The following is a 56,951-nucleotide window of genomic DNA, read 5'->3' on the forward strand; positions in this document are numbered from 1 at the left end:
ATGTGGAATAGTCACCCCACCAATAATCAGTTTGCGACCGGGCACCAGCGCATGACAGTCATAACCCTGACCTATTCTGAACGGTAACGTCTTATTTTGCATCAAGCTTCCTTTATTCTTGCGGGCTATTCAAATACTGGGCGATCAATGCCATATCGCTGGGTAAAGTCAGCTTCATGTTTCGCACATGCCCTTCAACCAGTATGGGGGCATGGCCAGCAGCCTCAATAGCACTGGCTTCGTCAGTAACCTGATCTGCCGCATCCAAGGCTTCGCACAATAGCTGATAACGAAACATTTGCGGGGTTTGTGCCAGCCACAAGCCATCACGAGGTATAGTTTGTACTTTGCCGTTTTCCACCCGTTTGACGGTATCAACCACAGGCAAGGCAAGCAGGCCGCCGACTGCATTGTCAGCAACACTATCAATCAAATGTTGCAGCAAGCCAGATGTCAAACCTGGTCTGGCGGCATCGTGTACAAGTATCCAGTCATTGCCTGTTAGTTCGCTGGCTATTTTGCTCAAGCCATTTCTAACCGTATCACGGCGGCTGGCACCACCGCAACGCAAGACGCTCAGGTTTTCCGCTTTTGCCAGATATTCATCAGCATAAGCGTCATCCGGGCTGACAAGGACATAGGTGTGCTGTATTTTTGAAAAACTAAGAAATGCATCGACAGTGTGCTGCAGAACTGATTTACTGCCTATACGCATATATTGCTTAGGCGTTGTCGCGCCCATACGTGAACCCACGCCCGCAGCAGGAATCAGCGCAACATAGCGAGGTGTATCTATCAGCTTTTCGGCGTCAAAATGATGTTCTTGCAATTGTTTTTCCATGAATATCACAAGCTCTTGAGGTTGCCCCGATAAGAAAGAGCCCCTTCGTTTATAATTAGGCGCTCATTTTAACCGCGTATCTTGTTCCGTAAGCAGCTTTTACGGCATCCCACATGTATAGCCGCAATGTCATTTGATTTCAGCAAATCCTTAGCAAAACCCGGCCATAAACTGGCACTCCCCAATTTGCATGGTTCTTCCGATGCTTATGCCCTGGCGCAAGCAGCTACTGCGCTTAAGGCTGACAAGCGCATGCTGACAATTTTTGTAGCCAACCCGGGAGATGCCCAGCGCCTGCTGGATGAAATCCCCTGGTTTAATGCAGAACTGCGCTGCCATTTGCTGCCAGACTGGGAAACCCTGCCTTACGACGCATTTTCACCGCATCAGGACCTAGTGTCTGAGCGCCTAGCCAGCCTGCATGAAATCCAGAATGGCAATTGCGATGTCTTGCTGGCACCGGCAACGACGGCTCTGCTGCGCATGGCACCGCCCTCTTTCCTCGCAGCCTACACCTTCTTTTTCAAAAAAGGTGACCGTCTTGACGAGGCAAAGCTAAAAACCCAGTTGACACTGGCAGGTTATAGCCATGTCAACCAGGTCATGTCTCCAGGTGAATATTCTGTACGCGGTGGCCTGATCGACTTGTTCCCTATGGGGTCGGCCCTGCCTTACCGCCTGGATTTGTTTGGCGACACCATAGAGACCATACGCACCTTTGATGCCGATACACAGCGTTCGCTCTACCCTGTGCCTGAAGTGCGCTTGCTGCCCGGGCGCGAATTCCCCATGGACGAACCAGCACGAGCTGCCTTCCGCAGTCGCTGGCGCGAAACCTTTGAAGGTGATCCTTCACGTTCCAGCATCTATAAGGACATAGGCAATGGCATCCCTTCAGCCGGTATAGAATATTACCTGCCGCTGTTTTTTGAGCAAACCGCTACCCTGTTTGATTATCTGCCAGAAGTGCCGCATTTTGCCTTGATAGGCGATATCGACGATGCGATCCGACGTTTCTGGAACGATACCCGCTCACGCTACCAGTTCTTAAAATCTGACCGCGAACGTCCTGTGCTGGCACCAGAAACTGTGTTTTTACGTGATGAAGACTTTTTTGCTGCGATGAAACCGCTGGCACGCTGGACTATCGTGACCACAGATAAAGCCGCCGCTGCTTCAGAAGTATCCAGTTTTTTACCCGACATTGCTGTCAATCGCCGCGCCGACGATCCATTGACGAACTTGCGCTCCTTCCTGCTGCAAACTGACAAACGCGTAATGATCTGCGCCGAAACTCTAGGTCGGCGCGAAACCTTGCAGCAGTATTTCACTGAATATGATATTCGCCTGAGCCTGTGCGAAGGCTATACTGACTTTGCCACTGCAGACGCCAAGCTGATGCTGGGTGTCGCACCGCTGCATGCTGGCTTTGTGCTGGCTGATGGACTGGCATTTGTTACCGAAGCAGAGCTATATGCTGGCAGTGGCAAACGCATAGGCCGCAAAAAACAGGAAGCCGTCACCCAGGTCGAGCACATGGTGCGCGACCTGTCGGAACTCAAAATCGGTGATCCTGTCGTCCATAGCAACCATGGCATAGGCCGCTACATGGGTCTGATCAGCATGGACCTGGGCGAAGGTGAAACTGAATTCCTGCATCTGGAATACGCAAAAGATACCAAACTGTATGTACCGGTATCGCAACTACATGTCATTTCTCGCTATTCCGGTGCTTCGCCAGATGATGCTCCCTTGCACAGTCTGGGTTCAGGTCAGTGGGAAAAAGCCAAGAAAAAAGCTGCGCAGCAAATTCGCGATACTGCCGCCGAACTGCTGAACCTGTATGCCCGCCGTGCGGCGCGCCAGGGTCATGCCTTTGAATATTCTGCGCGTGACTACGAAGCCTTTGCCGACAGCTTTGGCTTTGATGAAACGCCGGACCAGGCAGCAGCCATTACCGCCGTGATTGGCGACATGACGTCAGGCAAGCCCATGGACAGGCTGATTTGCGGCGACGTTGGCTTTGGCAAGACAGAGGTCGCCTTGCGTGCCGCCTTTGTAGCCGTCATGGGTGGCAAGCAAGTCGCCATCCTGGCACCTACCACGCTGCTAGCGGAACAACATGCCCAGACTTTTGCTGACCGTTTTGCCGCCTGGCCAGTGAAGATTGCTGAATTATCACGCTTCCGCTCTGGCAAAGAAATCAGCATCGCCATGAAGGGTATGGGCGACGGCACTGTTGACATCGTCATTGGCACGCATAAACTGCTGTCTGGTGATGTCAAGTTCTCCCGCCTTGGCTTGGTCATTATTGATGAAGAACACCGCTTTGGTGTACGCCAGAAAGAAGCTCTGAAGGCCTTACGTGCTGAAGTTGATGTGCTGACGCTGACAGCGACGCCGATACCACGTACTCTTGGCATGGCACTGGAAGGCTTACGTGATTTCTCCGTCATTGCTACCGCTCCGCAAAAGCGGCTGGCAATCAAGACCTTTGTACGCGGCGAAGATGATTCTGTCATTCGCGAAGCCTGCTTGCGTGAACTGAAACGTGGCGGCCAAGTCTATTTCCTGCACAATGAAGTCGAAACCATAGAAAACCGCAAAGCCATGCTGGAAGCCTTGCTGCCAGAGGCGCGCGTAGTGGTTGCACATGGCCAGATGCATGAGCGTGACCTGGAAAAAGTCATGCGTGACTTTGTCGCTCAGCGGCATAATATTTTGCTGTGTACGACGATTATCGAGACTGGTATCGACGTACCAACTGCCAATACCATCATCATGCACAGAGCCGACAAATTTGGCCTGGCGCAGTTACATCAATTGCGCGGCCGCGTAGGTCGCTCCCACCATCAGGCTTATGCCTACTTGCTTGTGCATGATGTACAAAGCCTGACTAAGCAGGCGAATCGTCGTCTGGAAGCCATCCAGCAGATGGAAGAACTGGGCAGCGGCTTTTACCTGGCCATGCATGATCTGGAAATTCGTGGCGCAGGTGAAGTCTTGGGTGATAACCAGTCTGGCGAAATGCATGAGATAGGCTTCCAGATGTATTCCGACATGCTCAGTGAGGCAGTACGCTCACTAAAGAATGGCAAGGAACCAGACTTGGCAGCACCATTATCGACTACGACAGAAATTAACCTGCACATCCCTGCCCTACTGCCGAATGAATTCTGTGGTGATGTGCATGAGCGCCTGTCCATCTACAAGCGCCTGGCCAATTGCAGCAGCGCCAGCGGCATTGATGACATGCAGGAAGAGATGATAGACCGCTTTGGCAAACTGCCAGAACCTGTTAAATCACTTCTGGAAACACATAGACTGCGCGTTGCTGCCAAACCGCTGGGCATCATCAAGATAGATGCGCATAGCGAAGCTGCGACTCTGCAGTTTGAACCCAAGCCACCGATAGACGGCATGCGCATCATAGAACTGGTGCAAAAGAACAAAAATATCAAACTCAATGGTCAGGACAAGTTGCGCATCACTGCCGCCATGCCCGACCTTGCCAGCCGAGTCGCCCAGATCAAGGCTACCATCAAGGCACTGCACTAAATAATCGAATAAAATAAGTGAATAAAAAGAGACCACCATGCATTTGACCATACAAGGCCTGAACAACACGCTCAGCAATAACACTGCACTCGTTCAGGATATCGCCAGCCAGACCAGGGCAAAAATAGTGCAATTGAATGCGCAGGCAGTGCGCCTCGATGATGCAGAATGTGATGAGGATGCTTTAAGTACAATACGCGAACGCTGCTTCGCTGCTCAACTGGATGTCACAGCTCTGGACCAGCAACTTGCTCTGGCCGATTTCAAGTTGGTCGCCATGGACATGGATTCGACGCTGATCACCATAGAATGCATCGATGAAATCGCGGACATGCAGGGCTTGAAACCGCAAGTGGCAGAAATTACCGAGGCCGCCATGCGAGGCGAGCTGGAATTCCAGGAAAGCCTGATCCGTCGCGTCGCCCTGCTCAAAGACCTGGACGCCAGCGCCCTGCAACGTGTCTATGACGAACGCCTGCAATTGTCCCTGGGTGCGGAGCAGATGCTGAAAGCCATACAGCAAGCCGGCCTCAAGACTTTGCTGGTATCCGGCGGCTTCACCTTCTTCACCGACCGCATGAAATCACGCCTGAACCTCAATTACACCCATTCCAATGTACTTGAAATCCAGGATGGCAAACTGACCGGCAAAGTCATAGGCACCATCGTCGATGCTGACGAAAAACAGAGAACCGTGGAAAGCGTCTGTGCCGAGATGGGTATTACCACCAATCAGGCCATCGTCATGGGTGACGGCGCGAATGACTTGAAGATGATGAAAATTTCTGGCTTGTCAGTCGCCTTCAGGGCCAAGCCTGTGGTGCGTGCACAAGCAGATGTAGCTTTGAATTTTGTCGGACTGGATGGGGTGTTGAATCTGCTTTGAACACATGGTTCACTCTAAGGCTCCATTCAATTGATCAGCGCGAGAGGATACGAACCTCCACCGCCGTGCACCCCATGCACGTACACTATTAGGCCGTGCTACTTCCCGACACTGGGCAAGAGATATTACAAGGAATAAACCACGGATTTAATCGGGCAGATTCGACATCAAGGCCCCAAAATGATTGACCGGATGCACAGGGTCGCGTCTCCTGTCGCTTGTTCTCGTCACAGAGTCCGGCTTTTTCAAATAGGTCTGGTAAGTTTTTTGCGTATACACGTAATCGTTGTAAGTAAAAGCGATACCACCATTCCATGCCAAGCCTAGTGGAATACCTTCATACTTTTCAAGAAAAGCCATCACCCCTTCTTTGATTGACAGCTCGGGGTAATCATTCTTCTGTATTCTGGCTTCTACGTGTAAATTTAAATTGTTTTTGAAGGCATCCCATGTTTCCATACTGGCCCCTGCCTGCGCACTTACTTGCGCCCTCACCTTGTCGATATCAGCATCAGGCAAAGACTTGGGTATTGAGGTATACACTGTCACATGAGGCTTGCTGGCATCAATAATCACATAGCCAGGGGCTGCAATTACTGACATAAATGTCATCAACATGATGGCAAGGCTGACGAGGATATGTTTGAGCATGTCTATTTCCTTGTATGGCAAAGTTACCAGAGAAATACAAGTCTGCAGCAATGAACAAAGCACAGCAACAGGCAGCTCAAAAGTCGCGTTTTTTTACCTAAATCGTATCATCAGAAAATACAGCATGGATAACTGCTGGATTCAAGCAATTGACGCGAAAGTAAAAGACACCTGCCCAGAGCAGGATCACACTCAAACAATTAGGATGCACCGATGCTTGAAGAGTTCATGGCCAACATACTGATGGCCGAGCATTGAAGTTTGATATGGCGGCACTAGCAGATGTCGCGCCGCCTCTGCGGGACTGGATGCGATATTGAACTTACTCTAAGTAGACGGCAAACCAAGCATGCATTTGCTTAACGACCAATACTCCACTGAACAGCAAATGCAACTGCAATGCCAACCAGGATACCGGCCAGGATTTCAATACGCGTATGCCCCATACGCTCACGCAATTTCTGATGATCAGTAGAGGTCGCTGCCAATTTATTGATGGCTTCAGCATGTTTGCCCACCTGGCGGCGCAGGCTATTGGCATCCAGCACCACAATAAAGACCAGGGTCACCGCCACACCAAAAGCCGGGTGAGCTATTCCTTCCTTCAAGGCGATCAGTGAAGCCATGCTGCTAACGATGGCACTGTGGTTACTTGGCAAACCACCATAGCCAATCAAACCAAAGGCCAGTTGCCTGGCCTTGATGCTATTGATAGTGAACTTCATTATTCCAGCCACCAGCCAGGCAAGGAAAGGTGTCAGTGCATACGAAAAATCCATCTTCATCCTTGTGCTGGCCACAAAGCCCAAATGCAGGCTACCACCCACAATACGACGGTTAATAAGAGCTGCCAATCTGTTAGTAAAGCCTCAGTTGGTGACTCTCCACCATCGAGTTCTTCAACGCCATACCAATAACGGAATAAACCAAACAAAACCTGGGGTACAGTGATAATCAACTGGGGTTTGCTCGACATCACAAACATACCATAAAAAACCAGCGCACAAATTGCAGACATTTCAGCATATCTATCTATCAGTGCCACTGAGTATTTTTTAAGTACCTTGCGACCTTCAGTGCCACTTTGCATTAACTCCTGCCTCCGCTTTATTGCTGCCAAATAAAGAGCGAGGCAAAGTGTAGTGACGAACATCCATGCAGATACTGGAACGGCCAAAGCTACCGCACCTGCATACACACGCAGCACAAAACAGATGGCAATCGTAAAAATATCCACGACTGGCTGATGTTTCAGTACAAAAGTATAAGCAACATTCAATGCCATGTAAGCAGCAACAACCAACACCACTTTAGGTGCAATAAACCAGCCCCATAATACGCTTGCATAAAGCACAGCAAGCAAAACCAAAGCCATGGGAATGCTTACTGTGCCAGCTGCGAGAGGCCGAGTCTTGGATTTTTTTGGATGAAGGCGATCTTGCTCAATGTCGTGTATGTCATTGATGATATAGGTCGCGGAAGAGCCAAGACAAAACAGCAGCATCGCAAACAATGCATGACTCACTGCAGCGACATTCAAAAATTCACCTGAAAACATCAGTGGAGCAAGGACGAAACCATTTTTGATCCACTGCCTGGCCCGCATCAGCTTGAGCAAGCCCAGCAAGCGCACTGGTGTCGTGTGAGTTATTAAGTTATCATGCATTAATTTATCCAGCTTAAATTCATGGCAATGTTTCCCGTATGAACTTAACAATAATGTATTCAATTTTCGCATTAATTGCGATGATAGTAAACATCACAACACAAGATATCGTTATCCGTCATTACAATGGCGCGTTTGCTATCCTTGCTTCCCTCATCATTGGCACAGGTGCTGGTTTGGTCGTCAAATACGTTCTAGATAAACGGTATATTTTTCGCTTTCATGCTCAGAATGCAACCCATGACGGCAAGACCTTTGTTCTTTACACCCTAATGGGCGTGATCACAACAGTGGTTTTTTGGGGCTTTGAGTTTGGTTTTGACTTTTTTTTCAAGACCAAAGAAATGCGCTATGCAGGGGGTGCCCTTGGTCTGGCAATAGGCTATCTGTGTAAGTACAAACTGGATAAACGCTATGTTTTTCGCACGGATCCTGCATGACACAGGTCAGCGCCTGGGGACGTCTCAGTGCAGATACCCATCATTTGCTTAGTCTCAATGACCCCAATAAAATCAGGGATTTGATCTGCCATGCCCAATTCCCTGGCCTCGCTCATGGCATGGGGCGTAGCTATGGTGATGCCTGCCTTAATCCTGGTGGCCTACTTTGGCTCACTACCGGTCTGGACCATTTCATCCATTTTGATGAAGGTTCTGGTTGCCTGACTTGCGAAGCGGGTGTGCAACTCAGAGACATACAACAGTTAATGATACCGCGTGGCTGGATCTTACCAGTTAGCCCTGGAACCCAAATGGTGACGGTTGGGGGCGCCATCGCCAATGACGTGCATGGCAAGAATCATCACATGCTTGGCACTTTTGGCGATCATGTCAGGCGCATCAAGTTGCTGCGTACAGATGGAGAAATCATCGTTTGTAGCCCGACAGAAAAATCAGACTGGTTTGCTGCAACAGTAGGTGGTTTGGGCCTGACAGGTTTGATCGTAGAAGCAGAGTTACAGTTGCGTCCGGTAATTGGCCCATGGTTAGATACTGAAACCATTCACTATAATAGTCTGGAGGAATTCTTTCATCTTGCGGATGCGTCTGAGGCAAATTGGGAACATACTGTTTCCTGGGTGGATTGCATGTCCGGCGCCGCCAGCCGGGGGATATTCATGCGAGCAAATCCAGGGGGGGGCCTGGCACTCCCTGAACCCAAGAGTGGTAAACGCAGTATGCCATTCACGCCCCCTGTCTCCCTGGTAAACCGCCTGTCCCTACGGCCTTTCAATTTTGCCTATTACTATCTAAAAAAATGGCAAGCTGGTAAGGGCATGGCTCATTATCAGTCATTCTTCTACCCACTGGACAATCTGCTGGAATGGAACCGTATGTATGGGCCCAAAGGATTCTTCCAGTATCAAAGCGTGGTAGCCCGCGACGTTGGCCAAGCAGCTATTCAGGACATGCTAAAAGAAATTGCCCGCTCTGGTGATGGTTCTTTTCTTGCCGTACTAAAAACCTTTGGTAACCGCCAGCCTGTTGGCATGTTGAGCTTTGCACAAGCCGGTGTGACGCTGGCGCTGGATTTTCCCAATCATGGGGAGCGGACGCATCAATTATTTGAAAGACTGGATGCTATCGTCCGTGAAGCAGGTGGCCGAATTTACCCGGCCAAAGATGCGCGCATGCCGCGTGAACTTTTCGAGGCAGGCTATCCACGTCTGCATGAGTTTTTAAAATACCGTGATCCCGGCATCAGTTCCGGGCTTTCACGCCGTTTGATGGGAAGTTGAATTGAATAGCAAAAAAAGAATCGTCATTGTAGGGGCAAGCTCGGCTATGGCCGAGCATTGCGTCAGAATATGGCTGCAGACACAAGCCGCACACCTCACTTTAATAGGGCGTAATGCCGCTCGCATGCAGCGTGTAGCAGATGACCTGAAGGTGCGCAGCCCTGAATCAGACTTTGACATAGTAGAAGCAGATTTTATCGATCCCACTGCCATCCAGTCCCTCGTAGATGGCATTGCAATCAAGGGGACGGTGGACATCGTCTTGATAGCACATGGCTCATTGCCAGAGCAAGCCGATTGCCAAAACGATTTGAGTGCCTGCAAAGAGGCTCTGGAGATCAATGGTATTTCACCGGTCTTGTATGCTGAAGCTTTTGTAAAGCATATGCTACAAGCACAACATGGAAATATTGCAGTGATAGGTTCTGTGGCAGGCGATAGAGGAAGAAAATCCAACTATGTGTATGGCGCAGCAAAAGGCCTGGTGACTCGTTATGTACAGGGACTGCAGCATCGTCTCGCTGGTACTGCAGTAAAAGTGACCTTGATCAAACCAGGTCCAACTGACACCCCGATGACCAGTCGCTTGAAGAGCCAAGGCGCGAAACTGGCACCGGTTGAAGATGTAGCGAGACAGATCGTAAAAGCCATCGAATCAGGAAAGCCTCTTGTCTATGCCCCTGGCAAATGGATGCTCATCATGATGATAATCCGCCACCTGCCCAGATTCATATTTAACAAGATGGATATATAAGCAATGAGAATATCCCCACTAGCAAAAATTCTCTTCGTTTATTTACTGTTTTCCTTGCTGACCTTCATGAATTGGGAAAGAAAGGATGCCAATTATATCACTGGCGATGAGCCGAGTTACCTGATCATGGCCAATGGAATTGTGAAACACGGCGCCCTGGAACAAACAGAAATATACAAAGAAGAATTTGCAACAAGGAATATATTCAAGTACGGCCTTGCTCCACCAGGTTCAGCACTGACACCGGAGAACTCTCATACAGTGTCAGGACCGAACGGCAAATTTAATGCGCACAATATCGGGCTTCCGATATTGCTGGGCATACCATTTCTACTTGGAGGCACGCTAGGCGCCAAGCTGTTCATGATTTTTAGCAGTGCAATCATCATCATCCTGGGATGGAAATTCAGTGGCCTGTTTTCCAAGAACGAAAAACATAGATTCTGGACGGTCGCCGCGGTCGGCATAGCTATGCCTTTCATTTCTGCATCCAGCCAGGTATATCCGGATATGTTGGCTGGCCTGATCTCCTTGACTGGCCTTTACTGGTTTATCACAAGCCAGCAAAAACGCTCCACCTTTCAGGAGTTGCTACTGGCAATTGCCATCGTATTTTTGCCGTGGCTACAGGTGAAATTTGCAGCAAGCTGTGTGTTACTGGTAATTGCAATAGCAAGTAAAATCTATCTTGAATCCAAGGAAGTCCCCAGAATTTTGAGGCTACTGTTCGTCGCCGGAGTCTCTTGTATTTTGCTGGCCACCTACAATTACTATGCTTTCGGGAAAATATCCGGGCCTTACCAATCCGGCGCACTGGAGATCAGCAAAACCAGTCTGATGGTCTTGTTCGGCCTCCACTTTGACCAGAATCAAGGGTTTTTACTACAAAATCCTCTCAACCTGATCGGTGTACTTGCCATCGCCTGGCTGTACAGATTCAATCGCCAATTTGCTGTCCTTTGGGGCTTGGTTTTCTTGTCCTTGATAGTGCCAAATGCACTGCACCCAAACTGGTATGGGGGGGGGAGTTTTTCCGGTCGATTTGCCTGGGCCGCCACAATAGTGTTTGTCGTTCCGACGATTTATGGGTTGATCAGATTTGCCGAAGTCAAAGAAAAATTATTTCGAATAGTCGTCGGACTATCAATGCTGCTACAGCTGAATTTTTTTTATTTTTATGCAGAACAATGCATTAACTCTTATAACAAGGCAACCGAAACTTGGTTTGATAGTTATTCAATTTACTATTTGCCGATTAAATCCTGGCTGCCCATGCTATATAACTCGAAGTGGGCATTTAGTTACACACCCAATTATGTTTGGCTGAGCATGATTGCCGCACTTTTCATGATGGGGTTTTTACAGAAAAGAAAGCTACTTGCCATAGGGATGTACTCCACCATCATTTTTAGTGCCAGCATTGCAGTTGGCGGAGTCTATAACAATTACCCTAAAAGTGAGATCCTGTTTCACGCCAGCGACTTGCCATCTGAGTCCGGCAGGCTGGCTGGTTCGGTTCGCTACGCAGAACAAGGAATTGATCATCCGGGCTTTCTGACTTATGGCCCTTTCTTGAACCTGGGTAAAGGTGACTATGAGATCGTAGTCAAATATAGTAGCCCGGGGACAGCAAAGCAATCCGTTGGATGGTTCGATGTATACGACACATCAAGTGGCAAACGAAAATTATTGCTTCCTTTATATGGGACTGAGGACGATGTCAAAGAATTGAAACTGGAATTCACTAACAACTTCTTGCGTCCGCATACTTTTGAATTCAGAAACCAGTGGAACGGCACGTCAAATCTGAAGATTCAAACCATATATTTACGAAGAATTTGATTATTATTACTTGCCATGATGTCAATTTTATCATGGCAAGCCCTCTTCTTATACCTCACCAAACATTCGGTAAAAAGCTTACTCTGACATGGCATACATGATCGCCCTCAAATAATAGTACGAACGTTCTATTATTTGAGTTAGAATTGTTTTAAGCAACCAGGCATATTCGTCCATGCCAAGGGTAAGATGGTACTAAAACCTAAACGATGGGGAGACAGGGATGTTTGAAGAATTCATGGGCACCATGCCAGTGGCCGAGCGTCAAAAATTTGATGTGGCGGCACTTGCAGACTATATGCGTCAGCATGTTGAGGGTTTCGATGCTGCACTGGCAGACAAGCTGGTGGTTGAGCAATTCAAAGGTGGCCAGTCAAATCCCACTTTCAAGCTCAGTGCAGGTCAGCAACGCTATGTCCTGCGTGCCAAGCCTGGCCCGGTCGCAAAACTCTTGCCTTCGGCCCACGCCATAGAACGTGAATTCAAGGTCATGAATGCCTTGAACAAGGCAGGCTTCCCCGCTGCACGTCAATACTCCCTTTGTACCGATGAGGATGTCATAAGTCGCGCCTTCTACATCATGGAATTTGTCGATGGTCGTGTGTTGTGGGATCAATCCCTGCCTGCCATGACACCAGCCCAACGCGGCGAAATATACGACGAAATGAACCGTGTCATCGCCCAATTGCACACCATCGACTATGTCGCCATTGGCCTTGCAGACTACGGCAAGCCTGGCAATTACTTTGCCCGCCAGATAGACCGCTGGACCAAACAATATCGTGCTTCCGAAACTGAAAAAATAGAGGCCATGGATAATCTGATTGCATGGCTGCCGCACAATATCCCACCTGGTGACGACACCAGTATCGTGCATGGTGATTACCGCCTTGACAATATGATGTTCCACCCCACCGAACCACGTATCATGGCGATACTGGATTGGGAGCTATCTACCCTCGGCCATCCCCTGGCTGATTTTTCCTATCACTGCATGAGCTGGCACGTCACCCCTGGCCAGTTCCGTGGCATTGCCGGTCTCGATCACCAGGCCCTGGGCATCCCCAACGAACAAGAGTACATCGCCAAGTATTGTGAACGCACCGGTAAAACCATACGCCCTGAAGATTTCAATTTCTATCTGGCCTATAACCTGTTCCGCATGGCGGGGATTTTGCAAGGCATCATGAAGCGCTATGTAGATGGCACTGCATCCAGCGCACAAGCCAAGAAATCTGGTGAAGCGGCACGACCCATGGCAGAACTGGGCTGGAGTTACGCTCAGAGGTAATCGTCCACACAGACAGCAAATTTTTGCAGTTCCAAAGTAGCACAAAACGAACAAATTCATTGGAGACAACATGGAATTCGAATACTCAGATCGCTGCAAAGACTTGCAAGGCCGGCTTTTGCGTTTCATGGATGAACACATCTATCCAAATGAAAAAGCCTATAAGGAAGAAATCGACCGCAATGGCCTGGAAAAAGGCAATCGCTGGATCGCTACCCAGATCATTGAAGAGTTAAAACCTAAAGCACGCGCCCAGGGTTTGTGGAATTTATTCCTGCCAAAATCAGTACGTGCACCAGAAGGCTTGTCAAATCTGGATTATGCTCCCCTATGCGAAATCATGGGTCGTGTAAGTTGGGCGCCAGAAGTATTCAATTGCTCTGCCCCGGACACTGGCAATATGGAAACCATAGAACGCTACGGTAGCGAAGAACACAAGAAGCAATGGCTGGAACCCTTGTTGCGCGGTGAAATCCGCTCTGCCTTTGCAATGACCGAGCCTGGAGTCGCCTCATCAGACGCCACCAATATAGAAACCCGTATAGACCGCGATGGGGATGACTATGTCATCAACGGTCATAAGTGGTGGATATCTGGTGCCGGTGATCCGCGTTGTGCTGTGTACATTCTGATGGGCAAGACTGATTTCAATGCGGCCCGTCACTCGCAACAATCGATGATACTGGTGGATGCCAAAACCCCTGGCATTACCGTAGTCCGCCCTCTTCCCGTCTTTGGTTACGATGATGCGCCACATGGCCATTGCGAAATCCTGTTTGAAAACGTGCGTGTACCAGCGTCGAATATTCTTTTAGGTGAAGGCCGAGGTTTTGAAATTGCCCAGGGTCGTCTTGGCCCTGGTCGCATCCATCACTGCATGCGCGCCATAGGTGTGGCAGAGCGTGCGCTGGAGTTGATGTGCAAACGTCTCAATAGCCGCACTGCCTTTGGCAAGAAAATCTCAGAGCAAAGCATCTGGCGTGAACGCATCGCCGAATCACGCATACAAATAGATACTGCGCGTCTGCTGACTCTGAAGGCTGCCTATATGATGGACACTGTAGGCAACAAACATGCACAGGCAGAAATTGCCATGATCAAGGTCTTGGCACCAAACGTCACCCAGCAAGTATTGGATTGGGCCATACAAGCCCATGGTGCTGGTGGTGTTTCTGGCGATTTTCCGCTGGCGGCGCAATGGGCTGGCAATCGCACCCTACGCCTGGCAGATGGCCCGGACGAAGTGCATAGAAACGCGATCGCAAAACTGGAACTGGCCAAGCACATCAGTCTGACTGAGGATTTAGGTTTGCCGATTACCCGCTCTTGAACAAACAAGACCGGTGTGAAACCCGAGCACAAATCAATGACTTCATGATTTGTGCACGCTTACCTGTACTCTACTTGCGCTCTTACTTGTACTTTTACTTGCCTCCTGCATTACCTGGTGCGAAAAATCACATTGACGGTTTTTTTGTACATCAATGCGCCAGGTAAAGACAAATCACTCATGGTAGGCTTGTCACTAGCAATTAAATTAGTTTGAACGATTTTAGCCCCATCTAAGCCGAGCTCACTTTCCACCCGGGTCAAAGCCTGTTCTGACACTGCCGTTGGCCCTAGCAGTTTGACAGAGAAACCAGCCGCTAATTCTTTTGCCCTGTCTCTGGCATTTTTAGCCGCTTTGAAAGTCAGATCATGTTCAATTTGTGCATAATCCGTGCGCCCAAAGCGCACAGAGAAATTCCCCAGGCTAGGTTTGGAAAGCAAGAATTGCGTCAAGATATTCCAGCCATCAAGATTTTTCACATACACGTGAAAAGCCCTGATCAAGCGATAGCGTTGCAAGCTTATATCTGAATTAGCCATTTCATCCCCACTGACCATCTTTTTGGTATCGTGGGCGGCAATATCCGTACCTGCGATTTTATGATCCAGTAAAAATGCAAGTACCTGTTCTGATTGCGTATTCAGCAATGCCAGTGATTCATCCGCATTTGACGTGAACGCAGTCAATTCAAAATCCAACTCAGCCATGTTGGTTGGCAAAACAATGGTGGCACTGCCATTGACATGAATAAAAGGATAGGCAGGCAAAGCCCCTGCTTTTCCATACATGGGAATGAGAGCGAAAATCAAAATCAGCAAATAGTGACGCTTCATGGTTTCATATTTTCTTAAGACATCATGCTCAGGATTAAAAACGGGCGTTAGTTAAACCAACGCCCGTATATTTTTTATTCCAATACCCAGACGAACTGCACTTTCGCCCATAGATTCGTTTTTCTCCCATTCACTTGCCCTGGCATCGCATTGGTTTTGCAATTTTCAAGTGCATCAACCACGGCATTATCCAAGTCTGGAAACCCTGCCGACCGATCAACTTTAGCCTTTAATATCTTGCCATTTGCGGCAACCAGAGCCGAGGCATAGACGACACCAGTCTCTTCACGCTGCAATGAGGCTTTGGGATATATAGGTCTGCATTTGTTAAAGTCGATGACTGGACTCTTATCCCCGTTTCTTTCATTGGCAACCAGGGCCGTTTCTACCGCCTGCCTCTTGGCATCCGTTGCTGCAATTGGGGCATTTGCCTGGGCATACAAGGCAAGACAACTGGTAGTCAGACCCACAATGGCGAGCGCCGCCTTCCAGTTCACTGATTTCACTTCAGGTTTGAGCAGACGTTTAATACGAGACATAAGATTTCCTCCATGTGCCGCTTGGGCTAGTTGAGGGGTGATGAATTGGAAGTTGGCCAATTCAGAAAGTGCAAGAGCAAGACGCCGCGGTTCGCCTGTCACTCTTGCGGCAAGTTCATCCGCAATTTCTTCCCGGTCATTACGGATTTGTTTTGATATCCACCATACTGCAGGGTGATAGAACAGCAGTGTTTCTATGGCGGACTGCATCAGGTTCAGCAAATAATCATGTCGTTTAATGTGCGCCATTTCATGCGCCACCAGCATTTCCAGCAAATCAGCAGGCATGCCACTTAGCATGGCACTGGGCAGTAAAATCATGGGTCGGAAAATGCCTACCGTGACAGGGCCAGCCAATTCATCGGCAAGTCTGAATAAGACCCTGCCACGGACATGAAATTGCTGACTTAATTGATCTATACGCATTTGCCAGCGCAAGTCTGATTTGTTACGTCCGGCATTGGTATAAGCACCTATCCAGAATAAACCTCCCACCATGCGCATTGCGAGTAAAACCACGCAGCTCAACCATGCCAGAACGATAGTACTCAGGTGCATCTCCAGCCAAGCTGACAAATTTATCCAGCTGGACTGGTTCAAATCCAGCCCTGGTAACATACCGCTCACTCCCTCAGTTTCAATGCCGGAATGAGTGGTAGTCATACGCAGAGAAAATTCCCTGATAAATACCAGCAAACAAACAAGTAATGCCAGATAACTGGCTGCATAACGAGCGCCCACCTTGGAAGCACCGATAAAGCTCAAGAACAAGGCCAAAAACAGGGCAACCACCAAAGCTTGCCATAGGAAATGCAATAAAGCCCAACCCAGGGCATTGATAATGGACGGAAAGAGTTGGCTCATTTTTTTTCCTCATTCAGCAATTTCTGTATCTCATCTCTTTCCTCCTTGCTAACGTGTCCTCGCAAAGCTGCCATGACCAGGTCTTTGGCTGAGCCAGAAAAAGCTTTATGGATCAAGTCCTTCAAAAGATTGGTCTGCAAGGAATCTTGCGCCTGCGCTGCGGCATACACATGCGAACGCTGTGCCTCGTCCCTGCTGAGCAAACCTTTGGTATGCATGACTTGCATGAGCCGCAAGACTGTCGCATAAGACAAGTCGGGTCTTTCCTGTACTGCTGCCTGATGGACATCTTTGACAGTGGATGGTCCTAGCTGCCACATCAGGCGCAATAAATCCAATTCTGCGGTGGTGGGCTTGCGCGAACTAATTTTGCTCATATTTTGCTTTCGTAGATAATTGCTTAGAATGTAGATTATCTTGTCTAGATCAATTTGTCTAGATTGTTTTGTCTACTTCTTTATGCAGTTAAAACGAATGCTAAAAAGCTACAAATTAAAGTTGAGATGGAAAAGCCAAAGACAGGATAAGACTGCTAACAAGTCAGTGCCCTTGATGTTGATAACTGGCATAAGCAGTAGCCGCCAATATGATGAAAGCACCACTTAATTCACATAGGCCAGGTGTTTCATGTAAAAGCAGATAGGCCAGCAACATGCCATACACTGGCTCCAGCGAGGTCATGATGCTGGCAAAACTCGTTGATAATTTTTTCAGGCTGAACATGAACAAGCCATGTGACAGCGCGGTAAATACAACACCAAGCAAGATCAATCCCGACCAGGTTTGCATGCTTTTCCCTACCATATCGCCCGTCAGCAACACTAAGGGCAAGAGCAATACGGCTGCCACACCATTTTGCAGACATGCCTGTTTGAATGGAGGCATTTGAGCACCCTGCCAGCGATTCATCATTGCCAGCAAAGCGAAACTGAAGCCGGATAATATTCCCAGGCCCAATGCATAGATCGCGCCGTCACCCCAAGACGTTGCGCTAACCATGGTTAGCATACCTATGACGACAAATAAAGCAGCCCAGGCATCATGTGCTTTTCTTGGCTCCTTAAAAAACCATGGTTCCAGCAAGGCGACAAACAAAGGAAAACTGGCGAAGCCCATCAGGCCAAAAGCAACTGGTGCAAAATTGAGCGAGGCGAAAAAAGTCAGCCAATGCATGGCCAACAAAAAACCGCACAGGACAACGCTCTTTGATACATCGCGAAAATGCAATTGTCTCTGGTACGCCAGCACAGGTATCAGGCACAAGGCGGCAAACAGAGTGCGCCCAAATACCAGCAATAAAGAGCTGACTGCCAGCATCTTGCCCAGTACACCGGCAGCGCCAAATAAAAATACGGCAATATGCAGGGCAAACAGGGAAGACAAGGCGGTTTTTTTCATATTGTGCTTATGCTTGAAGAGCGTCAAGTATACAGCCGAAGTATAAAATCGTTGATGCAACATGTCGGATGAGGGTGTGCACATTTATTTTGGATTAAAGCGCAAACGCATTAATCTATGCATAATAGATACCTGCTGTTTTCATCAACCCATTGAAGAGGGAAGCAATGATAGACGTTTATTCCTGGCCGACACCAAACGGACACAAAGTACACATCATGCTGGAAGAATGCGGCTTGCCTTACCGCGTTATTCCTGTGGACATCGGTACTGGCGATCAATTCAAAGCCGATTTCCTGGCGATTTCACCCAACAACAAGATACCTGCCATCGTCGATGCAGATGGTCCTGACGGCAAACCTATCGCCCTGTTTGAATCGGGTGCGATTTTGATTTACCTGGCTGGTAAAACTGGCTTATTCCTTGGGAAGACAGACAGGGAAAAATATGAAGCATTGCAATGGCTGATGTTCCAGATGGGCAGTGTTGGTCCTATGTTAGGTCAGGCCCATCATTTCAGGATCTATGCACCTGAAAAGATAGAATATGCCGTTGACCGCTACACCAATGAAACCAGGCGCATCTACGGTGTTATCGACACACAACTGGAGAAAACCACTTATCTGGCTGGTGAAGAATATGGCATTGCAGATATCGCCACTTTCCCATGGACACGCTCATTTGCCAATCAGGGTGTAGACTGGGTAGAGTTCCCGCATGCCAAACGCTGGTTTGATGCCATCAGCCAACGACCTGCCGTACAGCGCGGCGTGCAAGTTTTGGCAGATGCACGCAAGCCACTGGACAACGACAAGGCAAGAGAAGTTTTGTTTGGAAAAACACAATACGCAAAGAAATAAACTCATTTACCGGGGGTGAAGCCAATTGCCGTTACAATGGGCTTACCCCCTCTACTCTATTTCAGTATGCGTCGCCCTATAAAAAGAAACCGCCTTAAACTCGCCGCTGAGAGCCAGCGCGTTGCCAATCTTGCGCTTGCAGTTGCGCAATCGGCCAGCCGTGTAGAAGATCTTGACTGGCAAGCCAAACTGGATGCACTGGTCACCAAGAGTCTCAGGCAACATCATCAGGAGATGCTGGAAGCTGCAACTGAACACTTGTTCCAGACCCACCCCAATGGCTATGAAGTATTGACCGAAACCCTGGAGTCCGTCAGTACCAGTACCCAGTTTGAATACGAAAATCAGACCTATGTCAGCTTGCTAATCGCTGCCCCCATATTGGCCTGGACCCGCTTTGAAATTGCTTCTGGCAGCATCCCAACAGAAGCACTGGCAATATTGCATACCCAATTAAGTGCGCATTTACTCGCTGACCAGGCACAACTGCGTTTGTTGCCCGGCCTGTATTCGATAGACCAGTTACCGCGCAACCATGTAGAAACCTACGCCTTGCTTGAACGGCATGGTCTTGCCATGTTGAAAAATCTTCCGTCGCCTACAGAAGCGGAACGTGCACACACCATTCCTTTTCTGGCAGATATCCGTTATGTGCTGGGCGTCATCCTGGTCAAAAAAGATGCCCCACTTTTCCAATGGCAAACCATAGATGCGCCTTATGACAGCGTAGAAGCCAAAAACGAGGCATTACTTCAGTGGCAACAGCAAACAGACGCCACTATCAAGCGCCTGGTGCCCGGGTGCGGTATAGAACTTTTATTGCCCGAAGCTTATTACACAGCTTGCCGTGAAGCTGATATCAAGATACGCCCGGCCACAATACGTTCTGCGATGTTCTACCTGACCCAGACCCTGGGCAAGGAAGCAGATCAGTTCAGCGTCATCATCGCCTCTTTTGGTGAGCAGGAAAATCCTGGGCAAGTCGATGAATACCGCATCAGTTTTTGCTTGCGCGATGCCCCTGAAGTTATTTATGGCGTGGTCTGGCCCTTATATCAGGCAGAAGATCAAATCATTGCTATCAATCTGGATGAGAATGAGCAACTTGCAGGAGAGATTCCTGGCATATTGCAAGAATGTGGCGTGACTGAAATCATTCAACTCGAAGAAATTTTTGCCATGGAATTCTGCGATGACTGTGGCACACCACTGTTTGCAGACCGTGACAGTGATCTGGTACACACTGAAATGCCGGATGATGCACCAACTCCGGGTGCCACGCATTTTCACTGAGTTTTCACTGGTTTTCCACTGAGTTTTCACTGATTATTAAGCTCGATTTAGACATGGCTCCGACTACTTTTCACTTCCGCACAGCGACTGATGGCGATGCATTCGCTATCAGTGCTTTAATTGCTGACTTTACGCAAGATTTTTTTGTGCATGCCGACGGTGCAGGAACTGAAATTTTTTTAGAGTCGGTCTCAGAAAAAGCAGAGCAAGTTTATATCCAGGACCCACGCTACCATTTCATCCTGGCCCTAGAGGATGAAAAACTGGCAGGCTTCATTGCCATGCGCGACCTCAGCCATCTATACCACCTATTCATTGCAACAGAATTCCAGGGCTTAGGACTAGCCCGCGAACTTTGGCAAAGGGCGCAGGCTCTTTCCACATCCAGTGGGCATACTGGACCATTTACGGTCAATTCCTCCGTCAAGGCCATACCTGTTTATCAGCGTTTTGGCTTTGTCGCGACTGGCGATCTCATAGAAATGCATGGCATCGCTTTCCTGCCCATGCGGTTCTGCGAAGATATCTAAAGCTTACGCCACATTGATGGCATGAAGCTTTTGTTGTAATCAATAGATAAAAGGAATCATGCGCCAGGTTTTTTGTGCGTAATCTGCATAAGTCTTGCCAAAAGCATCCTGGAGCACTGTCTCTTCAATACGAATCCGGTAACGCAAAGCCAGGAAAACCGGCAGCAACACCAGTAATAAAGACAAAGCATTCGCAGAGCAAATACCCATCCCCAAGAACATCAAAAGCAAACCAGTATAGGAAGGATGACGAAGATAACGGTAAGGGCCATGATCGACAATTTTGTGGCCACTCTCTATCGCCACTTCCACTGTGAAAAACCGACCCAAATAGGCAATGGCAAGCCAGCGCAAACTTATTCCGGCAAAAAATAGAGCTACACCTGGCCACGCAAGCTGTTTCAAAATATCGAATTCCATTTGAGGGAAAATCAGTTTAGCCAGGCTGGCGAGCGCGATGCTCAGAAAAACTACACGTATCAGCACAGTTAAACTCCCGCCATCCCGGTCTGTCGTATGGCCAGAAGAATGATTCAGGCGTATCACAAAAAATTCTGAAATACTATAAATAGTGACTAAAAATGCAGGAGAATAGAGTATGGAAATCATGTGGATCCAGCTTTCTGTAAGTGTTTAACACGATCAGAGTATTGACCATAGCCTTACATGATGTATTGAACAAATGCGACATCCAGTAGCTATTGAATTCAATTTATGACGCTTGCCCCAGCAAAAACAAATGTAGCCAATAGCAGCATCAGTAGCGATACGCTGACTAGCCTGCATGCGCCCAGCCTTTCACTATGTCATGTCATTCGTGCCTATATCACGCGCAATACTATCAATGCCGACACGCTCACGGAACAGCAGCGTCTGAATCATTTCCCTGTTGCTGCCGTCTGTATCATCACCTGGTATTTACAAGGGCAGGCTGAAATCGTGCAAGTCGGTGATACCAAGTGCAAACAAGCACTGCCTTGCCCTATTGTCTTCAGCGGGCCGCGCAGCGAACCTGTCACCACCAGCAACCCGGGGCCGGTCGACATTTTCATCCTGGTTGTATCGCCAGAGGCTTTGCATCTCTTAACTGATATTGACGTCGCTTTTCACAATAATCGAAGCTCGGCGTTTTCAGATGTATTCGATACTGAATGGCAAACCATGGCGCAAGCGGTGTTACATGCGGCAAATCATGAGCAGCGCATACAATTGCTGGAAGATTTTTTTGAATGCAAATGGCAAAGCCATGCTCCGCGCAGACATCTGAGTATGCATCTGTTCACCGATCTAATACAGGGCATGGCAGTGCAAATGCTTGCTTCAAAGTGGCTGCGCAGTGTGAGGCAAATAGAACGCCAGATAAAAAGCCTCAGCGGCATGTCTTTCCAGCGCCAGCATGTCTTGCGCAGAGCCGAAAGACGATTCATTACAACCCGCGACATGGTATTAAATAGCAAAAAGTCATGGGCGGATATTGCTGCAGAAACGGGTTATGCAGATCAAGCCCATTTATGTCGTGAAACACGTAAAAGCACGGGTTTATCGCCTGAAGAACTCAAAATTCGCATCATGAACGATGAAAGCTATTGGCTATACCGGATTTGGCTATAAAAAATCTGAATATCACACAAGAGAAAATCCGTTGTACAATTGGTTTTGAACGGTCGTGCTTTTTTCTGATTTTTTTCATTGCATTGCTGCGGCCATCATAAAACAGGAGACAACATGGATTTGAACTACACGGCAGAAGACCTTGCCTTCCGGGATCAGGTGCGTACCTATCTGGAAGCCAATCTTCCACAAGACCTGCAGCAAAAAGTACTGAATCATAAACGCCTGTCCAGGGAAGACTTTGTCCGCTGGCACAAGATATTGGCCAAACAGGGCTGGGTCGCCACAGGCTGGCCTATAGAATATGGTGGCACAGGCTGGACAGCAACCCAACGCCATATCTTTGAAGAAGAATGCGCCCGCGCTGGCACACCTGCCATCCTGCCATTTGGCGTAAATATGGTGGCTCCAGTCATCATGGCCTTTGGCAACCAGTCACAAAAAGACTATTACCTGCCACGCATACTGAGTTGCGAAGACTGGTGGTGCCAGGGTTACTCTGAACCAGGCTCAGGCTCTGACCTTGCATCCCTGAAGACACGCGCTGAGCGCGAAGGTGATCACTACATCGTCAATGGCCAAAAAACCTGGACCACCCTCGCCCAGCATGCCGACATGATTTTTTGCCTGGTGCGCACAGACACTGGCGTGCGCAAGCAGGAAGGCATCTCTTTCTTGCTCATCGATATGAAGACACCAGGCATTACCGTGCGCCCAATTATCATGCTGGATGAAGAGCATGAAGTGAATGAAGTCTTCTTCGACAATGTCAAAGTCCCGGTAGAGAACCTGATAGGCGAAGAAAACAAGGGCTGGACTTATGCCAAATACCTGCTAGGCCATGAGCGAACGAACATCGCAGCCGTAGGCCGTGCCAAGCGCGAATTGCAATTCCTCAAGCGTATCGCTGCCAAACATCAAAAGAATGGCTTGCCGCTGATTGATGATGCAGTGTATGCCAGCAAGGTCGCCAGCCTGGAAGTGGAATTGATGGCGCTGGAAATCACTGTACTGCGCGTCATTTCGCAAGACAGTGGCCGCCCTGGCCCGGAAGCATCCCTGCTCAAGATCAAGGGGACAGAAATCCAGCAAAGGCTGACAGAGTTGATGGTAGAAGCAGTTGGCCCTTACGGCCTGCCATTTGATCCTGCTTTCCTCGAAGGTGAAACTGAACATAGCATAGTCGGTGACGATGATGCTGCGCCTTTGGCACCGTACTACTTCAATTTCCGCAAGACTTCCATCTACGGCGGGTCCAACGAAATTCAAAAAAATATCATCACCCAGATGATTCTGGGTCTGTGAGGAGAGCACAATGGATTTCAACTTAACACAAGAACAAACACAGTTTGCTGATGCCTTGCGTCGCTGGGTAGAAAAAGACTATGGCTTTGAACAGCGTAAGCAAATTATAGAATCAGCTGAAGGCGTATCTGCAAAAGCCTGGGCTGGCCTGGCAGAGCTGGGTGCACTGGCCTTGCCTGTACCCGAAGAGCAAGGTGGCTTCAATGGTTCTGCCATAGACATGCTGGTCATCATGCAAGAGCTGGGGCGCGGCATTGTTATCGAGCCCTACTTTGCTACGGTCATGGGTGCAGAGTTTTTGAAAAAATCCGGCAAACATGCAGATGTACTGGAACAAATCGCTGCTGGCGAAGTCAAGCTGGCGAATGCACTGGGTGAAAGACAATCACGTCACGACCTGTTTGACATTGCCACAACGGCCAGTAAAAGTGGCGATGGTTTTGTACTCAATGGCAGCAAGACCGTGGTGTTGCATGGTGCCCAGGCAGACAAACTGATCGTCTCTGCACGCAGCAGCGGAGCACAACGCGATACGAATGGCATCAGCCTGTTTATTGTTGACGCCAATGCAGAAGGCATCAGCCGTCGTGATTACCGCACCATCGATGGTTATCGTGCGGCTGACATTAGTTTCAACAATGTACAAGTCGCTACAGATGCATTGATAAGTACAGTAGATGGTGGCTGGGAATTGCTGGATGCGGTGGCCGATTACGGCGTGACCCTGTTGTGTGCAGAGTCCATAGGCATTATGGAAGCAATTACCGCAGCAACCCTTGATTATCTGAAAACCCGCCAGCAGTTTGGTGTGCCTATCGGCAAATTCCAGGTCTTGCAACATCGCATGGCAGAAATGTTCATGGAAATGGAACAGGCGCGCTCCATGGCGACGCTGGCTGCCGTCAAGATAGCCTCTGATGATGTCGAAGAACGCCGCCGCACGGTATCCGCCGCCAAAGCAAGGATAGGTCAGGCTGCCAAGTACATAGGCCAGCAAGCCGTGCAATTGCATGGTGGCATGGGTGTCACCAATGAACTGCCGGTTGCCCACATGTTCAAACGTCTGACCACGATAGAGCTGACACTGGGTGACACTGATCATCACCTGGCCAGATTTGTCGCACAACCCGGCTTTAAAAGCGCAGCCTGATTGCTGTAGAAAAATCCCGACTGTGTTCGGGATTTTTTTTGCCTTTTAAAACAATAAGGAAACAACGAGGACACACTATGAGCATCAAAACAGATCGCTGGTATTTTGAAGACTTCGTTCCTGGCACTGTCATAGAACTTGGGCAACGTACAGTAACAGAAGAAGAAATCATCAATTTCGCCACCCAATTTGATCCGCAATCTTTTCATGTAGATAAAGAAGTCGCCAGTCATTCCATCTATGGTGGTGTCATCGCCAGCGGCTGGCACACTTGCAGCATTATTATGCGTCTGGTGGTTGATGGCTTCCTGGCTAATTCTTCTGGCATGGGATCTCCAGGCACAGATGAAATCCGTTGGATATTGCCGGTGCGCCCAGGTGACACACTAAGAGTCACGGCAGAAACTACAGGCAGCAAAGTGTCCACATCAAAGCCGGACAGAGGCGTCGTGAACACTCTCTGGAAAGCCTATAACCAGGAAGGCAAGCTGGTTTGCACGATTACTGGCATGGGCATGTTTGGTCGCCGCCCTGCCTAATTAAAAAACTAGGGGACATGATGAGAGAATTTAATAGCCTTGCAGAATTAAAAGACTTGATAGGCCAGGAAGTTGCACAATCAGAATGGATAGAAATCAGCCAGGAAAGGGTGAACACTTTTGCTGATGCCACAGGTGACCATCAGTGGATACATATTGATGTAGAAAGAGCCAAACGTGAATCCCCGTTTGGCGGGCCGATTGCGCATGGCTTTTTGACTTTGTCCTTGCTGCCCATGCTGGTTGCCAATGCCATCAAGCTTACTTACGTCAAAATGGGTGTCAATTATGGACTCAACAAGGTACGCTTCCCCTCCCCTGTGCCTGTCGGCAGCCGGGTACGCGCCCGTTTGAAATTACTGGAAATCGAGGACATCAAGGATGGTGCGCAATTCACCTGGGAAGTAACAATAGAACGCGAAGGCCAGAATAAACCAGTATGCGTGGCAGAATCAATTTCACGGGCCTATTAGTCCTGCTAAATTTTAACTCTTCGGAAACGAGTCCATGCCCAATCCAGATACATTAAAACGCTTCATCGCTAAAGTAGAAGCAAACGAACATGCTGCAGCATGTGAAGAGTTTTATACTGAAAATTCCAGCATGCAGGAAAACCAGGCCAAGCCCAGGATAGGCCGCGCAGCGCATGTATCTGCTGAACATGCGGTTATGTCACGCGCCAGCTCAGTCACATCCACATGCGTGCATCCGGTATTGGTGAATGGCGACCATGTCGTTATCCGCTGGATTTTCAGGTTCGAGTGGTTAGACGGCAGTGTAACGCAAATGGAAGAACTTGCTTACCAGCGCTGGGAAGGTGAATGCATAGCAGAAGAAACTTTCTTTTATGATCCGGCGCAGCGTATCCCACAAAGACCCAGCGTCTGAAATGCAATAAGGCCAGAGTTCAGACTCTGGCCTTATTGCCTCATGTGTACCAGATTAGTAAAATTTCACAGCGTAAATCGGTGGCAAATTAGCTGATATCTGATACCAGTCATCCCCTTCGTTCTCACTCGCCCATAAATTGCCGGTAGTCGAAGCCATCAGCAGATTCTTGCCATTTTCTGACACAGCCAGACCATGGCGATACACCAGGTCATAGCAATCCTGTTGTGGCAAACCATTTCGCAAAGACTCAAAGGTCTTACCACCATCCCTGGTACGCGTGACACTCATGGCACCATGTAAAGGCACACGCTTTTGATCCGCCACGGCAGGAACAAACCAGGCAATATCGGGGTTGCGCGGGTGAGCGGCTACAGCAAAACCAAAATCTGGAATACCTACAGGCAAATGCAATTGCTGCCAGCTTGCTGCATCGTCTTCACTGCGCCAGATGCCATTATGATGCTGGCACCATAAAACATGGCTGGCGAATTTGCTACGCGCGATCAGATGTGGGTCCTGAATATTTTGTTTGTCTGCCAGATCAGGTGGCATATAAGCGGCATGCATACCGGATGCGGACAATACCCAATTCTTGCCGCCATCCTCTGTTTTCCAGGCACCGCCACAGGAGATACCCAACAAGATATGTTGAGCGTTACGCGGATTGATGCATATCGAATGTATGCCAGGCGTGTCATAGCCACCGCCCATCCATTCCTTACGCTCTTCCCTGTCCCATAAACTACGCACCAATTCCCAGCTATTGCCACGATCTGCTGAGCGGAACAAGCCACCCGGCAAGGTTCCAGCCCATAGCACACCAGGCTCGTCACCACCACCCGCTTCCATAGACCAGATGGCCTTGAGCTTCCATTCGACGTCGTCTTCAGTCTTGGCATGTTCAGGGTAGGATGGCACCGCGATCTCAGTCCAGTCGTCACGGCCTTCATCGCGTCTGTGCAGCTTTACCCCAAAGTGCCCCAGGTTCAATGCCGCATAAACAGCACCATCGCGCTTGTCATGCAGGCACATGCTCAAGGGCTCCCCCAGAAAACTGATCTGATCCAGCTTCCAGCTGCCATCCATATGGATCAATTCAAACAAACCCTTGCGGGTCGCTACCATTGCTTTCATTATTAGCCTCCTGAAAGAGCTTGCAAGACATAGACCTGGCTATTTGAACCTAAAGGGTCGCGCAAGCCACTGCGCTGCATGACGCGCTTGCCATCGATAAAAACAACTACATGAAAACGCAGATCACCCTGCTCATCCAGGATATAGCCGCGTAAAGTGGGGTTAAGTTCGAATGCAGCTTCCAGCGCATCGCGCAAATTATCAGCCGCAGTTTCCACCTCAGGAACTTCAGTAAAGCGACTGAGTTGCTGGGTGAAAATCAGCCTGGCCATGATTATGCCCAGTCCTTGTAGGGGTGCTTGAGCAAATTCGCATTTGCATAACGCCGGTCATGACTGACTTCTTCACCTAGCCACGCCGGGCGTTCAAATTGCTGCTGCTCGGATTCAAGCTCAACCTCAGCCACGATGAGGTCCAGATTATCGCCAATGAACTCATCCACTTCCCAGATCAAACCTGCGAGAGGAATGCGGTAACGTGTTTTTTCTATGAGAGGTTGCTGGCAGACTGTATCCAGCAAGATTTGTGCGTCAGCCAGTGGAATGGGGTATTCCCACTCGCCACAACTGATGCCAGTTGACATACCCTTGATGGTCAGCATCGCACTTTCTGCTTCTATGCGTACTCTTACGATGCGACCAGGGTCAGAACATATATAACCCTGGCGCAGAAATGTACCCTGCCCCTGCTGTTTAAAATCCTGATTCACAACAAGGAACTTGCGTTCGATTTCTACGCCCATTACTACTCCGATCAATAAATATCGGAATTATGCACTCAATGTAGCCAAAATCGGTTGCAACATTGCTTCACCGAGTTTGATACTGCGTGAACCGTCCCAGCCCACTTCCGCATCCGGCAAATTGGCATTATCCTTGAATGGCAATTCCAAAGTCAGTGAAACGCATTTGAAGGTGTGACCAATATACTTGGACGCCAGTTTCAACACATCTTCATTGTATTTGGATGCTTCGTAACCGTATTTGGTCTGGAAGTCTGGGCTGGCCAGGCAGAAGCTATTCACAAAATGCTGCTGCTCCTGCATCTGCTTCTCGCTAAAGCCTGCCAGCATTTCACTGCCAGCCACAAAGATATAAGGCAAGGCTTCATCACCATGAATATCCAGGAACAGGTCGCAGCCAGTTTCATGGATTTTGTTCTTGACGTAATACACTTCAGGACTGGTTTCCAGTGATGGTGTCATCCATTCACGGTTCAGGTTGGCGCCTGCTGCATTGGTACGCAGGTTGCCGCGCACAGAACCATCCGGGTTCATGTTCGGCACGATATAGACAACCGCTTTTTCCAGGATGCTGCGGGCAATTGGATTGGATGGGTCCAGCAAGGCATTCAAAGTCCCTTCCACCAGCCATTCAGCCATGGTTTCACCAGGATGCTGACGCGCAATGATCCAGACTTTCTTTTCAGCCGCGGGGTCACCGACGACTATCAGGTTCAGGTCACGGCCATCAACGGTATTACCCAGGTCTTCAACGCGGGCAACAGAGGAATTCTCTACCCCGCCCAGCAAAGCCAGGTGACGCTCCCAGGTGTAAGGCTCAAAATAAGCGTAGTACACGCTGTCACGTTCAGGTGTGTGGCGTATGGTCATGACCTTGCCATCAAACTCGGTATCCACGCGGAACCAGTTGGCCCTGTCATAACTTGCCACTGCGCGATAGCCTTCCCAGCCCTTGGCATAGGTGGCATCACCCGCATTCAGGATACGCATGACGGTCTCTTGACCACGCGCGCCCTGCAAGCGAAAGTGAAACCATTGCCAGATATCGGCATGGCTATCCTTGCGCAAATTTAAATCGATGGCCCCCGCCTGTTCCGCCTTGACGACTTCGATCGCTCCCGCGTCGAAGTTCTGACTGATTTTAATTGTCATGTTGTATTTATTCAGAAATGTTTTTAAGCACCGTAGTAATACGGCGACCTAGGACTGGTATTTTCACAGTTTTTGCCGAATTATGAAAATATTTCAGTCAAATTAATGCCTAAAATCGTACAAATATTTTCACCACGGCAAGCATTTAAGAAGTTTCTGGTCAAACATAGCAATATTCGCCACGATATACTATAATCTTTCGCTCAGTGTCGGGGCGTAGCGCAGCCTGGTAGCGTACGTGCATGGGGTGCACGGGGTCGGAGGTTCGAATCCTCTCGCCCCGACCAAAAATTTGATTTAACATTTAAAGGTTACAGTATTTATACTGTAACCTTTTTTTGTTTGTGGTCAAGTTTGCGTTTGAAATTTCTGAGATTTTCACATTTCCATTTTTGACTATTTCTCTTAACATCTACCGTATGTCAGTGATTTGTCGTTATATTACTTAGCATAAAGTTCTTTTTCATTTCCAGCTACATCCCCTGCAGCTCCAAGTTTTTCTGGTTTTTCTCTCAGTTGCCCCTCAACGCAAGGAGTTATCCATGAAGATTTTAACCGCACCCACACCTAGCATACCGTTCCTGCCAAGCTCGCTGATTTGTTGCATCTTGTTGAGTTCCCCCTTGATTGCAGTATCACAAAGCAAGCCAGCTGCAAGCGCACCAGCGAAAGCTGCGCCAATCAAGCCTGGTGCTACAGGAACGCAAATTACCAAGCCCCCAATTGCATTAGCCTATATAGACCTGGCTACCACTGCCAGCGATATGCCCAGTGGGATGGCGGGTACCCAGTCTGGTGGTTTCCTAGGTGCACTGGGTGGTATGGCGCGCAGCGACAGTGGTGGCAACAACCGGGGCAATGTGTTTGGCAATACCCATTCCATGGGTTTTACCAGCGGGCGATTTATGGATGTGTCGGTATTTACCGGCAAAAATACATCTCTGACCGATGCCAGCCAAATGCTGCCGCCAGGCATGAACCTGGGCGATAGCTTGAAGCTGATTGCCCCTTTGTCAGACAAGCCAGTAAGCTACACACCAACAGAAGAAAGCCCTTCTGATCCCAGCTATGAAAAACCGAAAGGCAAGATTTCGATCTACTGGGGTTGCGGCGAAACAGTGAGACCCGGCCAGCCTAGAACTCTGGATGCCGCCAAGGCCACGCCAGAAGATTATGCAAAATTTTTTGTCATGCGTGGCAAACTCACCAAGGGTGCACGCTCGCAAGCAGGTAATCCAGCCTGGCCAAACAAGACGGATGACAGGAAAGTGCCGGTCAACGCCTCATTAGTGGGTCAACACCAGTTTGTCGGCAATGGCATACCTGAAAGCTTTAAATTGAACCTGGGCCCTGGTCATGATTTGATGGCTGCAATCGAACTGCTGCAAACCAGGAAAGAAGGCGGTGTTAGCCTGGAATGGAAAACCATACCCAACGCGCGAGGTTATTTCATCAGTGTCATGGGCGGGCAATCTGGCAAAGGTGATGACACTGAAGTCATCGTGTGGACATCCAGTGAATTACCGGATTTTGGTTTTGGCCTGGTGGATTACCAGGTCAATGCCGATGTCGATAAATGGCTGAATGAAAAAGTCATCTTGCCTGCCAATACAAGCAAATGCGATGTTCCCAAGGGTATTTTTGGTGAGCAAGGTGCAGGCATCTTGCGCATGATCGCCTATGGATCTGATGCTTATTTTGCCTATCCACCGCGCCCTGCTGATAGTAAAGTCGCCTGGGAACCAGACTGGCAAACCAAGCTACGCATGAAATCCACTTATAGCTCCATTCTGGGTGGCATGGGCGATATGGCTGACATGAGCGGGCGCAGGAACAACAATACTTCGCAATCAGAACCACAACAAAGGCCAGAGCAAAAAGAAGAGCCTAAAGTGAAAGCCACTGATGTACTGAAAGGTTTGCTAGGCTTTTAATTGTCAAACCCGTCAATTAAAGTTCATATCAGTGAAACGGTGGGAGTTTCAATACTCCCACCTGCAATCAATAGAAGTAAGTGGTAATCGCTGGTTTATTTATAGACGCCACAAGCAAACATGACATCATCCACGATTTCGTTATACATGGATTTTTGCGTCATTTCCTTGGTCAATGGATGTGGCCATTTATAATTCACCCATCCGGCATTCTTGCCTTTCGCAGCGGCCAACTGTTCCTTCATGATCATGACGCCATCAGAGTCCTTGAGGTCGATGATGTTCTTGCCTATCAACTTCTTGTTAGCCCCATGTGCGACCACAGTACCTGTGAGGTCATAGGCGACAACATACAAGTCGCGTTCGTTGAAGGGGCCTGCAGCATCGTTGGCAGCTTCAAAAGTCTTCTCTTTTCCATTGATTTTGTAATAGGCGATCGCTTTTTTGACCATTGCTTTTGCCTGATCGGTACTGCTATTTTCCGCTGCTAACAACAGTGCAGGTTGCGACAGAGAGAAAAAAGCAAACAATATCAGCGAGAAAAATTTTTTCATGATGCGTCTCCTGGAAGTACAAATATTATTGAAACCATGGGAACTGCAAGCCTGAGCCAGTATATTGCTGAGTGGAAAAGCTGTCCAGAATAGTCTTGATCAACAATTCATCAATAACCTCTTGTAATATCCACAGTCTGTGGTAACTCGCCACTGAGACGATATAACCGTATGTTTTCTGCGACGATAGCCGAGGCAGTTTTTCTATCCGTCGGTGCCGCACAATGCGGCAAGACCGATACATGCGGATGCTGCCATTGCCACTCTGAAACCGGTAGCGGTTCAATATCAAACACATCCAGGACTGTATGAGAAATGTGCTCACTCTCCAGGGCGGCACGCAGATCATCATCATTGACGATGGCACCACGGGCAAAATTGATCAGGGACGCACCTTGCGGCAATAGCGCCAGTATGCGCGCATTGATCAGGCCTCTGGTGTCTGGTGTTAGCGGGAGCAGGCACACCAGGATGTCGGTTTTTGCCAGCATTGCAGGCAACTCATTTTCGCCGTTAAAACATTCGACCCCGGCGATCAATTTCGGGCTGCGGCTCCAGCCACAAACAGTAAATCCTGCCTGCAGCAAACTTTGCGCTGCCGCTTCGCCCAAGGCCCCCAACCCTAGCAGACTAACCGTTCTTTGACTGGCTGCAACATATTCCCGCGGCTGCCATTTTTTTTGCACCTGCTGCCGGGCATAAACTGGTATCTCTCGATGTAGGTAAAGTACCCAGGTCAGTACGGCTTCTGCCATAGTGCTTGCCAGCTGCGGGTCAACCAGGCGCACGATTTCCAGGTCAGTTTTGCCCAAATCCGCGACCAGGCGCTCTACTCCGGCCCAGACACTATGCACCCATTGCAGTTGCGGCAATTGCTGCAACTCTGCCGGGTTGGGATTGGCGACGATGGCGACTTTACATGCGGCTTTTGCGGCATCGCTCATGTCACCAAAGGCAACTAACTGCTCTTCAGGCATGGCTGTCTGCAGAGCCTGTACCCAGGCTTGTGTGTGGGCATAGCCAGGCGCGACCAAAAAGGGAATGATATTTGGAACAAGATTCGATTTCATTTATCGTAAACGCTATCAAGATGATTAAAACCCTTTATTTCTATGGGGTTGCCAGAAGGGTCACGAAAAAACATGGTGGCCTGTTCACCGGGCTGCCCGGCAAAGCGTATTGCTGGTGCCATTACAAATTCGATTTGCTGCGCCAATACGCGATCTGCCAATACCTGCCAATCTGGCATGGCAAGTATCACACCCAGGTGCGGCATGGGCACCATGTGCTCACCTACCCTGCCTGTGTTGGTCGTGGCAAATGGCTGGCCCAGATGCAAGGATATCTGATGTCCAAAAAAATCAAAATCTACCCAGGTAGCCGTGCTGCGCCCTTCTGCGCAACCCAGCACGCCAGTATAGAACTGCCTGGCTTCATCAAGGTCGCGCACATGATAGGCGAGGTGAAATAAGGCTTTCATTAAAAATCTCCCGTTTGAAATAAGAGTGTCGCAACATTGAAATGCTAGCGCCTCTTATTCAAAAGAGATAGCATATAATTTTTTCTGCATTCAAAAGAAATTTTTATGGATAGCCGTTATTTGCAAAGCCTGATTGCTACCATAGACCATGGTTCCATCGCCGAGGCGGCACGTGCTGAAAACCTGACTGCCGCCGCCATCAGCCAACGCATACAGGCTCTGGAAAGGGTACTCGGCCTCCCCCTGCTTTCCAGGCTAGCCCATACTGCAAAGCCAACGGAAGCTTGTTTGCACTTATTGCCACGGGCGCGCCATATAGTCCGCGAAGTGGCTTTGCTGGCCGGTGACACCGATATTGATGGTTTGACTGGCACAATCAGGATAGGTGCCATTTCGACTGCCATGACAGGTATACTCCCCCAGGTATTGCGGCATTTGACGCAAAGCGCCCCTAATTTAAAACCTGGCATTGTCCCCGGCACTTCGCGCTCCTTATATCAGGCGCTGATTGATGATGAGATAGATGCAGCAATTTTGGTAGCTCCTGTTTTTGAGTTACCTAAAAGCCTGCAAATGCATAAAATCAGGAGTGAAGCTTTGGTTTTGCTGTCCAGACGCGTCCCGCAGGGTGGCATCCAGGCTGCTTTGCAGTCGCGGCCTTATCTGCGCTATGACCCCAGTGCCTGGGGTGGGCGATATGCTGAAAAATACCTGAAAGATCAAGATTTAGTATTGGAAGCCATGTGTGACCTGGATGCGCTCGAAACCATCGCCATGCTGGTTGCCGATGATGTCGGCGTCAGCCTGGTGCCACATTGGTCAGGGCTGGAAAAGCTGGCGCAGGATTGCATACTCACACCCATACCAGACCCCGGCTATGCACGCGATCTGGTCTTGATGAGCAAGCTACAACATCCGCGGCCTAACATGCTGACACTCTTGTCTCAGGCATTGGGAATCAAGCTGTAGAATGCGAGCCCATTTGGGTCAAGGCATCTGCCAATTGATTTTTGTGACGCGGCACCCAGCACACCTGCAATTGCTCGAAAGCTGCAGCCAGAGTCTGGGCCTGTTGGCGATACTCCAGCATGCGTGCCAGCTTGCTGGCTTTACTCTGATTAAAATCGTCGATCACCACCTGACTATCGCCATGCACGATCAAATGCCGTGCCTGATGCTGATGCGCCTGCTCAAGTGCCAGTAACAAGCCGCTGTATTCTGCGTCGCAACTATCGCCATACTCGAAATTCCTGACATACTCAAAACTATGACCATCCGGCGAGGTCAGTACACAAGCGATCTGGCACTTGCCTGGATTCGGCAAAGCTGAACCATCAAACCATGCCAGCCATGTGTCTGCTGTCTCATGCACGGACTGCTGCGAAGAATGCTGAGTCAATCTTTGCTGTAGCTTCTCTGACCTTCTTGCCAGCTTTTGGGCCTGGTCCGCACTTTTTATCTCACTGCGTTGCTCAGCCAATTGTGATATGTCTTGCAAGCCTGCATGCTGCATGCTTTGCTCCAGACATATCAGCAAGGCTTGTTCAATGGGGAGCTTTTGTAGTTTTACCAATTGTCGGCTTCGCACTTGCTCCTTGCGGGTGGCGATTGCTTTCAATTGCTGGTAGGTGAAAATGACGGGCATAGCGCTTCTAAAATTGGAGTATATTGATGTCCTGATGTGACCGCCACTAGTCGCAATCATGGCTGGCGTCAGGTATTCAAACTGGTATTCTGCATGATATTGACTTACTACATAAAGGAAATACATCATGCTTGAATTAAGACCAAATTGTGAACGTTGCGACTGTGACTTGCCACCAGATTCTGCCAGGGCACGTATCTGTACTTTTGAATGCACCTTCTGCGCTGATTGTGTGGATGGCCCCCTGCAAGGAATATGTCCGAATTGTGACGGAAACTTTGTTCCCCGCCCTATACGCCCTCAGAGCAAGCTGGCCAACAATCCTGCATCCACCAAACGTGTGCATGCAAAGACGAATTAAATTTATAACGCGAAACCTTCACCATGTCCAAATCTGTCCTTAGTCCACGTCATATTTTGATCGCCGCCATCGTCATCCTGCTGTGGGGGATGAATTTCGTGGTCATCAAGATAGGCTTGAAAGGCATACCACCTTTTTTGATGGGGGCTTTGCGTTTCCTTTTGGTGGCGTTTCCGGCAATTTTCTTTTTGCCGCGCCCTAAGGTATCTTTCAAATTGCTGCTGGCTTATGCCATGTTCATCAGTCTGGGGCAGTTTGCCTTTCTGTTTTCTGCCATGGCGGTTGGCATGCCCGCTGGATTGGCTTCACTGGTCTTGCAGGCACAGGCGTTCTTCACGGTAGGCTTGTCTGCCATGGTGTTTGGCGACAAGCTGCGACCCAGCAATTTGCTAGGCATGCTGGTCGCCAGCCTGGGCTTGATACTACTGGGTAGCGCCAGCATTGTCAGTTCAGCCAGCCAGGTTACCTTAGCTGGTTTTGCCCTGACTTTATGTGCGGCCTTTTCCTGGGCCAGCGGAAATGTCATTAACAAAAAGATAGGAGTAACCAATGTATTAAGCCTGGTGTCCTGGAGCGCCTTGATCCCTATACTGCCCTTCTTTTTGCTTTCTTACCTGTTCGAAGGTGGCGATGTCATCTTGCATAGCTTGCGCAATATGAGCTTGTCATCCGGCCTGACGATAGTTTATCTGGCAGTCGCAGCAACCCTGATAGGCTATACCTTATGGGGCAAACTCCTGGCCAGCTTACCCACTCATCTGGTGGCACCGCTGACCTTAATGGTGCCAGTAGTGGGCCTGACTGCGGCATGGGTATTACTCGATGAAGCATTAAATCAAACACAGTTATTAGGGGCTGCCACGGTCATGCTGGGTTTAGTTGTCAATGTCTTTGGCAGCAAACTTGCGTATGGCGTGCGCCGCATATTTGCCTGATTCATTCTGACATCATGCCTCGCACACAAGCAGTTTACTTTTTATTACTGCCGGATACCTTGTTGCTGGACATAGCCGGGCCAGCGGATGCGCTTTTATTCGCCAACCGTTATCAGGATGAAGTAAGTTTTGAGCTGCATTTCATCAGCCCGCAACAAAATATCAAATCATCCGTGGGCTTGCAGCTTGGACCTCTGCAAGCTTTGCCAGCACAATTTGACGCAGATGCGATTTTGGTTTTACCTGGTCTGATTGGCGGTAATGAAGTGCATACACTGCCAGATGCACAAGTCGCCATCAAATGGCTGGCGCAACACGTGCAGACCAGCCACAGACTGGTTTGTATTTGCTCTGGTGCCTTGCTGGCAGCGCACGCAGGCTTGTTGCGTGGACATAAGGCGACTACCCATCACAATCATTGCCACGAACTGGCCAGCATAGACAGCTCTATCAAGGTAGAAGAAAACCGTATTTTTGTTGAAGATGGTCGTATTAGTAGCAGTGCCGGTGTCACTGCGGGCATAGACCTGGTACTGCATCTGGTCAGTGAGCTGACCGGGCCACTGACAGCCAGCGCCGTTGCCCGCAACCTGGTGGTGTATATGCGCCGCTCCGGGAATGATCCGCAATTATCCCCCTGGCTGAAACACCGTAGCCACCTGCATCCTGCCGTGCATAAAATGCAAGATGCGATGGTGAAAGACCCGGCACATCCATGGAATTTAACTGAGCTGGCCAAAATTGCCTGCAGCAGTAGTCGCCATGCCACACGTGTCTTCAAGCTACATACTGAAGTATCAATACAAGCCTATCTGACTTCACTTCGTTTATCATTGGCGAGTAAATTCTTAAACAATACGGATTGGTCGATAGAACGCATCGCTGAGGCATCTGGTTTTGGTTCTGCAAGGCAATTCAGGCGCATTTGGAATATGCACTTCCCTGCCCCGCCTTCAGCTTCGCAATTCAGATAAACTATTGCGTTGACGATTTATCCGGGCCAGACTTGGATTATTAATTTACCCGGATTAATTTTTATAGATAGATAGTATGCTGCGCATCTGCCCAAAATGTAGTTATATACGCAAGGAAACCGATGATTGTCCTGAGTGGCAATGTCCATCCTGCCAGGTTGCCTACAATAAAGCGGGTGATCTGCCCGGAGCCCATAATAGAAGCCCCGCCCGCAGCAACAGAAATAGTCAGGTAAATGAAGCTTCGTCTTCCAGTGCCGGAAAATGGTTGATCGCACTGGTCATTTTTAGCGGCGTTAGCTTGCAGGGCTATATCAGTTACAAGAAAACCAAACAACAAGAGGCAATTGCAGCCCAAAACCGCATGGAAGCAAAAAGCGCCAGAACATCCAAAGCTGCCGGACAAACCCTGCAACAGCCAATCATCACCTTGTATGGTACTGGTTGGTGTGGCTATTGTGTTGCAGCAAGAAGCTTCTTCAAAGCGAACGGCATAGCATATACAGATCTGGATGTGGAAAAAAGTAAGGAAGACTACAATTCTTACAGAAAATTTGGTAAAAAAGGCATCCCCGTCATCACCATAGACAATGATGTAATTGAGGGATTTGACGAAGACGAAATCCGCAAAAAACTGGACCAGTGGTTAAACAAAGCTTGATACCCTGATTGGAGGATATATGCGACTGAAATCCATACTGTTCTTGAGCATCGGCATATTATCTTGCAGTACCAGTTGGGCAGGAAATAGCATACAAGATGTGCAATGGCTACAAGGCTGCTGGCAAGCTGCTGGTGCTGAAGCAGGCTCGGAAGAACATTGGCTGGCCCCAGCTGGTGGCAGCATGCTGGGCATGGGCCGCACAGTGCGCAAAAGCAAAACAGTCGCCTGGGAGTTCATGCACATACAAGAAAATGCAGACAGCTTGACATTCACTGCCATGCCCTCAGGCAAGCCGGAAGCCAGTTTTCAATTATTGTCGTTGGACAAACAAAGAGTGGTTTTTGAAAACCCCAGGCCAGAATTCCCTCAGCGCGTCATCTATCAGTTGAATGCAGATGGCAGTCTGTTAGGGCGCATAGAGGGGAAAGTCAAAGACCAGGAAAAAGGCATAGATTTCCCCATGCAAAAAATACCTTGTAGCAGATAAGATTTCATCTTATACATCAGGCAATAAAAAACCGCATTTCTGCGGTTTTTTTATTGCCATTCAAACGGGCGAAATGACGATCACAGCCCGGTATGTTTTGCGAGAAAGGCTTTCATCGCAACCACATCAGCAGTCATGACTTCAAAGCGTTGCGGCAAGGCTTCGATATTCTCAAAGCCTGCTGGGCGCTCTGCATCACGACCTAAAGCTTCCTTGATGGTTTCATTGAATTTTGCTGGCAAGGCAGTCTCCAGCACTACCATAGGCACGCCTTCTTGCAAATTTTCAAGGGCAACCTTGATACCGTCTGCGGTATGGGTATCAATGGTGATGTTAAATTCTTTTTCTACCTGGCGTATGGTTTGCAAGCGATCTGCATGGACTGATTTACCTGATACAAAACCAAACTTGGCGATCTTGCTGAACTCATCACCGTCGCTGCCTGGTTTGCCAGACAAATCAAAACCACCTTCAGTTTCGACTTTCTTGAACAAGGCCGCAACACGGCTAGCATCCCTATCCAGCAAATCATAGATAAAGCGCTCAAAATTCGAGGCCTTGGAGATATCCATAGATGGGCTGGTGGTATGCCAGGTTTCAGCTGATTTGCGTACGCGGTAAATACCTGTGCGGAAAAATTCGTCGAGCACATCATTTTCATTGGTCGCCACGACCAGTTTATCGATAGGCAAACCCATCATGCGGGCAATGTGACCAGCGCAAATATTGCCAAAATTACCAGACGGTACAGTGAATGAAACTTTTTGTTCATTGCTGGTCGTTGCGCTCAGATAGCCACGGAAATAATACACAACCTGTGCCACGACACGCGCCCAGTTGATGGAATTGACCGTGCCTATTTTTTGGCGGTTTTTGAATTCCAGATCATTCGAAACTGCCTTGACCATGTCCTGGCAATCATCAAAGACACCTTCGACAGCGATATTGAAAATATTAGGATCTTGCAGACTGAACATTTGCGCAGTCTGGAAGGCGCTCATTTTCTTGTGCGGGGACAACATGAAAACACGTATGCCTTTTTTGCCGCGCATCGCATATTCAGCGGCACTGCCGGTGTCACCAGAAGTAGCACCAAAAATATTCAGTTCTGCGCCATTCTTTGCCAGGGTATATTCAAACAAATTACCCAGCAATTGCATGGCCATGTCTTTGAATGCCAGCGTAGGGCCGTTCGACAGGGCTTGCAATACCAGCTTGCGGCCATTCTTGTCCTGCAGTACACGCAAGGGTGTAATTTGTGCGGGGGATTCATCGCTACGTGCATTTTTATACACATCCGAAGTATAAGTCTGTTCTGCCAATGCTCTCAAATCTGCTTCCGGAATATCCGTTGCAAATTTTTTCAAGACTTCAAATGCCAGCCCAGCATAAGACAGCTTGCGCCAGGCATCCAGCTCGACATCAGTGACTTGCGGGTAGCTTGTTGGCAGGTAAAGACCACCATCGGGAGCCAGACCAACTAAGAGTATTTCCGAGAAATTTTGTGCTGCGGTATGCCCGCGTGTTGAAGCGTATTGCATAAGTCGACAGGATGAGGGAAAGATTGATGGGAAGGATAGAACGAATATTCTTCCTATTATAACTTTCTTGGAGTCTTAAAACCTCTGTAAATTTGGTGGAAATCCATTTTCATGCCCGCTTCATTCGGCCTGCAGTCTTTCCGGGTGTGAGTAAACAACAAAACCATGCTCACGGACAAAGCCTATCAGGCAAATGCCCGCTTGGACTGCAAGATCAATCGCCAATGAAGTCGGTGCAGACAATGCAGCCAAAATGGCAATATTGGCGCGTGCGGCTTTTTGCACTAGTTCATAACTGATACGGCTACTCATCAAGAGAAAACCTGGATCAGATGCCTTATGGATTGCCCTGGCACTTGCCAAAGCACCAAGCAATTTATCCAGGGCATTATGTCGCCCCACATCTTCACGCAAAGTCAGTATTTCACCTTGCAGGTCTACCCAGGCAGCCGCATGGACTGCACCTGTTTGTGTATTAATAATCTGTTGTGTATTGAGCGCTTGCAAGGCCTTGTATAAGCTGGCTGACGATAATTGTTCGACAAGTGCAGTCTTGATCGCTGGCAGTCGCATGGGTAAAGCCTGCAAGCTGTCTTTACCGCACAAACCGCAACCCGTATTGCCCGCCAAATTACGCCGCCGCTCTTTCAGGGTCGCAAAGCGTGCTGCCGAGATGCGCATTTGTACTTCTATGCCAGGTACATCGGAATTCGAAATACATTCAATCTCATAAATCTCACTGGGATCTTCAACAATAGCTTCGGATAAGCTGAAGCCCAAAGCAAAGTCTTCCAGATCCAAGGGTGTAACCAACATGACTGCGTGGGAAATACCATTGTAGACCAGGGCAACCGGCACTTCTTCTGCCACTTTATCCAGCACCGTCATGCTTGCCTGACCATGAAAGCTGAATCTTTGCACCTGATGTTGTATGACGCCCGTCGACACAGCTTCTTGCCGATCTACAGACACTGCAATTTCCTGGCATACCTGCCGGCCAGCTTCTGTCAGACTCAGCATGCTGCGCTCACCATCTTGTTCCAGCTTTATCCAGCCAGCCCCCTGATGCTGTCCCACACTTTGCTCACCAAGATAGGCGATACAGCGTAGCAGGGAACTTTGCCTCACCCCCAGGTGCTTGCATAGGCGAGGCAGAGAAACTGCTTCAGTATGATTGCTTAACTCAGCCATGAGTTCAAAGCTGAGTTTATCTTGCAAATTATCCAGTGAATTCATTCAACCCCACATTAAACCCGGGCGTGATGGGTATGTATGATCACGGGTATTGATTTCGAGGTAGGCGTACGTGCGTGATCGGCAAAACTGGACAAAGGCACCAGGCCATTGGTTTCCGGGAAATAAGCAGCCAGACAGCCTTGAGGAATATTATATTCAACCAGCATGAAGCGCTTTGCCTGACGCTGCACGCCGTCATCGCACAAGCTTTCCATGTCTATCCAGTCACCTGCATGCATGCCCAGTGCCTTGATATCATCCTTATTAATGAACAAAACACGACGCTCACCAAAAACACCGCGATACCTGTCATTCATACCATAGATGGTGGTGTTGAATTGATCATGTGAGCGCATGGTCGCCAGATTGAAGACTGGAGATTGTCTTTGCCTGCGCGCCTGATGTATGGGCAAATCCACAGGCACTGCGTGGGTATTGAAATTGGCCTTGCCTGTGGCCGTCATCCATACGCGCTCAGATGCGGTATTGCGCAAATGGAAGCCACCTGGCACTTGGACGCGCTCATTGAAATTGGCAAAGTCATCGAACACAGCAGCGATTTTGTCGCGTATGCGGCTATAGTCAGCCTGCAACCAGGCCCACTGCGTTTTGCTGCGATCTTTAAGAGTCGCCTGCGCCAGACGGGTAACCACCGCCACTTCAGACAACAAATCTGCCGATGCGGGTGGATTAATGCCGGATGAAAGATGCACCATGCTCATGGAATCTTCTACCGTCACGGTTTGCGGCCCGGTTTCCTGGATATCGATTTCAGTACGGCCCAGGCAAGGCAGGATAATGGCACTCTGCCCACATATCAAATGACTGCGATTGAGCTTGGTTGTCACATGCACAGTCAATGCGCAGTTTTTCAAGGCCTTATGCGTCACTTCAGTATCTGGGGTGGCCGTAGCGAAATTGCCGCCCATGCCAAAAAATACCTTACCACCTTCATTGAGCATGGCTTGTATGGCACCTACCGTATCGTAGCCATGTTTTTGCGGCGGCTGGAAATCAAATACCTGACCCAGACGTTCAAGGAAAGCTGGCTTTGGTTTTTCCACTATGCCCATGGTACGGTCACCTTGCACATTGCTATGACCGCGGACAGGGCAAGGCCCGGCACCGGGGCGGCCAATATTGCCGCGCAAGAGCAAGAGGTTGACGATCATCTGTATGGTTGCTACGGAATGCTTGTGCTGGGTAATGCCCATGCCCCAGCAAGCAATGACCTTGCCAGCGCCCATATAGGTATCTGCTGCACGTTGTATCTGCGCCCTGTCCAGGCCAGACTCCCTGACAATGACATCCCAGGGTTCGGCCAATGCTTCAGCAGCAAACTGCTCAAAATTGGCAGTATGTTCAGCGATGAATTCGACATCGATAATTCTGTGTCGCCCTTCCGCTTGCGCCAGTTGATCTGCTTCCAGCACGCATTTAATCATGCCTTTGACGGTAGCCAGGTCACCACCGATTTTCAATTGAAAATAATCAGATGAAATGGTGGAGCCCTGATCTGTCAGCATATCCAGCGCATTTTGCGGGTTCTGGAATTTTTCCAGGCCACGCTCGCGCAAAGGATTGAAAGAGACGATGGCTGCACCACGCTTGGATGCTGTGCGCAACTCACCCAGCATGCGCGGATGATTGGTGCCAGGGTTTTGTCCAAAAATCAAAATCGCATCAGCCTGCTGAAAATCTGACAACAATACTGTGCCTTTGCCTATACCAATAGCTTCACGCATGGCAAAGCCTGATGGTTCGTGACACATATTCGAACAATCCGGGAAATTATTAGTACCAAATTCACGTACAAATAATTGATACAGGAAAGCCGCTTCATTGCTGGTGCGACCCGAAGTATAAAAAATCGCGTCGTCAGGCGTGGGTAAGGCATTGAGATGCCTGGCAATGGTGTCAAAAGCCTGATCCCAACTGGTCACCTGATATCTGTCGCTGGTGCGGTCATACAGCATGGGATGAGTCAGGCGCCCCTGGGATTCCAGCCAATAATCTGATTTTCCTGACAATTCACTGACAGTAAAGCTGGAAATGACTTCGGGCGTGGCACGCCTCGCGGTAGATTCGGCAGCAACTGCCTTGGCACCGTTTTCGCAAAACTCAAAGGTAGAAGTGTGATCTGCATCTGGCCAGGCACAGCCCGGGCAATCAAAGCCATCGGGCTGGTTGGCGGACAACAGAGTCAAAGCACCCTTTTTGGGTATGCCTTGCTCAAATATCTGTTGAGCTACACTTTTTAACGCACCCCAGCCACCCGCTGGCCTGTTATACACTTGAATTGTTTTATTCTTGCTCATACTTGCTTATTATCTCCACACAACAAATGCTATTACCACAAGCATAATTGCAGCCCTGCGGCAAAATATTATGTGGCAAACAAGATTACAGGCTAAATCTTACCAGAATCCGCCTAAGAGTATGACTATGGGCATTAACGGTGGATAACAACAAGCAAGGCTTTGGCTTCGGTTTTACCCAGATTGCGAATGGCATGATTTTTATCCGCATCGTAGCGTGCCGTTGCGCCCAGCTTAAGTTTCTTGCGAGCACCCTCCACCTCAACCTCGACACTGCCATTGAGCAAAGTCAGATGCTCTGATGCGCCAGGGTCATGTGAATTTGATACCAGGGCACCACCAGGTGCCAGGGTCAGTTCATACCATTCATATTTACCCGCCAGCTCCATCGGTCCCAGTATGCGCAGCACATAACCAGCATGCTCACCCGGCAATGTCGGTGTTTCATGCGCTTCCAATACGCGGATGGGATCAAGCTTGGGTGACTCGGATGACAATAGCTCTGCAATGCTGACACCCAAAGCATTTGCCAATCTCCATGCAACAGCTATAGTGGGATTAGCCTTTTCCCTTTCTATCTGCGACAACATGGACTTCGACACGCCAGCTGTGCGCGACAAATCCTCCAGCGTCAAACCACGCTCCAGGCGCATTTTTTGCAAAGTCGCGCCCACTTCTGGCGGTGTATTAGGTAGAACTTTTTTCATAAAGACTCTTGCATCAGTGTATAAGCTAGCTTAATATTCGATATATCGAACTTTAGTTCTAGATATTGAATTATTCAAATATTTTAGGAATTTCCAACAATAGTGTAACAGTGCCTTTGGTCTACAGATAAGGAATTGCCAGCATTTCATCAAAAAACTGGCAAACAAGGATCAATGTGCACAGCAACACACCAGATACACGGGGACACCACCATGAGTCAGACCACTTCCAGAACAAACTTCATCCATAACCTGGCCAGCAATCTCGACAATTTGCGTGAGCAAGGCTTGTACAAGCCAGAACGCGTGATTGCCTCTCGCCAGGGTTCTGAAGTCACTTGTGATGATGGCCGCAAACTCATCAACTTATGCGCCAACAATTATCTGGGGCTGTCTGGTGATGAATCCATGGTGCAGGCATCCATTGCTGCCACTGAGCAATATGGTTACGGCCTGTCATCCGTACGCTTTATTTGCGGCACGCAAACCGTGCACAAACAACTGGAAACAGCCTTGTCTGCCTTCCTTGGTACGGAAGACTGCATTCTTTACGCTGCTGCATTTGATGCCAATGGCGGTGTATTTGAACCCTTGTTCGATGAAAATGACGCCATCATCTCCGATGCACTGAATCATGCATCCATCATTGATGGCATACGCCTGTGCAAGGCAGCTCGCTTCCGTTATGCCCATAATGATATGGCTGATCTGGAAAAACAATTGATAGCTGCTGCCGACAAGCGCCACCGTATCATCGTGACTGATGGCGTGTTCTCCATGGATGGCACCATCGCCCAGCTCGACAAGATCTGTGATCTGGCTGATAAATATGATGCGCTGGTCATGATAGATGAATGTCATGCATCCGGCTTCATGGGCGCGACTGGGCGCGGCACCCATGAACACCATAATGTTCTGGGCCGCATAGACATTATTACTGGTACTTTGGGTAAAGCCCTGGGTGGTGCAATGGGTGGTTTTACGGCTGCCCGCAAGGAAGTCATTGACACCCTGCGTCAAAAATCCCGCCCTTACCTGTTTTCCAATACCCTGGCACCCTCAATAGCTGGCGCCTCCCTGTCTGTACTGGAGCGCTTGTCCAGCTCGACTGAATTACGCGACCGCCTGCATGCCAATACTGCGCACTTCCGTCGCGAGATCGAAGCGCTGGGCTTTACCATCAAGCCAGGTACACATCCTGTTGTCCCCGTCATGCTGTTCGATGCACCGGTTGCGCAAAAATTTGCCGCGCGCCTGTATGAACTTGGGGTGCTGGTGACTGGCTTCTTTTATCCGGTCGTCCCCATGGGGCAAGCCCGCGTGCGTGTGCAACTGTCCGCTGCCCATACGACTGAACAATTGAATACCGCCCTGGCTGCATTTGCCCAGGCTGGTCGCGAATTAAACATCATTAAGTAAGGGATATCCATGGAACGTATTTTAGTGATCGGTGCCAACGGCCAGATCGGCAGTGAGTTGGTGGAAGCATTGGCAAACCAGCATGGCGCAGACAATGTAGTCGCCGCCGACATCAGGCCTGAAAGCCTGTATGGCGCAAAAATCTATGAAGTCATTGATGTCTTGAACTCTGAGAGACTGGCGCAAGTCGTAGCGCAATACGATATCACCCAGGTCTATCAACTGGCAGCCATGCTGTCCGCCACTGGCGAACAAGCACCGCTAAAAGCCTGGACACTGAACATGGATGGCTTACTCAATATCCTGGAACTGGCACGCACGCGCAATGAAGCTGGCAAACCACTGAAAGTATTCTGGCCTTCCTCCATTGCCGCATTTGGCCCAAATACGCCAGCAGTCAATACGCCGCAATATACGGTAATGGACCCCAGCACCATCTACGGCATCAGCAAACTGGCTGGCGAACGACTGTGCGAATATTATTTCCAGAAATATGGTGTCGATGTACGCAGCATACGCTACCCTGGCATCATCAGCTATAAATCACCTCCGGGTGGTGGCACTACGGATTATGCGATTGCCATTTTCCATTCAGCACTGCTGGGCAAGACTTATGAATGCTTCCTGGAGTCGGAAACCACTCTGCCCATGATTTATATGCCTGATGCCATACGCGCCACGATCTCGCTGATGGATGCGCCCGCCGCCAAACTTTCTATACGTTCATCCTACAATGTTGCAGGTTTAAGCTTTAATCCACGGGAATTAGCGTTTGCAATCAAACAAAATTTGCCTGCATTTGACATACACTACGCGCCTGACAGCCGTCAGACCATCGCCGCCTCCTGGCCACAAAGCCTGGATGACAGCGTAGCAACAGCTGACTGGGGCTGGCAAGCACAAGTAGGCCTGCAACAACTGGTGGAAGACATGTTGAAAAACATTCGTGTCGATCAAAAGGCGTTGAAGGAGTTGGACCAGGCCGCATAAATAATTAACAGAGACAAGTAAAGAGGTGAATTGATGGACATGCGTGTATTCGAGTTATTTAAAATAGGCGTGGGCCCATCAAGCTCCCATACGGTCGGCCCCATGCTGGCTGCCCGCAGGTTTTTACTCGAATCTGCAGATTTGTATAAGGCCTCCAAAGTACAGGTCGCCTTATACGGCTCCCTCGCACTGACAGGCCATGGCCATGCGACAGACAAAGCTGTCTTGCTGGGCTTGATGGGTGAAACACCGCAGGACCTGGTTCCTGAAAGCGTGGATGAAAAGCTGGCCGCTCTGACCAGTTCAGGCAAGATGAATTTATTGGGTGAATACCCGGTCAAATTTGATATTGCCACAGATATACTCTGGTTCAAGCAAGAAGTATTACCTGGCCATCCGAATGGCATGAAATTCATGCTGACGCGCAATGATGGCAGTAGTTTTGAAAAAATCTATTACTCTACCGGCGGCGGCTTTATCTATTCGGCAGAAGAACTGGCAAATCCCGATACTGACGACAACAGCGAAAGAAAACCCCTGCCCTACCCCTTTGGCACCATGGCTGAATTGCTGGCCCATGGGAAACGCACAGGCTTGTCCATTACTGACATGCTGCGCGCCAATGAAAATGTACATTGCACCGATGAAGAGCTGGATGCCGGCCTGGATAAAATCTGGTCAGTCATGAAGGGTTGCATCTCTCGTGGCTTGCAAACGTCTGGCGAATTGCCAGGTGGCTTGCATGTCAAGCGTCGCGCTGCCAAATTATGGCGTGCTGCCAATGAAACGGCTGATGTATTGCCACATGATGGCCTGCACCGCGTCAGTTTGTATGCGATGGCCGTCAATGAAGAAAATGCTGCTGGTGGCCGCGTGGTCACTGCGCCCACCAATGGTGCTGCTGGCATTATCCCGGCTGTTCTGCGCTATTACGCAGAGGACTGCAAACCCAGCCACCCTGAGCAAGGCATACGTAATTTCATGCTGGCAGCATCTGCCATAGGCATGCTGTGCAAAAAGAATGCCTCGATTTCCGGTGCCGAAATCGGTTGCCAGGGCGAAGTCGGTGTCGCCTGCGCCATGGCGGCTGCTGGCCTGACCGCAGCCCTTGGTGGCACTAACGAGCAAATTGAGTCTGCTGCAGAAATCGGCATAGAACATCATCTGGGCATGACTTGTGACCCTATCGGTGGTCTGGTGCAAATCCCCTGCATAGAACGCAATGGCATGGGCGCAGTCAAGGCGATTACTGCTGCATCATTATCCTTGCGTAGTGATGGCACGCATCATGTCAGTCTGGATGATGTGATAGAAACCATGCGTGCGACAGGTTTTGACATGCAGGCCAAGTACAAGGAAACCTCCCTAGGTGGCCTCGCCGTGCATGTAGTTACCGTCAATTACGCAGCTTGCTGACAAAAAAGAAAACATAATGAAGCACTGCACAGTGCTTCATTCTTTTTCTGCACCGTCAAAGCTATAACGCAAACCCAGCCAAATCATGCGCGGTGCGCTGGGCGTGTAAAAAGTCGTCCCTTTCACATCAGAGTTACTATATCCGCCATTCGGCGTAATAGCATATGGCCCGAGTTGACCCGCCGTGTAGTAGCGCCGATCAAACAGGTTGCTGACATTGATGGAGAATTTCAAGCCTGGAACAGGCCGGTAGCTGGCAGACAGGTTAATCACTGCATAAGCCGGCAGAGTTCCAGCCCCATAATTGGTCAGGCCATCTGGCACATGAGCATTGTTCTCATTGCCACGCACAAAACTCTTACCAACTGCCAGCATCTCTATACCAGTAGAAATGTGGGTATTGAATTCATAATCGGCATGGGCCTTTAAAACCTGTTGCGGGATCAGCGGTATCAAGTCGCCTGGCTTGACTGCGATGTTGGCATAGGCATTTGCCGCACTATTATTTTGCGCCCTTAAGATGCCTGCACTCTGGTAAGTCACCTTCATCCAGGTGTAATTCAGCCCATAACCAAAATTATCCTGTTCACCGGACATGCCCAGCTCCAGCCCTTGACGCCTGGTTTGCCCGAAGTTCTTGAAATAACCAGTCGCGGCAGAATTGGCAACGAAAAGTATGTCATCCTGATTCTGACCCCAGAATACTCCTGCATTCCATGCGGTTTTTCCTGGCAACTTGCCGCGCAAGCCAGCTTCCCAGGTTTTGGAAATCACTTGCTTCAGCGCCGGGTCACCTGCCATGGAATTCGGCAGCCTGCACCCAAAATCAGGATCAGCGCAGCCCAGCTCTATGGAAGTGGGCGCCCTGCTGCTTTCACTATAGCCAGCATAGAAATTCATGGATGGATTTGGCACATAGCTGAGGCCAACAGCCGGATTGAAACGCCGGAAACTATGTTCACCATCGAGAGAACCTCGCAGGCTACCCTTGGTCGTGGCATTGTTGTACGGATAAAGTTTGTCAGTATTTTTCAGGCTAGTTTTATTATAGCGAGCAGAAAGCGTCAAATGCCAGGTATCTGCCAGAGATAAAGTATCGCTGCCAAACAAACTCCAGGTAGTTGTTTGCCCATCCAGAACTACACGCTGGTCAAAAGCATTTTCAGAGTTCTGCGTGCCGTCAGCATAAGCACTGACAGTGGTAATACTACGATCTGGATTGAGATAGCCAAACTGGCTGGCCTGATTAAAACTGGTACGACTGGCATCGTAGCCAGCGCCAATGACTATCTGATTGCTATATCCCGACGCCCTGACCAATGAACTAATTTGCGCACTCAGGCCATAGTTTTGCTGACGGCTATTGGTATTCGTGACAATGCCGTTGCACTTTTCATTTGGTTCAGCATTCGTGGCAGCCTGGGCAATACAGCGCAAACTGGGAAAAGCGAAAGCTGCACTTGTCCTGCTATTACTGCTTTCATTCACCGGGCTATAGCCATGCGCCAGTAACCAGTTTTTATCGGCCGCCTGCCCTGTGTAATACACAGACTCCCCCAATGCCTCCTCATTCAGGTCGCCATTCGTGGTAGTAGTGTGGGTATTACGGTAGTAGGCATTGCCAGACAACAGTAGCTTGTCGCTGAGATTGCTTCTGGCTTCCAGGTTCACAAAGCTGGCGTGGTTTTTTGTCACATCAGGTAAGGTAAATACGCTAGCATAGCGTTCATCCAGCAACTGCTGTTCCTGTGAGCCATTACCTGTCATCTGGGTGCTGGCCCAGGCATAACTTAACTTGAGTTCAGTTTTTTCATTGTGCCAGCCCAGCTTTCCAAAGAATTGTTGCAGTCGCGAAGGCGAGGCATCGCGCCAGCCATCCTCCTGATATTGGTTCGCGGTAAAGTACCAATTCCAGCCCTGCTGATTGGCACCACCATGTTCCATGCTGACCTTTCTGCGCGCGTAAGACCCGGCACCGATATCCAAGAATGTTCCAGCATCATGTCTGCCATCCTTGGTTTGCAGGGAAAGTGCAGCACCCAGTGTATTCAGTCCAAACAGCGGATTTGATCCTGACATCAGAGTCACAGAAGAAATCGCTGCCTTGGGAATCAAATCCCACATGACTACATCGCCAAATGCCTGGTTCAGGCGTACCCCGTCAAGATAGACTGACAAACCCTGGGGCGTACCCAGCAAAGGAGACGCGGTATAACCACGGTAATTCACATCATTCATGTAGGGATTACCCTGAACATCATTGACATGCACACTACCCAGGTAGCGATTGAAGAAATCAGAGATATTCAGTGCGCCGCTTTTATCCAGGTCTTTGCTGGTGGCAGTTTGTACAGCAGATGGAATTTGTTCCTTGCGTAAGCCCATGCCCGGCAAAACAGTTACGCCTATGATCTCGACTGTAGGGCTGACTATGGTTTCATTTGCGGCTCGCGCAAGCTGAGCGAAGCTGCCAAAAAATGCAGCAAGGGCCATCAGCGGCCAAGTAACATATTTGGGAATAAATAAGGAATTCATAGTCTCACATATTTGCCATTTTCATAATTTAATTATAGATAATATAATAAATATGAAATAAGCAAAAAAATATAATCGCTAGTGTGATCCCAGGATGACGTTAGTGAATCACGGGCAATCTGCCCGCGAATACTACAGCTACATGATTAGATGGCAGTTCAGGGCTGGATAGCAAATCCCTTGTGCCCAGTTTGCCACAGCAAAAATGCCCAATTATCTGCCTGCTCAGCCAATGCATCGTATTTCCAGGTATTGGCGAAGTCTGTACGAAACAATGCCGGTCTGGATTTCTTGACATTTGCTGCCTGCAGGCGTGCAATAAACTTGCTACTCATCCAGATAGGCGTATCAACCAGACCGAAACGCGCAGAAATCAGCATGGCCGGATAGCTTTGCCCTTCACGTAAATTCAAGTAAGGGCTGGTATTTGCCAATCTGCTCTTGTCAGTCAAAGTCGCCTTGCGCGACTTAGCCGTGCCCGAAGATTCAGACTGCATGGATGCACTTTGCACTGCTGCAAATAATTCCGGGCGCTGACTGATGGCTTGCGCCAGCCAGCGCTTGCCTGGGTTAGGTTCTTGCGCTACCAGTTTGTTGGAGCTGGTATAGCCTTCATTCACGAGGTAATCTGCCACAGCAATGAACTCATCAAGTACATCGCCTGATTTTTTTTGCTTGGAATTCTGATTTGCCGGAAGATAAATGATGCCCATCACTGCATCCTGCTCCAGCCAGGCAAGGCGCAAGGCATCAAATCTGGCCAGCTTGGATAAACCAGTGCCAGTTTCCATAGTCAGTAACAAAGGGTGCTTACCATCAAGCTCCATGCCTTGCGGATACAAAAGTGTCAACGCTATTTGTTGATTACTGCCCGGCTTTGTAATATTCAAATTTTTGCTGGCAATGCGATGAAAACCGACTTGCGGCGAACGAAACACTTCCACATTCTTGATTTGTCCACCAGCCAGGGCACGATACGATAGTGGGGCAGCGTTGGCTGCCTCCAGCACAAAAAGTGCACCTTCATTCTCACCATCCGCATTCAATTCACTAACGCGCCCTGCATATGGTAGGTTCAGCTCCTCCCTTTTCGTGCCATCCAGCTCAGTTTTCATGAGTTTGCTATAGCCTGCCTCTGCTGCATGGATGTACAAACCATTTTTTGCGACCGCCATATCCAGCAGTTCATCACTACTGGCTGGCAATATTTCCTTGGCAGCACTCAATTGCGGTGTTTTCAAATCCAACTTAAGAATGGCTCCCGAGCTTTTTTTCTTCGTGGATAACAGATATAGCTGCTCACCTGCCAGCCAAAAATTCCTGATTCTGTCCGTCGGACTGGCCAACCTTTGCCATACAGTTGTAGCGCCTTTTAACTGATCTTGCTTGACCAGGTAGAGACTGCGATCCTGGTTCTGCCCATGCTGCACCTCAGCCAATAGATAAGGGGAATTCGCGCTGGATTTCATCGCCACGACATCGCTGGCAGCAAAGCGCCTGCTCTTGCTCACACCAGGGCCAATGACGGGCAAGTCCGTTTCCAGCTTGTTTCCCAATACATGCTGCCAGATGGCACCGCGATCGCCACCAGGTTTGACTGGTGATTTACGATAGTAAATCGTGGTGGAGTCAGGCTTCCAGGCGATGTCTTTACTGTCAGTCGCAATATTGTCCAGATTATCCTTGAACATGCTTGCATCGCTGGTTTTGATAATACGCAAGCCATGCCTTTGGCGCCCTGCACTCACTAAATCAACTGCAACATAAGCAGCATCAAGCGACGGTGTAAAAAATCCCAGACTCTGTCCCGGCTCTGTCAACATCAGCAAACGCTCGGCATTGGTTGCCGCATTACGCATGAATAACTGCTGTCGGTTATCAGCAGTGGTGCGAGCAAAGAACTGCATGCCACGCACTTCCAGCAAGCGGCCTGCCCCAAATTCCGCCGCTTGCAAAGCTTTGAGGCGCTTCAGCAAGGCATCGCGCCCACTGATACGGGCCAGTGTCGAGTTTGCGAAATCCGTTTGCCTTTTCATCCAGGTGCGCACTAGTGGATCACTGAGTGAATCCAAGAGGCGATAAGGATCAGGATCGCTTTGCGTAAGCACGGCAGGCTTGGGCAATGCAGGGTAATCACCCCAGGCTGGCAATTGAGCATGGAGCAGCGCGGGCCATAACCCAAGTAGTAATAAAATCTGTTTTATCTTAATTTTTCCCAGCATGCCCACTCCAAGCATTCAATTCCCGACAGAGCGACAGTATCCGTCAGCAGCACCCAAAATAGCAAAAATCACTCGTCTTTTGAAAAAAACTTAACTGTTCATGTTCCGTTTCTTGAATTTCATCACATAGTTTCTGCATTTCGTCGCATTGCTCTGGATGACATTGCTTGACTTGCTTAATGTGCTTACATCGCAAGACCACATGAAACGCTCAGGAGAGACGGCATGAACAGCATTAAGCAAACTAATTTAACACTCTTAACCATTTGTGTATTTGCTGCTACCATAGTGTCAGTGGCGGCCTATATCAATAAACTTGCTTCAAAAACAAGTATACCTACAGTCACGATAACAGCGCAAAGACTGACAGAACAGCAAAAAATTGCTTTTGATGTCGAACAAGCTGGCAATACGATGCAAACGGTCTTCATCGCGGCGAAACGCCTGACGATTGAAGAAAAGCTTGCTCTTGATCAGCAGGACAGACAGATACAGCAAGCAAAAGTGCGGGTACATAAGAAACCACAGTTGCTTGTTTAATATCGCTCATTCAAAAATCCACTTTTTGCACAATTTGCTTCATTTAATTGTCGTGTAGCTACCTGACTACTTAGGGTGGCTACTCTTGATACTCGCAATACTTAGTCGTAGTACTCATTATTTTGCAGGCAATCATGTTAAAAAAATCTATATTCTTGTGTTTATTGTCTTCAAGCCTGCTGGCGGGCATTGCATTTTCACAAGATTTCATGTTCGCAGCTTCCGTTCCCACACAGAATGAAGATCAAGACAAGACGACAGAAGTAATACAAGAAGCACCGGTACAAACAGCAAACACTCCCGCACCATTGCAACTGGACAGGAGTGGCGTTGATCGTGCATCTGTACACCTGCAAATATTGCAACAATCGAATCAACGTTTTTCTGATAACGCACAGCCAGCGCCAGCAGCACCCAAAAAGACGGCTTCAGACGATAAGAAATCTCACGCTAAATCGGCCAGCAGCACTTAATTTCCTTTGCTTCCCCCCCGAATATCCTTAAATTCGGGGGGAAGCAAATTTTACAAGGCACCCCGGTCAATCCTTTTGCTTAGAATGATCGAAGTAGAAGTCTGCCTGACACCATCCAGCGCCCCTATCTGATCAAGCAACTTGTCCAGTGTTTCTGTATTACTGCATCGCAAGGTCAACATATAATCAATTGCACCACTGACAGCACATAAGGTCTCAGTCTCAGGCAATTGCTGCAAATACTTGATCAATCCGGCAGCATAGCGAGCCTCTACCGACAAACCCACGTAAGCCCGGACAGCAGGCTGAACCATCTTTTGATTCAGCTTCAAACCATAACCGGCAATAACGCCACGCTTTTCCAACGCGGCAATACGGGCAATCACCGTTGTTCTCGCTATGCCTACCAACTTCGCAATTGTGGTCACAGGCAAGCGGGCATTATCCATAAGCATCGCCAGGATTTTGTCATCTATCTCATCAAGATCAGGTTTCATTTCGTCATTTTGTCTGAAAATTCAGACATATTATCTCGCAAATACACAATATGACGATAACTTTACCGCTATTAACTGACAAAACTAAGGCCTAGACTTCAGTATCAATCTTATATTTCCGTTCACAACTCATTTACAACATAAACATATATTGGAGACAAACATGGCAACTAAATTAATCCTCCTGGGCGCTGGTAAAATTGGCGATGCAATACTCAATTTGCTGTCCCATACCGGCGATTACGAAATCACCGTGGCCGACCGTGACCCTGAACGCCTGAAATATGTAGAACAGGCTGGCTTCCCCAATACCCGCATCGTCCAGGCTGACCTGGGCGATAAGGCAGCAGTTACAGAATTGATACGCGGCCACAAAGTCACCATGTCTGCCTGCCCTTACTTTTTGACCCCCATCATCGCTGGCGCAGCGCGCGAAGCCAATTCCCATTATTTTGATTTGACTGAAGACGTCGAAAGCACGCGCATCGTCAAGCAATTGGCTGAAGGTGCAGATTGCGCCTTCGTACCACAATGCGGCCTGGCACCAGGCTTTATTTCCATCGTTGCCAATGATGTAGCCAAGCGTTTTGAAACCCTGCGTGACGTCAGCATGCGCGTTGGTGCCTTGCCTACCTTTCCTAACAATGCACTGAAATACAATCTGACCTGGAGCACCGACGGTCTGATCAATGAATATTGCAATCCTTGCGAAGCCATCGTTGACGGCGAATTACGCGAAACTGCAGCCCTGGAAGAAATCGAGCATTTCTCCCTGGATGGCATAGACTACGAAGCCTTCAACACCTCCGGTGGCCTGGGTACTTTGTGTGAAAGCCTGGAAGGCAAGGTACAAAACCTGAACTACAAAACAGTGCGTTATCCTGGTCACCGCGATATTGTCAAAGTGTTGATACGCGACCTGCAATTGGGCAAACTGGAACGCCGTCCAATCTTGAAGGAAGTCATGGAAACCGCCATTCCTATGACTAAACAGGACGTAGTATTGGTGTTTGTCAGCGTCGTCGGCATGCGTGATGGCCGTTTGGAGCAAGAATCCTACGCCAAGAAAATCTATGCACAAAAAGTTAATGGTCAATTATTGTCTGCCATACAATTGACGACAGCCTCAGGCATTTGCGCCATGGTTGATCTGGTAGTTACTGGTAAATTGCCGCAGCATGGCCTGGTACGTCAGGAACAAGCTGTTCTGGCTGACTTCCTGGCAAATCGTTTTGGTCAATACTATGCTGCGTAATCAAGCAGCAATGCTGAACTGGGCACAAGATCGCCGCCAGAGCTACAATATGGCGACTGGCATAGCACCCATCCAATAAACTAAATAAAGGCAGGCTTTCCAAAAGAAAGTCTGCCTTTAAAAAACGTACCGAGGCAAACAAGATGGAAAACACCACTTTGCAAGCAATCCTGAAAGAGCTTGATATCAATTTGAGCGATTATCAGGGTAGCGACATTCACAGCGTTTCCCCTATAGACGGCAAAAACCTGGCAAGCCTGCGTGCCGATACGGCAGCCGAAGTCAAACAACGCGTAGACCGCGCCCATGCTGCATTTTTGCAATGGCGCAATGTACCAGCACCGCGCCGCGGTGAACTGGTGCGCCTGTTTGGTGAAGAGCTGCGCACGCACAAGCTGGCACTGGGTCAACTGGTGACCCTGGAAGCAGGCAAAATCCTGCAAGAAGGCTTGGGCGAAGTACAAGAGATGATCGATATCTGCGATTTCGCTGTTGGTCTGTCGCGCCAGTTGTATGGTCTGACTATTGCCTCTGAGCGCCCTGGCCACCGCATGATGGAACAATGGCATCCAATAGGCGTCGTTGGCGTGATCTCCGCCTTCAATTTCCCGGTTGCCGTTTGGGCATGGAATGCCGCGCTGGCTTTTGTCTGCGGTAACAGCGTGACCTGGAAGCCATCCGAAAAAACGCCGTTGACAGCCATTGCTACCCACGTCCTCTTCATGAAGGCAGTTGCCCGCTTTGGCAGCGATGCCCCGACTGGCCTGGCAGAATTGATCATAGGTGCACGTGATACTGGCGCACAAATGGTAGAAGACAAGCGCATCGCCCTGGTCAGCGCCACTGGCAGTACCCGCATGGGCCGCCAGGTTGCTGAAGTCTGCGCCAAACGTTTGACACGCACTATCCTTGAGCTGGGCGGCAATAACGCCATGATCGTCGCTCCTAGCGCAGATCTGGAAATGGCCGTTCGCGCCATCACTTTCTCTGCAGTAGGTACTGCTGGCCAACGCTGCACTACCCTGCGCCGCCTGTTCGTGCATGACAGCATTTATGACACGCTGGTTCCGCGCCTGAAGAAAATCTATGCAGGCTTGCCAGTCGGCAATCCTTTGGAAAAGACAACTTTGGTAGGTCCATTGATTGATGCTGCTTCTTTCGATGCCATGCAAAGTGCTTTGGCAATTGCTAAATCCGAGCAGGGCCAGGTATTTGGTGGCGAGCGCACAGTCGTTGCTGGTAATGAAAACGGCTTTTACGTCAGCCCAGCCTTGGTGGAAATGCCAAGTCAAACTGCATCCATGCACCATGAAACCTTTGCGCCTATCATGTACATCGTGCGCTATAGCGATTTACAGCAAGCCATCAGC

Annotated in this window: 56 protein-coding genes and 1 tRNA gene (2 of these 57 running past the window's edge); 32 read left to right on the forward strand and 25 right to left on the reverse strand. The window is 49.1% G+C overall.

The genetic code is table 11. The features are described 5' to 3' along the window. Positions 1-102, reverse strand: the 5' end (the start) of a protein-coding gene (gene ispF / locus ACO0LC_RS15025) for a 2-C-methyl-D-erythritol 2,4-cyclodiphosphate synthase (protein ID WP_423004430.1). 402 nt of this gene lie to the left of the window's left edge; only the first 102 of its 504 coding nucleotides appear in the window; the start codon lies at positions 100-102; its stop codon lies beyond the left edge, outside the window. A gap of 10 nt (positions 103-112) precedes the next feature. Then, the gene (gene ispD, locus ACO0LC_RS15030; protein WP_423004432.1) at positions 113-841 is read right to left on the reverse strand and encodes a 2-C-methyl-D-erythritol 4-phosphate cytidylyltransferase; all 729 of its coding nucleotides are present in this window, start codon (positions 839-841) and stop codon (positions 113-115) included. Positions 842-967: 126 nt separating this feature from the next. Between ispD and mfd the strand changes: the two genes are divergently transcribed. Together mfd and serB are read left to right on the forward strand one after the other, a co-directional pair. Further along, positions 968-4,399: a transcription-repair coupling factor gene (mfd, locus tag ACO0LC_RS15035; protein ID WP_423004434.1), complete on the forward strand. Its 3,432-nt coding sequence runs from the start codon at positions 968-970 to the stop codon at positions 4,397-4,399. Positions 4,400-4,436: 37 nt separating this feature from the next. After that, entirely contained in the window at positions 4,437-5,285 is an 849-nt protein-coding gene (serB, locus tag ACO0LC_RS15040; protein ID WP_423004436.1) for a phosphoserine phosphatase SerB, read from the forward strand. Positions 5,286-5,432: 147 nt separating this feature from the next. Here serB and ACO0LC_RS15045 read toward each other — a convergent pair whose 3' ends face one another. The 3 genes from ACO0LC_RS15045 to ACO0LC_RS15055 form a co-directional block, all read right to left on the reverse strand. Continuing rightward, positions 5,433-5,936 carry a hypothetical protein gene (locus tag ACO0LC_RS15045; RefSeq protein WP_423004438.1) on the reverse strand — a complete coding sequence of 168 codons (504 nt, stop codon included), beginning with the start codon at positions 5,934-5,936 and terminating at the stop codon, positions 5,433-5,435. A gap of 359 nt (positions 5,937-6,295) precedes the next feature. Next, complete coding sequence (locus tag ACO0LC_RS15050) at positions 6,296-6,715, reverse strand: divergent PAP2 family protein (RefSeq protein WP_423004440.1); 420 nt, start codon at positions 6,713-6,715, stop codon at positions 6,296-6,298. 2 nt (positions 6,716-6,717) lie between these two features. Then, on the reverse strand, positions 6,718-7,665 hold the full coding sequence (locus tag ACO0LC_RS15055) for a decaprenyl-phosphate phosphoribosyltransferase (RefSeq protein ID WP_423004442.1): 948 nt from the start codon (positions 7,663-7,665) through the stop codon (positions 6,718-6,720). Here ACO0LC_RS15055 and ACO0LC_RS15060 point away from each other — a divergent pair. The 6 genes from ACO0LC_RS15060 (at position 7,656) to ACO0LC_RS15085 (ending at position 14,557) form a co-directional block, all read left to right on the forward strand. Next, positions 7,656-8,042, forward strand: coding sequence for a GtrA family protein (locus ACO0LC_RS15060; RefSeq protein WP_423004444.1), 387 nt, complete (start codon positions 7,656-7,658; stop codon positions 8,040-8,042). The genes ACO0LC_RS15055 and ACO0LC_RS15060 overlap by 10 nt on opposite strands. Next, a complete protein-coding gene (locus ACO0LC_RS15065; protein ID WP_423004446.1) occupies positions 8,039-9,340 on the forward strand; it encodes an FAD-binding protein in 1,302 nt (433 codons plus the stop codon). Before ACO0LC_RS15060 ends, ACO0LC_RS15065 begins: the two co-directional genes overlap by 4 nt. A gap of 1 nt (position 9,341) precedes the next feature. Further along, on the forward strand, positions 9,342-10,094 hold the full coding sequence (locus ACO0LC_RS15070; protein ID WP_423004448.1) for an SDR family NAD(P)-dependent oxidoreductase: 753 nt from the start codon (positions 9,342-9,344) through the stop codon (positions 10,092-10,094). A gap of 3 nt (positions 10,095-10,097) precedes the next feature. After that, entirely contained in the window at positions 10,098-11,936 is a 1,839-nt protein-coding gene (locus ACO0LC_RS15075) for a hypothetical protein (protein ID WP_423004450.1), read from the forward strand. Between the two features lie 223 nt (positions 11,937-12,159). Next, positions 12,160-13,227: a phosphotransferase gene (locus ACO0LC_RS15080; RefSeq protein WP_423004452.1), complete on the forward strand. Its 1,068-nt coding sequence runs from the start codon at positions 12,160-12,162 to the stop codon at positions 13,225-13,227. Between the two features lie 70 nt (positions 13,228-13,297). Beyond that, positions 13,298-14,557, forward strand: coding sequence for an acyl-CoA dehydrogenase family protein (locus ACO0LC_RS15085; protein ID WP_423004454.1), 1,260 nt, complete (start codon positions 13,298-13,300; stop codon positions 14,555-14,557). Between the two features lie 110 nt (positions 14,558-14,667). On the opposite strand, the gene ACO0LC_RS15090 is transcribed toward ACO0LC_RS15085, so the two are convergent. The 4 genes from ACO0LC_RS15090 to ACO0LC_RS15105 all read right to left on the reverse strand — a co-directional run bounded on the left by ACO0LC_RS15090 (position 14,668) and on the right by ACO0LC_RS15105 (position 18,191). Then, positions 14,668-15,390 carry an SIMPL domain-containing protein gene (locus ACO0LC_RS15090; protein WP_423004456.1) on the reverse strand — a complete coding sequence of 241 codons (723 nt, stop codon included), beginning with the start codon at positions 15,388-15,390 and terminating at the stop codon, positions 14,668-14,670. Between the two features lie 74 nt (positions 15,391-15,464). After that, positions 15,465-16,793 (reverse strand): M56 family metallopeptidase, encoded by a 1,329-nt coding sequence (locus tag ACO0LC_RS15095; RefSeq protein ID WP_423004458.1) that lies wholly within the window; start codon positions 16,791-16,793, stop codon positions 15,465-15,467. After that, complete coding sequence (locus tag ACO0LC_RS15100) at positions 16,790-17,170, reverse strand: BlaI/MecI/CopY family transcriptional regulator (RefSeq protein ID WP_423004460.1); 381 nt, start codon at positions 17,168-17,170, stop codon at positions 16,790-16,792. The genes ACO0LC_RS15095 and ACO0LC_RS15100 overlap by 4 nt, the downstream gene beginning before the upstream one ends. Before the next feature lie 163 nt (positions 17,171-17,333). Further along, a complete protein-coding gene (locus tag ACO0LC_RS15105) occupies positions 17,334-18,191 on the reverse strand; it encodes a DMT family transporter (protein WP_423004462.1) in 858 nt (285 codons plus the stop codon). 167 nt (positions 18,192-18,358) lie between these two features. On the opposite strand from ACO0LC_RS15105, the gene ACO0LC_RS15110 reads away from it, so the two are divergent. The 3 genes from ACO0LC_RS15110 to ACO0LC_RS15120 all read left to right on the forward strand — a co-directional run bounded on the left by ACO0LC_RS15110 (position 18,359) and on the right by ACO0LC_RS15120 (position 20,874). Then, entirely contained in the window at positions 18,359-19,051 is a 693-nt protein-coding gene (locus tag ACO0LC_RS15110; RefSeq protein ID WP_423004464.1) for a glutathione binding-like protein, read from the forward strand. 66 nt (positions 19,052-19,117) lie between these two features. Next, complete coding sequence (locus tag ACO0LC_RS15115) at positions 19,118-20,344, forward strand: DUF2863 family protein (RefSeq protein WP_423004466.1); 1,227 nt, start codon at positions 19,118-19,120, stop codon at positions 20,342-20,344. Positions 20,345-20,397: 53 nt separating this feature from the next. After that, complete coding sequence (locus tag ACO0LC_RS15120) at positions 20,398-20,874, forward strand: GNAT family N-acetyltransferase (RefSeq protein ID WP_423004468.1); 477 nt, start codon at positions 20,398-20,400, stop codon at positions 20,872-20,874. Between the two features lie 39 nt (positions 20,875-20,913). Here the strand turns inward: ACO0LC_RS15120 and ACO0LC_RS15125 are convergent, their stop codons facing one another. Next, on the reverse strand, positions 20,914-21,294 hold the full coding sequence (locus tag ACO0LC_RS15125; RefSeq protein ID WP_423004470.1) for a methyltransferase family protein: 381 nt from the start codon (positions 21,292-21,294) through the stop codon (positions 20,914-20,916). Between the two features lie 294 nt (positions 21,295-21,588). Between ACO0LC_RS15125 and ACO0LC_RS15130 the strand changes: the two genes are divergently transcribed. From ACO0LC_RS15130 to ACO0LC_RS15155, 6 genes are all read left to right on the forward strand, one after another. Next, a complete protein-coding gene (locus ACO0LC_RS15130) occupies positions 21,589-22,485 on the forward strand; it encodes a helix-turn-helix domain-containing protein (RefSeq protein WP_423004472.1) in 897 nt (298 codons plus the stop codon). Positions 22,486-22,599: 114 nt separating this feature from the next. Then, positions 22,600-23,790 (forward strand): acyl-CoA dehydrogenase family protein, encoded by a 1,191-nt coding sequence (locus ACO0LC_RS15135; RefSeq protein ID WP_423004474.1) that lies wholly within the window; start codon positions 22,600-22,602, stop codon positions 23,788-23,790. Between the two features lie 10 nt (positions 23,791-23,800). Then, the gene (locus ACO0LC_RS15140) at positions 23,801-24,940 is read left to right on the forward strand and encodes an acyl-CoA dehydrogenase family protein (RefSeq protein WP_423004476.1); all 1,140 of its coding nucleotides are present in this window, start codon (positions 23,801-23,803) and stop codon (positions 24,938-24,940) included. 77 nt (positions 24,941-25,017) lie between these two features. Continuing rightward, positions 25,018-25,479 carry a MaoC family dehydratase gene (locus ACO0LC_RS15145; protein ID WP_423004478.1) on the forward strand — a complete coding sequence of 154 codons (462 nt, stop codon included), beginning with the start codon at positions 25,018-25,020 and terminating at the stop codon, positions 25,477-25,479. Positions 25,480-25,499: 20 nt separating this feature from the next. Next, entirely contained in the window at positions 25,500-25,952 is a 453-nt protein-coding gene (locus tag ACO0LC_RS15150; protein WP_423004480.1) for a MaoC family dehydratase, read from the forward strand. A 34-nt stretch (positions 25,953-25,986) separates the two neighbouring features. Next, positions 25,987-26,367, forward strand: coding sequence for a nuclear transport factor 2 family protein (locus ACO0LC_RS15155; RefSeq protein WP_423004482.1), 381 nt, complete (start codon positions 25,987-25,989; stop codon positions 26,365-26,367). A 54-nt stretch (positions 26,368-26,421) separates the two neighbouring features. Here ACO0LC_RS15155 and ACO0LC_RS15160 read toward each other — a convergent pair whose 3' ends face one another. From ACO0LC_RS15160 to ACO0LC_RS15175, 4 genes are read right to left on the reverse strand one after another with little or no spacing between them, the layout of a single operon-like run. After that, a complete protein-coding gene (locus ACO0LC_RS15160; RefSeq protein ID WP_423004484.1) occupies positions 26,422-27,504 on the reverse strand; it encodes a WD40/YVTN/BNR-like repeat-containing protein in 1,083 nt (360 codons plus the stop codon). A 2-nt stretch (positions 27,505-27,506) separates the two neighbouring features. Beyond that, complete coding sequence (locus ACO0LC_RS15165; protein WP_423004486.1) at positions 27,507-27,776, reverse strand: MoaD/ThiS family protein; 270 nt, start codon at positions 27,774-27,776, stop codon at positions 27,507-27,509. Between the two features lie 2 nt (positions 27,777-27,778). Then, positions 27,779-28,246 (reverse strand): CYTH domain-containing protein, encoded by a 468-nt coding sequence (locus ACO0LC_RS15170; protein ID WP_423004488.1) that lies wholly within the window; start codon positions 28,244-28,246, stop codon positions 27,779-27,781. Between the two features lie 27 nt (positions 28,247-28,273). Beyond that, complete coding sequence (locus tag ACO0LC_RS15175; RefSeq protein ID WP_423004490.1) at positions 28,274-29,398, reverse strand: M14 family metallopeptidase; 1,125 nt, start codon at positions 29,396-29,398, stop codon at positions 28,274-28,276. 210 nt (positions 29,399-29,608) lie between these two features. Between ACO0LC_RS15175 and ACO0LC_RS15180 the strand changes: the two genes are divergently transcribed. Further along, a tRNA-Pro gene (locus tag ACO0LC_RS15180) sits at positions 29,609-29,685 on the forward strand. 255 nt (positions 29,686-29,940) lie between these two features. Further along, positions 29,941-31,332 carry a hypothetical protein gene (locus ACO0LC_RS15185; RefSeq protein WP_423004492.1) on the forward strand — a complete coding sequence of 464 codons (1,392 nt, stop codon included), beginning with the start codon at positions 29,941-29,943 and terminating at the stop codon, positions 31,330-31,332. A gap of 95 nt (positions 31,333-31,427) precedes the next feature. Here the strand turns inward: ACO0LC_RS15185 and ACO0LC_RS15190 are convergent, their stop codons facing one another. The 3 genes from ACO0LC_RS15190 to ACO0LC_RS15200 form a co-directional block, all read right to left on the reverse strand. Then, a complete protein-coding gene (locus ACO0LC_RS15190; RefSeq protein WP_423004494.1) occupies positions 31,428-31,886 on the reverse strand; it encodes a cache domain-containing protein in 459 nt (152 codons plus the stop codon). Positions 31,887-31,996: 110 nt separating this feature from the next. Continuing rightward, entirely contained in the window at positions 31,997-32,956 is a 960-nt protein-coding gene (locus ACO0LC_RS15195; RefSeq protein WP_423004496.1) for a 2-hydroxyacid dehydrogenase, read from the reverse strand. Then, a complete protein-coding gene (locus ACO0LC_RS15200; RefSeq protein ID WP_423004498.1) occupies positions 32,953-33,366 on the reverse strand; it encodes a VOC family protein in 414 nt (137 codons plus the stop codon). Before ACO0LC_RS15200 ends, ACO0LC_RS15195 begins: the two co-directional genes overlap by 4 nt. A gap of 105 nt (positions 33,367-33,471) precedes the next feature. On the opposite strand from ACO0LC_RS15200, the gene ACO0LC_RS15205 reads away from it, so the two are divergent. Continuing rightward, positions 33,472-34,335: a LysR family transcriptional regulator gene (locus ACO0LC_RS15205; protein WP_423004500.1), complete on the forward strand. Its 864-nt coding sequence runs from the start codon at positions 33,472-33,474 to the stop codon at positions 34,333-34,335. On the opposite strand, the gene ACO0LC_RS15210 is transcribed toward ACO0LC_RS15205, so the two are convergent. Continuing rightward, a complete protein-coding gene (locus tag ACO0LC_RS15210) occupies positions 34,325-35,227 on the reverse strand; it encodes a ribonuclease HI family protein (RefSeq protein ID WP_423004502.1) in 903 nt (300 codons plus the stop codon). The two genes, ACO0LC_RS15205 and ACO0LC_RS15210, sit on opposite strands and share 11 nt — an antisense overlap. Here ACO0LC_RS15210 and ACO0LC_RS15215 point away from each other — a divergent pair. The 5 genes from ACO0LC_RS15215 (at position 35,139) to ACO0LC_RS15235 (ending at position 38,432) form a co-directional block, all read left to right on the forward strand. Further along, positions 35,139-35,372: a DUF1272 domain-containing protein gene (locus ACO0LC_RS15215; protein WP_423004504.1), complete on the forward strand. Its 234-nt coding sequence runs from the start codon at positions 35,139-35,141 to the stop codon at positions 35,370-35,372. The genes ACO0LC_RS15210 and ACO0LC_RS15215 overlap by 89 nt on opposite strands. Before the next feature lie 23 nt (positions 35,373-35,395). After that, positions 35,396-36,307: an EamA family transporter gene (locus ACO0LC_RS15220; RefSeq protein ID WP_423004506.1), complete on the forward strand. Its 912-nt coding sequence runs from the start codon at positions 35,396-35,398 to the stop codon at positions 36,305-36,307. Positions 36,308-36,321: 14 nt separating this feature from the next. Beyond that, entirely contained in the window at positions 36,322-37,281 is a 960-nt protein-coding gene (locus ACO0LC_RS15225) for a GlxA family transcriptional regulator (protein WP_423004508.1), read from the forward strand. 301 nt (positions 37,282-37,582) lie between these two features. Further along, entirely contained in the window at positions 37,583-37,942 is a 360-nt protein-coding gene (locus ACO0LC_RS15230) for a glutaredoxin family protein (protein WP_423004510.1), read from the forward strand. A 19-nt stretch (positions 37,943-37,961) separates the two neighbouring features. Continuing rightward, positions 37,962-38,432: a DUF6265 family protein gene (locus tag ACO0LC_RS15235; protein ID WP_423004512.1), complete on the forward strand. Its 471-nt coding sequence runs from the start codon at positions 37,962-37,964 to the stop codon at positions 38,430-38,432. 80 nt (positions 38,433-38,512) lie between these two features. Here the strand turns inward: ACO0LC_RS15235 and thrC are convergent, their stop codons facing one another. The 4 genes from thrC to ACO0LC_RS15255 form a co-directional block, all read right to left on the reverse strand. Continuing rightward, positions 38,513-39,973, reverse strand: a complete 1,461-nt coding sequence (gene thrC / locus ACO0LC_RS15240) for a threonine synthase (RefSeq protein ID WP_423004514.1) — start codon at positions 39,971-39,973, stop codon at positions 38,513-38,515. Positions 39,974-40,093: 120 nt separating this feature from the next. Further along, on the reverse strand, positions 40,094-41,209 hold the full coding sequence (fdhD, locus tag ACO0LC_RS15245) for a formate dehydrogenase accessory sulfurtransferase FdhD (RefSeq protein WP_423004516.1): 1,116 nt from the start codon (positions 41,207-41,209) through the stop codon (positions 40,094-40,096). An 11-nt stretch (positions 41,210-41,220) separates the two neighbouring features. After that, on the reverse strand, positions 41,221-43,527 hold the full coding sequence (locus ACO0LC_RS15250) for an FdhF/YdeP family oxidoreductase (protein WP_423004518.1): 2,307 nt from the start codon (positions 43,525-43,527) through the stop codon (positions 41,221-41,223). A 134-nt stretch (positions 43,528-43,661) separates the two neighbouring features. Next, the gene (locus ACO0LC_RS15255) at positions 43,662-44,234 is read right to left on the reverse strand and encodes a helix-turn-helix domain-containing protein (RefSeq protein WP_110253613.1); all 573 of its coding nucleotides are present in this window, start codon (positions 44,232-44,234) and stop codon (positions 43,662-43,664) included. A gap of 213 nt (positions 44,235-44,447) precedes the next feature. Between ACO0LC_RS15255 and kbl the strand changes: the two genes are divergently transcribed. The 3 genes from kbl to ACO0LC_RS15270 are packed head-to-tail and all read left to right on the forward strand — an operon-like array spanning position 44,448 to position 48,059. After that, positions 44,448-45,653 carry a glycine C-acetyltransferase gene (gene kbl / locus ACO0LC_RS15260; RefSeq protein ID WP_423004521.1) on the forward strand — a complete coding sequence of 402 codons (1,206 nt, stop codon included), beginning with the start codon at positions 44,448-44,450 and terminating at the stop codon, positions 45,651-45,653. A 9-nt stretch (positions 45,654-45,662) separates the two neighbouring features. Beyond that, the gene (locus ACO0LC_RS15265) at positions 45,663-46,643 is read left to right on the forward strand and encodes an NAD-dependent epimerase/dehydratase family protein (RefSeq protein WP_423004523.1); all 981 of its coding nucleotides are present in this window, start codon (positions 45,663-45,665) and stop codon (positions 46,641-46,643) included. 33 nt (positions 46,644-46,676) lie between these two features. Then, positions 46,677-48,059, forward strand: a complete 1,383-nt coding sequence (locus tag ACO0LC_RS15270) for an L-serine ammonia-lyase (protein WP_423004525.1) — start codon at positions 46,677-46,679, stop codon at positions 48,057-48,059. A 36-nt stretch (positions 48,060-48,095) separates the two neighbouring features. On the opposite strand, the gene ACO0LC_RS15275 is transcribed toward ACO0LC_RS15270, so the two are convergent. Together ACO0LC_RS15275 and ACO0LC_RS15280 are read right to left on the reverse strand one after the other, a co-directional pair. Continuing rightward, positions 48,096-50,594 (reverse strand): TonB-dependent receptor, encoded by a 2,499-nt coding sequence (locus ACO0LC_RS15275; protein ID WP_423004527.1) that lies wholly within the window; start codon positions 50,592-50,594, stop codon positions 48,096-48,098. A gap of 158 nt (positions 50,595-50,752) precedes the next feature. Next, a complete protein-coding gene (locus ACO0LC_RS15280; RefSeq protein ID WP_423004529.1) occupies positions 50,753-52,816 on the reverse strand; it encodes a hypothetical protein in 2,064 nt (687 codons plus the stop codon). 225 nt (positions 52,817-53,041) lie between these two features. On the opposite strand from ACO0LC_RS15280, the gene ACO0LC_RS15285 reads away from it, so the two are divergent. Next, complete coding sequence (locus ACO0LC_RS15285) at positions 53,042-53,356, forward strand: hypothetical protein (protein ID WP_423004531.1); 315 nt, start codon at positions 53,042-53,044, stop codon at positions 53,354-53,356. A gap of 134 nt (positions 53,357-53,490) precedes the next feature. After that, positions 53,491-53,829 carry a hypothetical protein gene (locus ACO0LC_RS15290; RefSeq protein WP_423004533.1) on the forward strand — a complete coding sequence of 113 codons (339 nt, stop codon included), beginning with the start codon at positions 53,491-53,493 and terminating at the stop codon, positions 53,827-53,829. Positions 53,830-53,879: 50 nt separating this feature from the next. Here the strand turns inward: ACO0LC_RS15290 and ACO0LC_RS15295 are convergent, their stop codons facing one another. Then, positions 53,880-54,326: an Lrp/AsnC family transcriptional regulator gene (locus tag ACO0LC_RS15295; protein ID WP_423004535.1), complete on the reverse strand. Its 447-nt coding sequence runs from the start codon at positions 54,324-54,326 to the stop codon at positions 53,880-53,882. Between the two features lie 163 nt (positions 54,327-54,489). On the opposite strand from ACO0LC_RS15295, the gene ACO0LC_RS15300 reads away from it, so the two are divergent. Both ACO0LC_RS15300 and ACO0LC_RS15305 read left to right on the forward strand, forming a co-directional pair. Beyond that, on the forward strand, positions 54,490-55,581 hold the full coding sequence (locus ACO0LC_RS15300) for a saccharopine dehydrogenase C-terminal domain-containing protein (protein ID WP_423004537.1): 1,092 nt from the start codon (positions 54,490-54,492) through the stop codon (positions 55,579-55,581). Between the two features lie 143 nt (positions 55,582-55,724). After that, a protein-coding gene (locus tag ACO0LC_RS15305) for an aldehyde dehydrogenase family protein (protein ID WP_423004539.1) crosses the window boundary here: on the forward strand, positions 55,725-56,951 show its 5' portion. Its footprint extends 285 nt past the window's final position; only the first 1,227 of its 1,512 coding nucleotides appear in the window; it begins with the start codon at positions 55,725-55,727; its stop codon lies beyond the right edge, outside the window.

The sequence above is a fragment of the Undibacterium sp. JH2W genome (genome assembly GCF_049340425.1).
Taxonomy (GTDB): Bacteria; Pseudomonadota; Gammaproteobacteria; order Burkholderiales; family Burkholderiaceae_D; genus Undibacterium.

What these genes read in the sequence shown, in the direction of transcription:
- ispD (WP_423004432.1), bottom strand. Translation starts at nt 841, where the DNA reads ATGGAAAAACAATTGCAAGAACATCATTTTGACGCCGAAAAGCTGATA.
- mfd (WP_423004434.1), top strand. Translation starts at nt 968, where the DNA reads ATGTCATTTGATTTCAGCAAATCCTTAGCAAAACCCGGCCATAAACTG.
- serB (WP_423004436.1), top strand. Translation starts at nt 4,437, where the DNA reads ATGCATTTGACCATACAAGGCCTGAACAACACGCTCAGCAATAACACT.
- ACO0LC_RS15045 (WP_423004438.1), bottom strand. Translation starts at nt 5,936, where the DNA reads ATGCTCAAACATATCCTCGTCAGCCTTGCCATCATGTTGATGACATTT.
- ACO0LC_RS15050 (WP_423004440.1), bottom strand. Translation starts at nt 6,715, where the DNA reads ATGGATTTTTCGTATGCACTGACACCTTTCCTTGCCTGGCTGGTGGCT.
- ACO0LC_RS15060 (WP_423004444.1), top strand. Translation starts at nt 7,656, where the DNA reads ATGTATTCAATTTTCGCATTAATTGCGATGATAGTAAACATCACAACA.
- ACO0LC_RS15065 (WP_423004446.1), top strand. Translation starts at nt 8,039, where the DNA reads ATGACACAGGTCAGCGCCTGGGGACGTCTCAGTGCAGATACCCATCAT.
- ACO0LC_RS15075 (WP_423004450.1), top strand. Translation starts at nt 10,098, where the DNA reads ATGAGAATATCCCCACTAGCAAAAATTCTCTTCGTTTATTTACTGTTT.
- ACO0LC_RS15080 (WP_423004452.1), top strand. Translation starts at nt 12,160, where the DNA reads ATGTTTGAAGAATTCATGGGCACCATGCCAGTGGCCGAGCGTCAAAAA.
- ACO0LC_RS15085 (WP_423004454.1), top strand. Translation starts at nt 13,298, where the DNA reads ATGGAATTCGAATACTCAGATCGCTGCAAAGACTTGCAAGGCCGGCTT.
- ACO0LC_RS15090 (WP_423004456.1), bottom strand. Translation starts at nt 15,390, where the DNA reads ATGAAGCGTCACTATTTGCTGATTTTGATTTTCGCTCTCATTCCCATG.
- ACO0LC_RS15095 (WP_423004458.1), bottom strand. Translation starts at nt 16,793, where the DNA reads ATGAGCCAACTCTTTCCGTCCATTATCAATGCCCTGGGTTGGGCTTTA.
- ACO0LC_RS15100 (WP_423004460.1), bottom strand. Translation starts at nt 17,170, where the DNA reads ATGAGCAAAATTAGTTCGCGCAAGCCCACCACCGCAGAATTGGATTTA.
- ACO0LC_RS15105 (WP_423004462.1), bottom strand. Translation starts at nt 18,191, where the DNA reads ATGAAAAAAACCGCCTTGTCTTCCCTGTTTGCCCTGCATATTGCCGTA.
- ACO0LC_RS15110 (WP_423004464.1), top strand. Translation starts at nt 18,359, where the DNA reads ATGATAGACGTTTATTCCTGGCCGACACCAAACGGACACAAAGTACAC.
- ACO0LC_RS15115 (WP_423004466.1), top strand. Translation starts at nt 19,118, where the DNA reads ATGCGTCGCCCTATAAAAAGAAACCGCCTTAAACTCGCCGCTGAGAGC.
- ACO0LC_RS15120 (WP_423004468.1), top strand. Translation starts at nt 20,398, where the DNA reads ATGGCTCCGACTACTTTTCACTTCCGCACAGCGACTGATGGCGATGCA.
- ACO0LC_RS15125 (WP_423004470.1), bottom strand. Translation starts at nt 21,294, where the DNA reads ATGGAATTCGATATTTTGAAACAGCTTGCGTGGCCAGGTGTAGCTCTA.
- ACO0LC_RS15130 (WP_423004472.1), top strand. Translation starts at nt 21,589, where the DNA reads ATGACGCTTGCCCCAGCAAAAACAAATGTAGCCAATAGCAGCATCAGT.
- ACO0LC_RS15135 (WP_423004474.1), top strand. Translation starts at nt 22,600, where the DNA reads ATGGATTTGAACTACACGGCAGAAGACCTTGCCTTCCGGGATCAGGTG.
- ACO0LC_RS15140 (WP_423004476.1), top strand. Translation starts at nt 23,801, where the DNA reads ATGGATTTCAACTTAACACAAGAACAAACACAGTTTGCTGATGCCTTG.
- ACO0LC_RS15145 (WP_423004478.1), top strand. Translation starts at nt 25,018, where the DNA reads ATGAGCATCAAAACAGATCGCTGGTATTTTGAAGACTTCGTTCCTGGC.
- ACO0LC_RS15150 (WP_423004480.1), top strand. Translation starts at nt 25,500, where the DNA reads ATGAGAGAATTTAATAGCCTTGCAGAATTAAAAGACTTGATAGGCCAG.
- ACO0LC_RS15155 (WP_423004482.1), top strand. Translation starts at nt 25,987, where the DNA reads ATGCCCAATCCAGATACATTAAAACGCTTCATCGCTAAAGTAGAAGCA.
- ACO0LC_RS15160 (WP_423004484.1), bottom strand. Translation starts at nt 27,504, where the DNA reads ATGAAAGCAATGGTAGCGACCCGCAAGGGTTTGTTTGAATTGATCCAT.
- ACO0LC_RS15165 (WP_423004486.1), bottom strand. Translation starts at nt 27,776, where the DNA reads ATGGCCAGGCTGATTTTCACCCAGCAACTCAGTCGCTTTACTGAAGTT.
- ACO0LC_RS15170 (WP_423004488.1), bottom strand. Translation starts at nt 28,246, where the DNA reads ATGGGCGTAGAAATCGAACGCAAGTTCCTTGTTGTGAATCAGGATTTT.
- ACO0LC_RS15175 (WP_423004490.1), bottom strand. Translation starts at nt 29,398, where the DNA reads ATGACAATTAAAATCAGTCAGAACTTCGACGCGGGAGCGATCGAAGTC.
- ACO0LC_RS15185 (WP_423004492.1), top strand. Translation starts at nt 29,941, where the DNA reads ATGAAGATTTTAACCGCACCCACACCTAGCATACCGTTCCTGCCAAGC.
- ACO0LC_RS15190 (WP_423004494.1), bottom strand. Translation starts at nt 31,886, where the DNA reads ATGAAAAAATTTTTCTCGCTGATATTGTTTGCTTTTTTCTCTCTGTCG.
- ACO0LC_RS15195 (WP_423004496.1), bottom strand. Translation starts at nt 32,956, where the DNA reads ATGAAATCGAATCTTGTTCCAAATATCATTCCCTTTTTGGTCGCGCCT.
- ACO0LC_RS15200 (WP_423004498.1), bottom strand. Translation starts at nt 33,366, where the DNA reads ATGAAAGCCTTATTTCACCTCGCCTATCATGTGCGCGACCTTGATGAA.
- ACO0LC_RS15205 (WP_423004500.1), top strand. Translation starts at nt 33,472, where the DNA reads ATGGATAGCCGTTATTTGCAAAGCCTGATTGCTACCATAGACCATGGT.
- ACO0LC_RS15215 (WP_423004504.1), top strand. Translation starts at nt 35,139, where the DNA reads ATGCTTGAATTAAGACCAAATTGTGAACGTTGCGACTGTGACTTGCCA.
- ACO0LC_RS15220 (WP_423004506.1), top strand. Translation starts at nt 35,396, where the DNA reads ATGTCCAAATCTGTCCTTAGTCCACGTCATATTTTGATCGCCGCCATC.
- ACO0LC_RS15225 (WP_423004508.1), top strand. Translation starts at nt 36,322, where the DNA reads ATGCCTCGCACACAAGCAGTTTACTTTTTATTACTGCCGGATACCTTG.
- ACO0LC_RS15235 (WP_423004512.1), top strand. Translation starts at nt 37,962, where the DNA reads ATGCGACTGAAATCCATACTGTTCTTGAGCATCGGCATATTATCTTGC.
- thrC (WP_423004514.1), bottom strand. Translation starts at nt 39,973, where the DNA reads ATGCAATACGCTTCAACACGCGGGCATACCGCAGCACAAAATTTCTCG.
- fdhD (WP_423004516.1), bottom strand. Translation starts at nt 41,209, where the DNA reads ATGAATTCACTGGATAATTTGCAAGATAAACTCAGCTTTGAACTCATG.
- ACO0LC_RS15250 (WP_423004518.1), bottom strand. Translation starts at nt 43,527, where the DNA reads ATGAGCAAGAATAAAACAATTCAAGTGTATAACAGGCCAGCGGGTGGC.
- ACO0LC_RS15255 (WP_110253613.1), bottom strand. Translation starts at nt 44,234, where the DNA reads ATGAAAAAAGTTCTACCTAATACACCGCCAGAAGTGGGCGCGACTTTG.
- kbl (WP_423004521.1), top strand. Translation starts at nt 44,448, where the DNA reads ATGAGTCAGACCACTTCCAGAACAAACTTCATCCATAACCTGGCCAGC.
- ACO0LC_RS15265 (WP_423004523.1), top strand. Translation starts at nt 45,663, where the DNA reads ATGGAACGTATTTTAGTGATCGGTGCCAACGGCCAGATCGGCAGTGAG.
- ACO0LC_RS15270 (WP_423004525.1), top strand. Translation starts at nt 46,677, where the DNA reads ATGGACATGCGTGTATTCGAGTTATTTAAAATAGGCGTGGGCCCATCA.
- ACO0LC_RS15275 (WP_423004527.1), bottom strand. Translation starts at nt 50,594, where the DNA reads ATGAATTCCTTATTTATTCCCAAATATGTTACTTGGCCGCTGATGGCC.
- ACO0LC_RS15280 (WP_423004529.1), bottom strand. Translation starts at nt 52,816, where the DNA reads ATGCTGGGAAAAATTAAGATAAAACAGATTTTATTACTACTTGGGTTA.
- ACO0LC_RS15285 (WP_423004531.1), top strand. Translation starts at nt 53,042, where the DNA reads ATGAACAGCATTAAGCAAACTAATTTAACACTCTTAACCATTTGTGTA.
- ACO0LC_RS15290 (WP_423004533.1), top strand. Translation starts at nt 53,491, where the DNA reads ATGTTAAAAAAATCTATATTCTTGTGTTTATTGTCTTCAAGCCTGCTG.
- ACO0LC_RS15295 (WP_423004535.1), bottom strand. Translation starts at nt 54,326, where the DNA reads ATGAAACCTGATCTTGATGAGATAGATGACAAAATCCTGGCGATGCTT.
- ACO0LC_RS15300 (WP_423004537.1), top strand. Translation starts at nt 54,490, where the DNA reads ATGGCAACTAAATTAATCCTCCTGGGCGCTGGTAAAATTGGCGATGCA.